Origin of the sequence: Cypionkella sp. (genome assembly GCF_036782355.1) — a bacterium.
Lineage (GTDB): Bacteria > Pseudomonadota > Alphaproteobacteria > Rhodobacterales > Rhodobacteraceae > Cypionkella.
The window spans coordinates 1-51,832 of sequence record NZ_DAIPZF010000023.1; the positions used below are offsets into that span (position 1 = coordinate 1).

Sequence of the window (51,832 nt, forward strand, 5' to 3'; positions counted from 1 at the left end):
TGTTATAAAAGGCGTAATGCAGGTTGTAGACAACCTTGTTGTTCATCGTGCCGCCATAGGCAGGGTGCGGATGCAGCACGATCGCAATCGGCGCATCCCGCTCTTTTTGCGGGTGGTAGCGGCCTTCGATACGGCCTTCTGGGCCGGCGAAAATAACTTCGGGCATGTACACTCCGGTGCATGTTGCTGAGCGATTTGTTGACAAATTCGCTCGGATATCCTAGAACCATTCTAAAGCGGCTGCTGCCGCCCATGGACTGGAGTTGAGTTAAGCGGACGCGCTCCAATCGTCAATGGAAAGTCAACAATTTGCACGGGTGAGTGGATGAAACTGTCGACAAAGGGGCGTTATGCCATGGTAGCGCTGGCCGATCTGGCGCTGGCCGAGGGATCGGGCGGCGACGAGCTGATGTCTTTGGCCGAAATCGCCAAGCGTCAGGATCTGTCTTTGCCCTATCTGGAACAGTTGTTTGTCAAATTGCGCCGCGCTGGTTTGGTTGAGGCGGTGCGCGGGCCGGGTGGCGGCTATCGTCTGGCCAAAAGCCCCGATGCGATCCGGATTTCCGAGGTGATGGAAGCGGTCGAAGAAAATGTCGATGCGATGCATTCGGGGGCAGGGGCTTCGGGCGGGGTTTCGGGCACGCGGGCGCAAAGCCTGACCAACCGGCTGTGGGAAGGGCTTTCGGCGCATGTCTATGTGTTTTTGCACCAGATGCGGCTGTCGGATGTGATCGAAAATGTGGTGACGCCTTGCCCTGCGGTGCCAGCGCTGTTTCGGGTGGTGGATGAATGAGCCGCAGCTATCTGGATTGGAACGCCACCACGCCGCTGCGCCCTGAAGCGCGGGCTGCGATGATTGCGGCGATGGATCTGCAGGGCAACCCTTCGTCGGTGCACCGCGAAGGCCGCGCGGCCAAAGCGATGATGGAGCGCGCGCGCGGCCAGATCGCCTCGGCCTTGGGTGCGGATGGCGCGGATATTGTCTTTACCTCAAGCGCCACCGAAGCCGCAGCCTTGGCCTGTGCCGGGCGTGGGCTGGTTTGCGGCGATGTCGAACATGACGCGGTGGCCGCTTGGTGCGCGCCAAGCCTGCCCGTGGATGCACAGGGCCGTGTGACGGTGTCAGACCCCGCGCAATCTGCGCTGCAAATTGCCAATTCAGAAACCGGCATCTTGCAGGATCTGCCAGAGGGGCTTGCGGTGTCAGACCTGACACAGGGTTTTGGCAAGCTACCGATCGCCTTTAATTGGTTGGGCTGTCAGATGGGCTTGGTTTCGGCGCATAAAATCGGCGGGCCAAAGGGGATTGGCGCGCTGGTGCTGCGGCGCGGGCTTGATGTCAGTGCGCAATTGCGCGGCGGCGGTCAGGAAATGGGGCGGCGTGCGGGCACCGAAAACCTGATCGGCATCGCCGGATTTGCCGCAGCAGCCGAGGCTGCGGCGCGTGATTTGGCCAATGGAGTCTGGGATCGCGTTGCCGAAATTAGAAATATTCTAGATTCAGCATTGTCTGCCGAGGGATTTAATACTATTTCTGTCGGGAATAGCGTTGCGCGTTTGCCCAACACCCTGACCCTGATCGCGCCCGGCTGGAAAGGCGAGACGCAGGTGATGGCGATGGACCTTGCGGGCTTTGCGGTTTCGGCAGGCTCTGCCTGCTCTAGCGGCAAGGTGCGCGCCAGCCGCGTGCTGCGCGCGATGGGTTTTGACGAGGCGCTTGCCGGACAGGCGATACGCATCTCGTTGGGGCCAGATGTGACAGAAGAGGCGGTGCTGCGCTTTGTGCAAAGCTGGAGCCGCGACTACAAACGTATCCTTTCGCGCATCGCGTGAAAAAAAGGCGGCAACGCCATGATAAGACAGGATGAATGCCATGACGGACGTTGAACTGGAAGTGCGCGACGGGGTTGATCGCGAGACGATTGAAACCGTGAACGCCATGTCGGGCACCTATAAGCATGGCTGGTCCACCGAGATTGAAATGGATTACGCGCCCAAGGGCGTGTCCGAAGACATCGTGCGGCTGATCTCGGAAAAGAACGGCGAGCCACAATGGATGCTGGATTGGCGTTTGGCGGCCTATGCGCGCTGGTTGCAGATGGAAGAACCCGATTGGGCGATGCTGAACTATCCCACCATCGACTACCAAGATCAGTATTACTACGCGACGCCGAAAAGCATGGCGACCAAGCCGAAATCCTTGGACGAGGTTGACCCGAAACTGCTGGCCACCTACGCCAAGCTGGGGATTCCGCTGCAAGAGCAGATGATCTTGGCAGGTGTCGAGGGCGCCGAGACCATGGGCGAGCGCAAGGTCGCCGTCGATGCGGTGTTTGACAGCGTCTCGCTTGGCACCACCTTTAAGGCGGAACTTGCCAAGGCCGGGGTGATCTTTTGCTCGATTTCAGAAGCGATCAAAGAGCATCCTGAACTGGTCAAGCAATACCTTGGCTCGGTTGTGCCGCAGTCGGATAACTTTTTTGCCACGCTGAATTCGGCTGTGTTTTCAGACGGTTCCTTTGTCTATATCCCCAAAGGCACCCGCTGCCCGATGGAGCTTTCGACCTATTTCCGCATCAATGCCGAAAACACCGGCCAGTTTGAACGCACGCTGATCATCGCCGACGAGGGCGCCTATGTCAGCTATCTGGAAGGCTGCACAGCACCCAAGCGCGACACCAACCAGCTTCACGCGGCGGTGGTGGAACTTGTGATCCTGAAAGACGCCGAAGTGAAGTATTCGACGGTGCAAAACTGGTATCCGGGCGATGAAAACGGCGTCGGCGGCATCTATAACTTTGTCACCAAGCGCGCCGATTGCCGTGGTGACCGCGCCAAAGTGATGTGGACGCAGGTTGAAACCGGCTCGGCGATCACTTGGAAATACCCGTCGTGCATTCTGCGCGGCGATGACAGCCAAGGCGAGTTCTACTCCATCGCCATCGCCAACAACGCCCAGCAAGCCGACACTGGCACCAAGATGATCCATCTTGGCAAGCGCACCAAAAGCCGCATCGTGTCCAAGGGCATTTCGGCAGGGCGGGCGCAGAACACCTATCGCGGGCTGGTGTCGATGCATCCAAAGGCCACCGACAGCCGCAATTACACCCAATGCGACAGCCTGCTGATCGGCGATAAATGCGGCGCCCATACCGTGCCCTATATCGAGGTGAAAAACAATTCGAGCCGCGTCGAGCACGAGGCGACGACCTCTAAGGTTGATGACGATCAGTTGTTCTATTGCCGCTCGCGCGGGATGGACGAAGAAGAAGCAGTTGCGTTGGTGGTGAACGGTTTTTGTAAAGAAGTTCTGCAAGCCCTGCCAATGGAATTTGCCATGGAGGCGCAAAGCCTTGTGGCTATCTCACTTGAAGGGAGTGTGGGGTGAAGTCAGAGCAGGAAAAATCAGCAGTCTATCGCACGCCGATGGCGGAAATTGTTTGCGCCAAAATTTGGGGCAAGCCGGTTTTTTTCACCATCACCAATCCCAAGGATGTGATCCAGAAAAAGCATGTCAAAGGCGCATTCTACGAAGAAGAAGAGCTTGAGATCATCCGCAAAAATTGCCGTCCGGGCATGGTATTTTGTGACATCGGCTCGAATATTGGCAATCACGCGCTGTTTGCGCTGAAGTTTCTGAATGTGGCCAAGGTTATTCTGTTCGAGCCAAATCCAGTTGCGATTGCCGTGTTGCGCTCTAATCTGACGCTGAACGGCGTGATAGATCAATGCGACGATCAGCATCTTGGCTTGGGCCTGTCGGACAGCTCTGCCAAGGGCTTGGGCATGGATGTGCCCGACCGCAATCTGGGCGGTGGCCGCATGGTCGAGGGCAGCGGCGATCTGGAAGTGATCCGCGGCGACGAGGCTTTGGCGGGCCAGAAGATTGATTTCATTAAGCTTGACGTCGAAGGCATGGAAATGCGGGTGTTGGCGGGGCTGCGCGAGACCATCGCGCGCGAGCGGCCGATTATGTTCGTCGAGGTTGATGTCGAGAATATCGAGGCGTTTCAGGCTTGGGCGGCCGAAAGCCGGTATCTGATCCGCGATACCTATAAACGCTATCGGGAGAATAAGAATTTTCTCTTGGTGCCGCAGCCAGAGGGCTCGTAACTTGCGTGATCTGCTGCGTCTCTTTTCTGCTTTGCGGTGTGCAGTTTTTTCTGCACAGGCACAGATGACTGCTGCAAAGGTGGCAGGATGACGCCTGAAATCCTTCGCCCCAAACTTACCATGCCAGAGGCAGAGGCCAAGCTCTTGACGCTGAGTTATGCGGGGGCGGATGTGATCTTGGAGTATGGCTCCGGCGGGTCCACGGTTGTTGCGGCTGAGATGGCGGGCAAGCGGGTGACTTCGGTCGAGGGCGATGCCGCTTGGCTTGCAATGATGCAGGGCTACTTTGCCCAGACGCCGCCTTTGGCGGATTTGACCATGCATTACGCCGACATCGGGCCAACCAAAGCTTGGGCCTTTCCGAAAGGCGAGGCGACGTTTCGCGATTGGCCGGCCTATGCTTTGGGCGTCTGGGATCTGCCCGAGTTTCACCACCCCGATGTGGTGCTGATTGATGGCCGCTTTCGGGCGGGCTGTTTTCTTGCGACGCTGTTTCGCATCAGCAAGCCGACCTTGGTGCTTTGGGACGATTACGTCGACCGCCGCGAATATCATCGGGTTGAAAGCCTGATGAAACCGGTCGAGATCATCGGTCGTATGGCGCTTTTTGAACTCACCCCCATGGCGGTTCCGGCGGACCGGCTGCTGTGGATCATGCAAACATTTCTGCTCACCCGCTGAGTTAGCCTAAAGGATAAAAAAATGCTGGAAATCAAGAACCTGCATGTGAAACTTGAAGAAGAAGACAAGGTCATCCTGCGCGGTGTCGATCTGAAAATTGGCGCGGGCGAAGTGCATGCGATCATGGGGCCGAACGGGTCGGGGAAATCGACGCTGTCTTATGTGCTGTCAGGGCGCGATGGCTATCAGGTCACCCAAGGCTCGGCGCTGCTTGAGGGCCAAGAATTGCTAGAGATGGAGCCCGAAGCGCGCGCAGCGGCGGGCTTGTTTCTGGCCTTCCAATATCCGGTCGAAATCCCCGGTGTCGGCAATATGACGTTTTTGCGCACCGCGGTGAACGCGCAGCGCAAAACCCGTGGCGAGCCGGAACTGACCGCCGGCGAGTTTCTGAAAGTGGTGCGCGAAAAGGCGAAAACCTTGCAAATCGACGCCGATATGTTGAAGCGTCCGGTCAACGTAGGCTTTTCGGGCGGCGAGAAAAAGCGCAACGAAATCCTTCAGATGGCGATGCTGGAACCCAAGATGTGCATTCTGGACGAGACCGACTCGGGCCTTGATGTTGATGCGATGAAGCTGGTGTCTGAAGGTGTGAACGCGCTGCGCGGGGCGGGGCGGTCGTTTCTGGTGATCACCCACTATCAGCGCTTGCTGGACCATATCAAACCCGATGTCGTGCATATCATGGCGGCGGGCCGGATCATCAAGACCGGCGGGCCAGAGCTTGCCTTGGAAGTTGAAAACAACGGCTATGCAGATCTGTTGGCGGAGGCCGAGTGATGGCTGTCGCACAAGCAAAACAAGACGCGCTTGCGGCGCGGATTGCAGGATTAAGCTTTGACGCCGCAGGTTGGCAGGGCGCTCTGCGCACCGAAGCCTTGGCGCGGCTGACGGCGATGGGCCTGCCTGCCAAGCGCGATGAATATTGGCGCTATACCAATCCCGCAACCTTGGTGGCGCCGCAGCCTGCTGTGGCCACCGCCACAACCGAAGAACCGGCGCTGTTTACCGATTTAGACTGTTTGAAACTGGTCTTTGTTGACGGCAAGTTTGACGCGGCACAATCGGACCCCTTGGCGCTTGAGGGCGTCAGCCTTGCGGTCTTGTCGCAAGCCAAAGCCGACATCCATTGGGCCGCCGACCTGTTTGGTCAGCTTGAGGCGCGCGGGCAATCCCCGGTGCAGCGCCCCTTGGCTACGCTGAACACGGCCTTTGCAGGCGAGGGTGTTTTGATCCATGTGACGGGCAAGCCTTCAAAGCCTGTAAGTCTGATTTACCGCGCCACATCAGCAGGTTGCGATGCGATCCTGCATCACTGCGTGAAGATGGAGGCGGGTTCCGAGCTGACCTTGCTCGAGCAAGGCACCGCTGGCGCGCGCGTCAATCTGGTGACGGAAGTCGACATCGCCGATGGCGCGCGTTTTCACCACATCCGCGCGCAAGGCCGCGTCGAGAATGACAGCACCCTGACCCATATCTTCGCCCGCATCGGCCAAGAAGCGGCGTTTAAATCCTTTACCATGACCGCAGACGGCAAACTGACCCGCAACGAGGCGGTGATGGAGCTTTTGGGCAATGACTCCAGCGCCCATGTCGCTGGTGCGGCTTTGGGCGAGGGCGGCGTGCATCAAGACGACACGGTCTTCATCACCCATGCCGCCGAGCGCTGTGAAAGCCGTCAGGTGTTCAAAAAGGTGCTGAAAAACGGCGCTGTTGGCGTGTTTCAGGGCAAGATCTTGGTGAAACAGGGCGCGCAAAAGACCGACGGCTATCAGATCAGCCAAGCGCTGCTGCTGGACGGCGACAGCCAGTTTCTGGCCAAGCCCGAGCTGGAAATCTATGCCGATGATGTGAAATGTAGCCACGGGTCAACCTCGGGGGCGATCGACGAGACGGCTTTGTTCTACCTGCGCTCGCGCGGGGTGCCGCTGCGGGCAGCGCAATCCTTGCTGGTTTTGGCCTTTCTGGCCGAGGCGATTGGCGAGATCGAGGATGAGGCGATTGCCGAAGCGATCTCGGCGCGGCTGCAAGTCTGGCTGGATTGGCACGAGCAGTAAATGTCGATCACAACCGACATGGTGCAGGGATGGCGGCAGCCGCAAAAGGTGATGCAGCGCCATCTTGCGCGCGGCAGATCCGAGCCCTTTGCCTTTAGCCTTTTGGTGACGTTTTTGGTGCTGGTGTTTGTCTCGCTTTGGCCGCAGCTGTCGCGGCAAAGCCTGCTGCAGCCCGAGGTGCCGATGGTGCAGCGGCTGGTGGCGGCGGGGCTTGCGCTGCTGGCCTCGGTGCCGGTCTGGTATGGGGTCGCAGCGCTTAGTCACTGGATTGCCAAGCTTTTTGGTGGGCATGGCAGCCATTACAGCGCACGGCTGGCGCTGTTTGCGGCGTTGGTTTGTGTCAGCCCTGCGATGCTGTTGCAGGGGCTGGTGGCGGGGATGATCGGCACAGGGCCGCAGCTGTCATTGGTGCAGGGGCTTGTCGGTTTGGGGTTTTTGTGGATTTGGATCTCGATGGTAAGGGTGGCGGAGCGTGACAATGCAGATTGATCTGATGACAATCTTACAGGCAGCGCGGCAGACCCTACGCGCACCGCGCGCGGTTGCCCGCAGCCTGATCGACCAGCAATTTCCCGCCAGCTTTGGCTGGATGGCGATTGCTTTGGCGGTGGTGCTGTCGACAGTTCTGTCGGTGCTGTCGGGCCTCATCGCGCCGATGGAGGCAGATCCTGGCTATGCCACGCTGTTTGCCAGCCCGATGTCGCTGGCGCTGATGCAAGCGCTGCTGTTGATGATGTCGCTGATGTTCATTCAGGGGCTTGGCCGTGCGATGGGCGGCAGGGGGCAGTTGTCAGATGCCTTGGTCTTGCTGGCTTGGCTTGAGGGGATCTTGATCCTGATCCAAGTGATGCAATTGGTTTTGTTGTTGGTGTCTCCGGTTTTGGCGGTGCTGCTGGGGATTGCGTCTTTCGTGGTGTTTTTGCGGGTTCTGGCGCATTTTATCGCTGAGTTGCACGGCTTTACCTCTGCCGGCAAGGTCTTGGGGATGATCCTTTTGACCTTCTTGGTGGTTTCTTTTCTGATGGCCGCACTGGGCATCGGACTGCCAGTAGGAGCAGCCTAGCCATGTATGATGTCGAAAAAATTCGGGCCGATTTTCCAATTTTGTCGCGCAAGGTCAACGGCAAGCCTTTGGTTTACCTCGATAATGGTGCCTCGGCGCAAAAGCCGCAGGTGGTGATTGACGCAGTCACCCAAGCCTATGCGATGGAATATGCCAATGTGCATCGCGGCTTGCATTACCTGTCGAACCTTGCGACCGATAAATACGAGGCCGTACGCGGCATCGCGGCGCGGTTTTTGAACGCTGGCTCGGAACATGAGATCGTCTTTACCACCGGCGCGACCGAGGGCATCAATCTGGTCTCCTACGCTTGGGCCGCGCCGCGTTTTCAGGCCGGCGACGAGATTGTTTTGTCGATTATGGAGCATCACGCCAATATCGTGCCGTGGCATTTTCTGCGGGAACGGCTTGGCGTCGTGCTGAAATGGGTCGAGGTTGACGCCAACGGCGATCTGGACCCGCAGGCGGTGCTAGATGCGATCACGCCGCGCACCAAGCTGGTGGCGATCACCCAGATGTCAAACGTGCTGGGCACGGTTGTGGATGTGGCGGCGATCTGCGCAGGTGCGCGCGCGCGCGGGGTTGCGGTGCTGGTCGATGGCTCGCAGGCGGCGGTGCATGGGCCGGTGGATGTGCAGGCGATTGGCTGCGATTTCTACGCGGTCACCGGGCACAAGCTTTACGGGCCAAGCGGCTCTGGCGTGATCTATATTCGCGCCGATCGGCAGGCCGAAATGCGGCCCTTCCTTGGCGGCGGCGATATGATCCGCGAGGTCAGCCGCGACGCGGTGGTCTATAATGACCCGCCGATGAAGTTCGAAGCGGGCACCCCTGGCATTGTGCAACAAATCGGGCTGGGCGTGGCGCTCGAGTATCTGATGGCGCTTGGCATGCAGAATGTGGCAGCCCATGAACGCGGGCTGCGCGATTATGCCAGAGCGCAGCTTTCGGGTCTGAACTGGTTGAATATGCAGGGAAATTCCGAAAGCAAGGGCGCGATTTTCTCCTTTACCTTGCAGGGGCAGGCGCATGCGCATGACATCTCGACCGTGCTGGACAAACGCGGCATTGCGGTGCGCGCAGGCACCCATTGTGCGATGCCCTTGATGGAGCATATGGGCATAGGCGCCAGCTGCCGCGCGTCTTTCGGGCTTTACAACACCAAGGCGGAAGTTGACGCGCTGGTTTCAGCCTTAGAGCTGTGCCATGATCTTTTTGCATGATTTCGCGTTGCAGGCGTAAGCGTCTGCGGCTATAGAACCTTTACGCACCCATAGCTCAGCTGGATAGAGCGTTGCCCTCCGAAGGCAAAGGTCGCACGTTCGAATCGTGCTGGGTGCACCATTCCCCTGATACCATCTGCGGCTTTTGAGCGTTCTGGGGCTTTCTTTCCCTGCCGATTTGCGCCAGCTTTGCCCCAGACCGCAATAAGGGGGGCAGGGCATGGCACAAAGCATTTTGATCACGGGGGCGGGCTCGGGGATTGGGCGCGCGACGGCGCGCGCGTTTTTGGCGGCGGGCTGGGATGTGGCGCTTATGGGGCGGCGCGAGGCTGCCTTGCGGGAGACGGCGGGCGATGCCGAAGCGCGGATTTTGGTCGCCGATGTCGCCGATCCTGCGCAGGTCGAGGCGGCCTTTGCCCAGCTTGCCCGCTTGGATGTCTTGTTCAACAATGCAGGCATTGCCGCAAAATCGGCCCCGATTGACGAGATCGCGGTCGAGGATTGGCTGGCGGTTTGCAACACCAATATCACCGGCATGTTTTTATGCGCGCGGGCGGCCTTTGGGCTGATGCGGCGCCAAGACCCGCAGGGTGGGCGCATCATCAACAATGGCTCGATTTCGGCGCATGCGCCGCGTCCGGGGTCGGTGCCCTATACGATGTCAAAACATGCGGTGACGGGGCTGACGCGGACTTTGGGGCTGGACGGGCGGGCGTTCAACATTGCTTGTGGTCAGATTGATATTGGCAATGCGCTGACCGAAATGGCGTCGGGTTTTACCAAGGGCACCTTGCAGGCCGATGGCCAGATGCGGGTCGAGCCGGTGATGGATGTGGCGCATGTTGCGGCTGCCGTGCTGAATATGGCGCAGCTGCCGCTTGAGGTGAACGTGCCCTTTATCACCCTGATGGCGCGGGATATGCCGTTTATCGGTCGCGGTTAAACCGGGATAAACTGCGCCGAAAGGCTGGGTTTGGCGTCGGGGCCGCAGAACATCTCGTAGACCAAGGCCATGATCGAGGCGGCCTTGGGGTCGCGGATGGAATAGTGGATGGTCTTGCCGTCGCGGCGCGCCGAGACCATGCCATCGCTGCGCAGCCGCGCCAGCTGTTGGCTGACGGCGGCTTGCCGCGCGCCCAGCAGCTCTTCCAATTCGGTCACCGATTTCTCGCCGCTGGACAGATGACACAGAATCATCAAGCGCCCTTCATGCGACAGCGCCTTCAGAAAAGCCGCAGCCTCACTGGCGCGCTGGCCCATATCCTCTGCGGAAAGTGCCGCGCAGCCCAGCTGTTCAAGCCCGTGTTCGCCCAAAGCCATGTCAATCTCCGCGTTTTGTCTATAAATAGCAGTCTGTGAATATGTTTCAAGCCCATAGGGCGGAAAACCGCGCGGACTGTCACTTTACTGTGGCAATGCATCGGTTAGGCTGCGGAAAAATAGCAAAGGGCAAGACATGAGTGACCGCGATCCCGCTTTTACCGCCGAGGGCAAATTTTGGCGTGGCAATCTGCACACGCATTCGACGCGCTCGGATGGGGTGTTGTCGCCCGAAGAGGTCTGCCGCCGCTATCAGGCCGAGGGCTATGACTTTATCGCGCTGACCGATCATTTCGTTGGGCTTTGGGGCTATCCGATTGTCGATACCGTGCCGATGCGCGGTGAGGGCTTTACCACTATTTTGGGGGCAGAGCTGCACTCGGGGGCGATGGCGAATGGCGAGCTGTGGCATATTCTGGCGGTCGGTCTGCCCGCCGATTTTGCCCCTGCCAATGCGCCAAGCTTTCTGCCGGTGCAGGGCCAAGAAACCGGACCAGAGATCGCAGCGCGTGCGGTGGCGGCAGGGGCCTTTGTGGCGATTGCCCATCCGCAATGGTCGGGGCTGACGCTGGCGGATGCCCGCTCGATCACCGCCGCCCATGCGGTTGAAATCTATAACCACGGCTGTGCTGCGGGCTGTGATCGCCCCGATGGCTTTGCGATTGCCGATCTGTTGCTGACCGAGGGGCGGCGGCTTTCGATGATCGCCACCGATGACGCGCATTTCTCAGAGCCTGACCATTTTGGCGGCTGGGTGATGGTGAAGGCGCGCGAGAATAGCCCCGAGGCGCTGCTGGCCGCGCTGAAGGCAGGGCATTTCTATTCAACCCAAGGGCCAGAGCTGCGCGATGTGCGGGTTGAAGGTGACAAGATCGTGGTCGAATGCTCGGCCGTGGTTTCGGTGATAGCCCTTGGGCATGGCACTGGCGCGAAGGCGGTGCATGGCGCGTCGATGACGCGGGCAGAGGTGCCGCTTGCACGGCTGAACAACTCGCCTTGGCTGCGGGTTGCGGTGATTGATGCCGCCGGCAAGCGGGCTTGGTCGAACCCGATCTGGCTGGAGGGTGCGGCCAAGCCAAACCCGCGGGTGCTGGGCTAGGGTTTGCCCTCTAGCCCGTCAGCGGCCATGCCCGAGGCCTGCGGGATCCGCATCTCGAAGGTCTCGGAAACGGCGGCGTAGTCGTAATAGCCCATCCGCGCCAAGGGCTTGATTGCGGCGTAGTCTAGCTTGCCTTGCGCGGTCAGCACCTCGTCTTTGACATGGATGCGCACCACCTCGCCGTAGACCACATCGACCCAGCCGTGGCCCGAGTTGCCGCGCAGGCGGTGGGTGGAGAGATAGCGGCATTCAAAATGCGCCGGGCTTTCGGCGACGCGGGGGGCAAGGGCGTCAATGCAGGCGGCTTTGCTCAGGCCCGCTTGGGCGAATTCATCGACGCCTTCGGGCCATTCTTGGGCGGTGATATTCATCGCGTTGCGCAGATCATAGGTACACATATTCCAGACAAACCAGCCGGTTTCTTCGGCATTGATCACGGTATGTTTGCGGCGCCCGTCAGAATATTGGTTGGCCGCAAACATCACCATTGGCGGATCAAAGGTCAGGTTTTGCCATTGGCTGTAGGGGGCGAGATTGTCGATGCCTGCGCGAGAGCGGGTCGAGATCCAGCCGATCGGGCGTGGCACGGTGCAGGCTTTGAAGGGGTTGAAGGGCAGCGGGCAGGGCTCGGAGGTGGGGGCGTAATGCATGGGGGCTCCTGTGATGGGGGAGAGCCCGGGGGCTTTGCCCCCGGACCCCCAGGATATTTGGGCCAAGATGAAAGCGCGGGTTTAGTCTTTCAGGATGGCGGGGAGGTTGAGGCTGTGGTCGCGCGCGCAGGCGAGGGCCTCGGGGTAGCCCGCATCGGCGTGGCGCATCACGCCGGTGGCGGGGTCGTTCCAGAGCACATTGCTGATGCGGCGGGCGGCGTCTTCGCTGCCATCGGCGCAGATCACCATGCCGGAGTGTTGTGAAAACCCCATGCCGACGCCGCCGCCGTGGTGCAGACTGACCCAAGTGGCCCCGGAGGCGGTGTTCAAAAGCGCATTGAGCAAGGGCCAATCCGAGACCGCATCCGAGCCGTCTTTCATCGCCTCGGTTTCGCGGTTGGGCGAGGCCACGGAGCCGGAATCGAGGTGATCGCGGCCGATGACGATGGGGGCTTTGAGTTCACCCGATTTCACCATCTCGTTGAACATCAGCCCGGCTTTGTGGCGCTCGCCCAGACCGATCCAGCAGATGCGGGCGGGCAGGCCTTGGAAGGCGATGCGCTCGGCCGCCATATCAAGCCAGCGGTGCAGGTGTGTGTTGTCGGGGAAGAGTTTTTTCATCGCAGCATCGGTGGCATGGATATCGGCCGGATCGCCCGAGAGCGCCACCCAGCGGAAGGGACCGATGCCGCGGCAAAACAGCGGGCGGATATAGGCGGGCACAAAGCCTGGGAAGGCGAAGGCATTGGTCAGGCCTTCTTCTTGGGCGACTTGGCGGATGTTGTTGCCGTAATCCAAGGTTGGCACGCCAGCGTTCCAGAAATCGACCATGGCGGCGACATGGCGGCGCATCGAGGTGCGGGCGGCTTTTTCCACCGCTTTGGGATCGGTTTCTTGTTTGGCGCGCCAGTCGCCCAAGCTCCAGCCCTGCGGCAGATAGCCGTGCAAAGGGTCATGTGCCGAGGTTTGGTCGGTGACGATATCGGGGCGCGGCCCGCCTGCCTGCATGCGGGCGTAAAGTTCGGGGAAGACATCGGCGGCATTGCCGATCAGGCCCACCGATTTCGCCTCGCCTGCGGCTGTCCATTGATCAATCAGCGCAAGGGCTTCATCCAGCGTATGCGCTTTGGCGTCCAAGTATCTGGTGCGAATGCGAAAATCGATGCGAGTCTCGTCGCATTCCACCGCAAGGCAGCACGCCCCCGCCATCACCGCCGCAAGCGGTTGTGCGCCGCCCATGCCGCCCAGACCTGCGGTCAGGATCCAGCGCCCGGTCAGCGCGCCGCCGTAGTGCTGGCGGCCTGCTTCGGCGAAGGTCTCATAGGTGCCCTGCACGATGCCTTGGGTGCCGATATAGATCCAAGACCCCGCGGTCATCTGGCCATACATCGCCAGACCTTTCTTATCGAGCTCGTTGAAATGGTCCCAAGTTGCCCAATGGGGCACCAGATTTGAATTGGCGATCAGCACGCGCGGCGCGTCTTTATGGGTGCGAAACACCCCGACAGGCTTGCCCGATTGCACCAAAAGCGTCTCGTCGTCGTTGAGGGTTTTCAGGGTGGCGACGATCTTGTCGAAATCCTCCCAGGTGCGGGCGGCGCGGCCGATGCCGCCGTAGACCACCAGCTCATGCGGGTTTTCGGCGACATCGGGGTGCAGGTTGTTCATCAGCATCCGCATCGGCGCTTCGGTCATCCAGCTTTTGGCGGTGATCTCGGGTCCGGTGGCGGGAAAGACGTCGCGCAGGTTGTGGCGTGTGTTCATCGGAGGCCTCACAGGGTGGGAAGGGAGATTTCGGCGGCGGCGGCGAAAGCGCCAGAGTGGATCAGGGCAGCGGCTGCGGCCAGATCGGGGGCAAGGTAGCGGTCATCGCCCAATGTGGCCACCTCTTGGCGCAGGCGGGCATGGGCGCGCCGCAAGGGTGGCGATGTGGTCAGGGGGGCGCGAAAATCAATGCCTTGGGCGGCGCAGATCGCCTCGACCCCCAAGATCACATTCAGGTTGGCCACCATCTGCGACAACCGCCGCGCGCCATGGGCGGCCATCGAGACATGGTCTTCTTGGTTGGCCGAGGTGGGCGTGCTGTCGGTCACACAAGGCATGGCGATGTGCTTGTTTTCCGACATCAGGGCGGCCGTGGTGACTTCGGCAATCATCAGGCCGGAATTCAGGCCGGGCCTTGGCGTCAGAAACGCCGGCAGATCAAAAGACAGCACCGGATCGACCATCAGCGCCACCCGCCGCTGCGCAATCGCGCCGATTTCCGACAGCGCCAACGCGATCATATCGGCGGCAAAGCCCACAGGTTCGGCGTGAAAATTGCCGCCCGAAACGATTTGCCCGTCTGACAGCACCAGTGGATTGTCGGTGGCGGCATTGGCCTCGATTTCCAGCGTGCGCGCGGCTTGGCGCAGCACATCCATCGCGGCCCCCGTCACCTGCGGCTGACAGCGGATGCAATAGGGGTCTTGCACCCGGCTGTCGCCCTCGCGGTGGCTTTCGCGGATTTCGCTGCCTTCAAGCAGGGCGCGCATGGTTTGGGCGGCCTCGATCTGGCCGGGTTGGCCGCGCAGGGCGTGAATTTCGGGATGCAGCGGCGCGGTAGAGCCCATGATCGCATCGGTTGACAGCGCCGAGGTCACCAGCGCGTTTTGCGCCGCACGCCAGCCGTCAAACAGCCCCACCAGCGCATAGGCGGTCGAGAATTGCGTGCCGTTGATCAGCGCCAGCCCCTCTTTTGGGCCAAGGCTGACGGGGCGCAGATTGACGGCGGCAAGCGCTTCGGCGGCAGGCAGGGTTTTATCGCCCAGCGTCGCCTCTCCGTGGCCGATCATCGCGGCGGCCATATGCGCCAGAGGGGCAAGATCGCCCGAGGCGCCAACCGAGCCCTGCGCGGGGATGACGGGGGTGACGCCTGCGGCAAGCATGGCCTCGATCAGCGCGGTGATCTCGGGGCGCACGCCCGAGGCCCCACGCCCCAGCGACAGCAGTTTCAGCACCATCATCAGCCGCGCCACGGCGCGCGGCATCGGCTCGCCCACGCCGCAGCAATGCGACAAGATCAGGTTTTCTTGAAGCTTTGCCGTGTCTTGCGGTGCGATCTTTAGGCTCGCAAGCTTGCCAAATCCGGTATTGACGCCATAGACGGCGGTTTGGCCTGCGGCGGCTTTGGCAATGCAGGCGGCGGCGGCTTTGATGCCTGATTGCGCGTCAGGATGCAGCCTTGCGGGCAATTCCTGACGGTAGATGCGTTCCAATTGCGCCAAGGGGGTGGCGGCGGGGATCAGGATTTCAGGCGTCAAAGCGGCCTCCGAAAATGCGGGCGTGAAGGGGCGTGGCCCCGATGCGGTAGGAAAGTTCGGCCGGATGGCGCGCGGCCCAGATCGCCAGATCGGCGCGCTGACCCACCGCAATTTGGCCGCGATCGGCCAGCCCCAGCGCGCGGGCGGCGTGCAGCGTGGTGCCTTGCAGCGCCTCGAGCGGGGTCATGCGAAACAGCGTGCAGGCCATGTTCATCGCCAGCGTCAAAGAGGCCAACGGCGCCGAGCCGGGGTTGTAATCGGTGGCCACGGCCATCGGCACACCCGCGGCGCGCAGGGCGGCAATCGGCGGAATTTGCGTCTCGCGCAGGGTGTAAAAAGCGCCTGGCAAGATCACCGCCACGCTGCCCGCAGAGGCCAGCGCCGCCACGCCGTCGGCCGCCATATATTCGATATGATCGGCAGAAAGCGCAGCAAAGCGCGCGGCCAGCACCGCGCCTTTCAAGTCGGAGAGTTGTTCGGCATGCAGCTTGACCGGCAGGCCAAGCTCTTGTGCTACAAGGAAAAGCCGCTCGACCTGCGCCGGACTAAAGGCGATGGTTTCGCAAAAGGCATCCACCGCGTCGATCAGCCCTTCGGCATGGGCGGCGCGCAGCGAGGGGATGGCGACCTCGTCAATATAGGCATCGGCGCGGCTTTGATATTCGGGCGGGATGGCATGGGCGGCCAGATGGGTGACGCGCAGGTTGATCGCGCGCTGGCGGCCAATCTCGCGCGCGACGCGCAGCAGTTTCAGCTCGTCCGCCAGCGTCAGCCCATAGCCGGATTTGATCTCGAGCGTGGCGACGCCGCCTGCGATGATCTGATCGGCGCGGGCAAGGCTTGCGGCCAGCAGCTCGGCCTCGGAGGCTGCGCGCGTGGCCCGCACGGTCGACAAAATCCCGCCGCCTGCCTGCGCCACCTCGGCATAGCTTGCGCCGTTCAGCCGCAGCTCGAACTCGGCGGCGCGGTCGCCTGCAAAGACGATATGGCTGTGGCAATCAATCAGCGCAGGCGTCACCAGCCTGCCGCCCAGATCATGCCGGCCCGCATTGGCAAAGCGCGCGGGCAGATCGGCCAGCGCGCCGATCCAAGCAACCTTGCAGCCTTCCAGCACCACGGCCCCCTCGTGCAGCCCGTAGCCGTCGACCATGGTCGCAAAGATCGCATTTTGCAGCAGAATCGCCATTTGACTTGCCTTATGTCTGTGCTTGAAGATATTATGTCTGCACATAATGCCGAGGTCAAGGGAGCTGACCATGACTGTGATCTACGCCAAAACTGCGCTTTTGCCCGAAGGCTGGGCGCAAGATGTGGCGGTAACGCTGCACGCGGGCCGCATTGCCGAGGTGCGGGTGGGCGTGGCCGCTGACCAACAGCTTGCGTGTTTGCTGCCTGCGGTGGCCAATCTGCACAGCCACACGTTTCAGCGCGCGATGGCGGGGATGACCGAATATCGCAGTGCCGGCCAAGACAGTTTCTGGACCTGGCGCAGCCTGATGTATCGGTTTTTAGACCGTTTGACGCCGCAGGATGTGCAGGCGATTGCGGCGATGGTGATGGTCGAGATGGCCGAGGCGGGCTATGGCGCGATGGCCGAGTTTCACTATCTGCATCACGGCGTGAATGGTGCGCGCTATGACAATCTGGCCGAGATGAGCCTGCAAATCGCCGCTGCTGCCGCCGAAACCGGCCTTGGGCTGACGCATCTGCCGGTGCTTTACGAACGCGGCGGCTGCGATGGTCGCGCGCTTGCGGCAGGGCAGTTGCGCTTTGGCAATAGCCCTGACCAATTTGCCAAGCTGTGGCAGGCGACGCAGGCCGCCTTGCGCGATTTGCCCGGTGATACCGTGCTGGGCGTCGCGCCGCATTCGCTGCGCGCGGCCTCTGCCGAAGGCATCGCGCTTGCCGCAAACCTTGATCCTGAAGCCCCGGTGCATATCCATGTCGCCGAACAGATTGCCGAGGTCGAAGAGGTGCTTGCCGCCACCGGCGCGCGGCCGGTGCAGGGGCTGTTGGATCAGCAGGCGGTCTCAGAGCGCTGGTGCCTGATCCATGCGACGCAGATGCTGCCGTCTGAAACCGAGGCGCTGGCGCGGTCGGGGGCGATTGCGGGGCTGTGCCCGATCACCGAGGCGAATTTGGGCGACGGCATCTTTGACGGCGCGCGTTTTCTGGCGGCGGGGGGGCGCTTTGGCGTGGGCTCAGACAGCAATGTGCAGATCAGCCTGAACGCCGAGCTGCGGCTTTTGGAATATTCGCAGCGCTTGGGTCTGCGCGCGCGGGCGGTTTTGGCGCGCGAAGGCCAGTCGGTGGGGCGGGTTCTTTATCAGGGGGCGGCCTTGGGCGGGGCGCAGGCGGCAGGGCGGGCGGCAGGTGCGATCAAGGTCGGGCTTTGGGCCGATCTGATGGCGCTTGATTGTTCGGGGCCGGATCTTGCGGCCTCATCAGGCGATATGATCCTTGATACCTTTGTTTTTGCCGCAGGCGAGGGCGTGGTGGCCGAGGTGTGGTCGGCGGGTCGCCACATTGTGACCAAGGGGCGGCATCTGGCGCGCGAGGCGGTCCGCGCGCGCTATGCCCAGACCGTGGCGCGGCTGCGGGCTGCGCTGTGATCGGCGGCTGGGAAGACATCCGCGCCGAGGTCTTGCGCCGCATTTCGACGCAAGAATGGCCCGCAGGCGTGCTGATCCCCACCGAGGAGGCCTTGGCGCAAGAGTTTGGCTGCGCGCGTGCCACCGTTAGCCGCGCGTTGCGCGAATTGGCCCAAGCCGGCGTGGTCGAGCGGCGGCGCAAGGCCGGCACGCGGGTGGCGGTGTTGCCGGTGCGCCGCGCCACCTTGGAAATTCCGGTGATCCGGCAAGAGGTGCAGGCGCGCGGGCAGGCGCATGGCTTTCAGCTGTTGCGGGCAGAACGGCTGGCGCCACCGGTGCCCGTGGCCTCGCGGCTTGGGTTGGCGGCGCAAGACCCGCTTTGGTATCTGGAAACCCTGCATCTGGCCGATGGCCAGCCCTTTGTGTTTGAAACCCGCTGGCTGAACCCGGCGATCTTGCCGGCGGTGATGCCGGATTTCACCGCGCTGAGTGTCAATGAATGGCTGGTGAAGAACGTCTCTTATGCCTCTGGTGACATTGCCTTTTCGGCAGCGGCTGCCACAGCGCGCGAGGCCGAGGTTTTGGGCGTCGCAGCCGGGGCTGCGCTGTTTATCACCGAACGCAGCACTTGGCGCGCCGAGGCTGCGATCACCTTTGTGCGCTTGGCGCATGCGCCGGGCTATCGGGTGCAAACGGTGGTCTGACCGCTAGTCGCGCGCGGTTTCAATCTGGGCAAAGCGGCGGCCCAGAATGCGGGTCATCTTGCGGCGTGATTTGGTCACCCGATTGCGCAGATGCATCGCGGCATAGACCGGCTGGCCCAAGGCGGGCACATCCGAGATATAGGCAAAGCGGCCCGAGGCCACCATCTCGGCCGCCTTTTCTGCCATCACAAATCCGGTGCCCCCCATCGCCTGCAACAGCGCTGCAAGCGAGGTGCTTTGCCCCACCGACAGTTGCGCGCCGACCAATTCGGGCAGGGCGGCGCGGTGGGCTTGCTCGAAAGCGGGGGCGAAATTGCCCGAGATATAGGTCGCAGGGTTGATCTGCGCCCGCGTCTGCGCGTCCGAGCTGATCAGCCGGTAGACCACATCGCCAAGGCTGACAAAATGCAGATCGGGATGCGGTTTGGGGGTGAACATCACCGCGAAATCTTGCGCTCCGGTGACAAGATCCTGGCACATCTGGCTGGAATAATCCGGCTCGATGTAAAAGGCGGTTTGCGGAAAGACATGGCGGAAATCGTGGATCAGATCCCCGATATAGGCATCGGCCAGATCGTTCTGAATCCCCAGCCGCATCGTCATCGCGGATTCGCCCGATGGCGCCACCGCGCGGCAGGCCTCGTTCCAATCGCGGCGCAACAGGCGGGCGTGGGCCTCGAACCGCAGGCCCTCGGTGGTCAGATCGGTGCCCGCGCGCGAGCGGGTGAACAACCGCGCCCCCAGCGTGGTTTCCAGCGATTGCACCCGCGCCGAAACCGTGGATTGCGTCACACTCAGCCGCTCGGCGGTGCGGTGAAACGACCGCGTCTCGACCAGATCCAGAAAGGTGTCCAACAACTCGATTTGCATGGGCTGCTCCGCCTGATCGCTTTGGCCGATCAATAGCGGGCCATCCGCCAGATTGAAAGAGCCTTCGCGCCGTCTGATAAAGATCGCGAACAGACCGGAGGCCAGCATGTCAGACTTTCCCACCCGCGCACGCGTTGTCATCATCGGAGGCGGGGCGGTTGGTGCCTCGAGCCTTTATCATCTGTGCAAGGCGGGCTGGACCGACTGCGTGCTGCTGGAGAAAAACGAGCTGACCGCTGGCAGCACCTGGCATGCGGCGGGCAATGTGCCGACCTTCAGTTCAAGCTGGTCGATCATGAATATGCAGCGCTATTCGGCCGAGCTTTATCGCGGGCTGGGCGAGGCGGTGGATTACCCGATGAACTACAGCGTCACGGGTTCGGTGCGGCTGGCCCATACAGAGGAACGGCTGCAAGAGTTCCAAAAGGTCGTCGGCATGGGCCGCTATCAAGGCATGGATCTGCGCATCCTGACCCCCGAGCAGACCAAAGAAGTCTATCCCTTCCTGGAAACCCACGATCTGGTCGGCGCGCTTTACGACCCCTATGACGGCGATATTGATCCCGCGCAGCTGACCCAAGCGCTTGCCAAAGGCGCGCGTGCGATGGGCGCGCGGATTGAACGCTTTTGCCCCGCCACCGGCGTGCGCCGCGAGGGCGAAGATTGGGTGGTTGAAACCCATAAGGGCGAGATCCGCTGCGAATTCGTGGTCAATGCCGCAGGCTATTACGCCCGCGAGGTCGGCAAATGGTTTGGCCGCGAGGTGCCAATGATGGTGATGAGCCATCAATATATGCTGTTTGATACCATCCCCGAGGTCGAGGCCCGCACCAAGGAAACCGGCAAAAAGCTGCCGCTGCTGCGCGATGTCGACAGCAGCTATTACCTGCGCCAAGAAAAGAACGGCTTTAACCTTGGCCCCTATGAGGGCAACTGCAAGGCGCATTGGATTTCCAAGGATGATCCTTTCCCCGAGGATTTCAGCTTTCAGCTGTTCCCCGACGATCTGGAGCGGTTGGAGTGGCACATCAATGACGCGATGGCGCGGGTGCCTTTGCTGGAAACCGCAAGCCTGACCAAGGTGATCAACGGCCCGATCCCCTATACGCCTGACGGCAACCCGCTGATCGGGCCGATGCCGGGCGTGCCCAATGCCTTTGAGGCTTGTGTCTTCACCTTTGGCATCTGCCAAGCGGGCGGGGCGGGCAAGGTGCTGGCCGAATGGATCACCCAAGGGGCGACCGAATGGGATATGTGGTCTTGCGATCCGCGCCGCTTTACCGGCTTTGAGGATGAGGACTACTGTATCAAAAAGGGCATGGAGGTTTATGGCCATGAATATGCCATGCACTTCCCGCATTTCGCTTGGCCCGAGGGGCGCGACAAGAAACTGAGCGCTGTGCATGACCGCACGCTGGCCCTTGGCGCGCAATATGGCGCGTTTAACGGCTGGGAGCGCGCGCTTTGGTATGCGCGGGCGGGGGATGACACCTCGGCTGCGGGCAGCCAAACTTGGAAGCGCGAAGGGGCTTGGTATGCGGCGGTCAAGGCCGAATGCGAGGCCGTGCGCGATGCGGCGGGGATTTTGGATCTGCCGGGGTTTTCGCGCTTTGTGCTGAATGGCGAAGGCGCGGCCGCTTGGCTTGCGCGCCAGATCACTGGCAAATTGCCCAATATCGGCCGGCTGGGGCTTGCCTATTTCGCCGATGAGGCGGGACGGATTGTGACCGAGATGTCGGTGGCGCGTCTGGGCGAGGATGAGCTGTTGTTGATCACGGCGGCCACCGCGCAGTTGCATGACGGCGATTGGCTGCGCAAACATCTGGAGCCGGGGCTGAGTTTGACCGAGCAGACCAATGATTGGTCAACCCAGATTCTGACCGGCCCGAAGGCGCGCGAGATTTTGGCAGCGGTCTGTGACGGTGATCTGAGCAAAGGCTGGCTGACGCATCAGCGCGCGCAGATCGCGGGGCGCGAGGTGTTTTTGATGCGGGTGTCCTTTGCCGGCGAATTGGGCTGGGAGATCCACTCGAACCTTGCCGATACGCCAGCGGTTTGGGATGCGGTGATGGCAGCGGGCCAGCCCATGGGGTTGAAGCCCTTTGGCATGTTCGCGCTGAATTCGCTGCGCATCGAGAAGGGTTATCGGGCGTGGAAGGGCGATCTTTCCACCGATTACACGATTTTGCAGGGCGGGCTGGAGCGGTTTGTCGATTGGAGCAAGCCCGACTTCCGCGGCCGCGCCGCTTTGGCGCGTGAAAAGCAGGCGGGGGTGAGCAAATCATTCTGCACGCTGGTGATCGAGGCCGGGGCCTATGATCCGCCCTATATGGCGACGATCTGGCAGGGCGAGCAGGTGGTGGGAGAGCTGACCAGTGGCTATTTTGGCCATCGGGTCGGGGCTTGTATCGGGCTTGGCATGTTGCGCGCGGATTTGAACCTGGCGGGCGTGGCGCTTGAGGTCGAGATTTACGGCTCCCGCTACGCGGCCGTGGTGCAGGCGGATGCGCCGCTGTGGGATGCAAAAAACGAGCGCATTCGCGCCTGATCAGGCGGAGCGGGGGCCAGCCCCCGCACCCCCGGGATATTTAGAGACAGATGAAGGATAGGGCGATGGCTTCGGTTCCAAGCAAGGCGCGGGCGGTGGTGATTGGTGGCGGGGTGTCGGGCTGTTCGGTGGCCTATCATCTGGCCAAGATGGGCTGGACGGATGTTGTGCTGTTGGAGCGCAAGCAGCTGACCAGTGGCACGACTTGGCATGCGGCGGGGTTGATCGGGCAATTGCGCGGCTCGGCCAATATGACGCGTTTGGCGAAATATTCGGCGGATCTTTATGTCAAGCTTGCGGCGGAGACCGGGGTTGAAACGGGCATGCGGCAGGTGGGCAGCATCTCGGTGGCGCTGACGGCGGCGCGGCATGAGGAATTGCTGCGCCAAGCCACGGTGGCGCGGATTTTTGATGTGGATGTGCAGGAAATCTCGCCCCTAGAGGCCAAGGCGATGTATCCGCATCTGGAGATTGGCGATGTGGTGGGGGCGGTACATCTGCCGCTGGACGGGCAATGCGATCCGGCCAATATCGCCATGGCTTTGGCCAAGGGCGCGCGGATGCAGGGCGCGCAGATTTTCGAGCATACCAAGGTGGTGGCGGTGACCAAGGCGAATGGCCGCGTCACCGGGGTGGATTATATTGGTGCGGACGGCGAGCCTGGCCATATTGCCAGCGATGTGGTGGTCAATTGTGGTGGCATGTGGGGGCGGGATCTGGCGGCGCAATCGGGTGTGACGCTGCCCTTGCATGCCTGCGAGCATTTCTATCTGATCACCGAGCCGATTTCGGGGCTGGGGCATTTGCCGGTGCTGCGGGTGCCTGATGAATGCGCCTATTACAAATCGGATGCGGGTAAGATGATGGTGGGGGCCTTTGAGCCCAAGGCCAAGCCTTGGGGGATGAATGGCATCCGCGAGGACTTCATGTTTGACACTTTGCCCGAGGATTGGGACCATTTCCAGCCGATCCTTGAGCATGCGATGAACCGGCTGCCGTTGTTCCAAACCGCGGGGATTCATACGTTTTTCAACGGACCCGAAAGCTTTACGCCGGACGATCGCTATTACTTGGGCGAGGCGCCGGAGCTTGGGGGCTATTGGGTGGCTGCGGGCTATAACTCGGTTGGCATTGCCGGATCGGGCGGGGCGGGCATGGCGCTGGCGCATTGGATTGTCGAGGGCGAGGCGCCGTTTGATCTTTGGGAGGTCGATATTCGCCGCGCCCAGCCGTTCCAGCGCAACCGCAGCTATCTCAAAGAGCGGGTCTCGGAGACTTTGGGTCTGCTTTATGCCGATCACTTTCCCTATCGGCAGATGGAAACCTCACGCGGGGTGCGCCGCTCGCCGTTGCATGCGCATCTGGCGGCACGCGGGGCGGTTTTTGGCGAGGTGGCGGGCTGGGAGCGGGCGAATTGGTTTGCCAATAAGGGCCAAGAGGCCAGCTATCAGTATTCCTGGAAGCGGCAGAATTGGTTCGACAATCAGCGCGCCGAGCATATGGCGGTGCGCGAGGGGGTTGGGCTGTTTGACATGACCTCTTTCGGCAAGATCCGCATTGAGGGGCGCGATGCCTGCGCGTTTTTGAACCGGCTTTGTGGCAATCAGATGGATGTGGCGGTGGGCCGGGTGGTCTATACCCAGATGCTGAACCAAAAGGGCGGTATTGAAAGCGATTTGACGGTGACGCGTCTGTCGGAGACCGCCTATTTGGCGGTGGTGCCGGGGGCGACCTTGCAACGTGATCTGGCTTGGTTGCGCCGGCATCTGGGCGAGGCCTTTGTGGTGATCACCGATGTGACGGCGGCGGAATCGGTGCTTTGCGTGATGGGGCCGAAATCGCGTGATCTGTTGCAAAAGGTCAGCCCGAATGACTTTGGCAATGCCGCCCATCCCTTTGGCACCATGCGCGAAATCGAGATCGGCATGGGCGTGGCGCGCGCGCATCGGGTGACTTATGTCGGCGAGCTGGGCTGGGAGCTTTATGTCAGCGCCGATCAGACTTGCCATGTGTTTGAGGCGCTGGAGGCGGCGGGGGGCGATCTGGGGCTGAAGCTTTGCGGCTTGCACACGCTGGATTCCTGCCGGATCGAGAAGGGCTATCGCCATTTTGGCCATGATATCACCGATGAGGATCATGTGCTGGAGGCGGGGCTTGGCTTTGCGGTGCGCCAAAGCAAGCCTGATTTCATTGGCCGCGAGGCAGTGTTGCGCAAGGCTGAGGCCGGGCTTTCGCGGCGGATGGTGCAGTTTCGCCTGAAAGACCCCGAGCCCTTGTTGTTTCACAATGAAGCCGTGGTGCGCGATGGCAAGATCGTCGGGCCGGTGACCAGCGGCAACTATGGCCATTTCCTCGGCGGGGCGATTGGCATGGGCTATGTGCCTTGCGAAGGTCAGAGCGAGGCTGAGGTTTTGGCAAGCCAGTATGAGATTGAAGTGGCCGGGGTGCGTCATGCGGCAGAGGCGAGTTTGGTGCCGATGTATGATGCAAAATCGGCCCGCGTGCGGATGTAGGGGCTGCCGGGGCGCTGCCCCGGACCCCGGGATATTTATGCCAAGATGAAAGGGCATTCGGATGAGCGATACGGTTGATCTGGGAGAAATCTGTGAGCCAGCGCGGGCACGGCGGGCGGGGGGGCGCGGCGCAAGGGTAGCTTTGCGGGCCTCGCCTTTGTCGGAAGAGATGCGGCCGGTGCGGCCTGGCATGGCGGGGGGGCAGTATAAGCCTTTGAGCGATGCAGGTGTGGCGCAGATCCATGAGAGTGCCTTGCAGGCGTTGGAGCAGATTGGGTTGTCACAGGCGCCGCCTTCGGGGGTGGAGATCATGACCGCGGCGGGTGCCATTCAGGGCAATGACGGGCGGTTGCGGTTTCCGCGCGCGCTGGTTGAGGATATGTTGGCGGTGGCTGCGCGCAATATCACTCTGCATGCGCGCGATGCGAAATATGATCTGCATCTGTCGGGCAGCAATGTGCATTACGGCACCGCGGGGGCTGCGGTGCATATCGTCGATCCGATCTCGCTTGAGTACCGCGAGAGCACGGCGCAGGATCTTTATGATGCGGCGCGCTTGGTCGATAATCTGGACAATATCCATTTCTATCAGCGCACCATGGTGTGCCGTGATGTGGTCGACAACAAAGAGATGGATCTGAACACGCTTTACGGCTGTTTGTCGGGCACGGTGAAGCATGTGGGCACCTCGTTCAGCGATCCGAGCCATGTCGCGGATTGCTTTGACATGATCTACACCGTGGCGGGGGGCGAGGAGAAATGGCTGGAGCGGCCGTTTGTGTCGAACTCGAACTGCTTTGTGGTGCCGCCGATGAAGTTTGCCGAGGAAAGCTGCATCACCATGGAGGATTGCATCCGCCGCGGCATGCCGATGCTTTTGCTGAGTGCGGGCCAAGCCGGGGCCACGGCGCCTGCGCCGATTGCTTTGACGATTGTGCAGGCGGTGGCGGAATGTCTGGCGGGGGTGGTTTATGCCAATGCCATCAAGAAGGGCGCGCCTTGTATCTTTGGCACCTGGCCTTTTGTGTCGGATTTGCGCACGGGCGCGATGTCTGGCGGCTCGGCGGAGCAGGCTTTGTTGACGGCGGGCTGTGCGCAGATGCACCGGTTTTATGATCTGCCGGGGGGGGCTGCCTCGGGCATATCGGACAGCAAACTGCCCGATATGCAGGCCGGATGGGAGCAGGGCATCACCAATTCGCTGGCAGGGCTTGCCGGGCTGAATATGTGCTATGAGGCGGTGGGGATGCATGCGTCTTTGCTGGGCTTTTGCCTTGAAAGCCTTGTGCTTGGCGATGATCTGTTGGGGCAGACCATGCGCTTGGTGCGCGGCATTGATGTGACGCCTGACAGCACCAGTTTGGATGCGATGAAAGAGGTTTGTCTGGGCGGGCCCGGGCATTATCTGGGGTCGGATCAAACTCTGAAGCTGATGCAGACCGAGTATATCTACCCCAATGTCGGCAATCGCATGTCGCCAAAAGAGTGGAATGAGGCCGGAAAGCCCTTGTTGCTTGACACTGCCATCGCGAGGAAGAACGCTATTCTTGCGCGCGCGGGCAGCCGGATTGATCCTGAAATCGATGCGATGATCCGCGCGAAATATAACATCTATTTCAAGTGAGGACGCGCGATGATCTCGGATAATCTGGGCAAGTTCTATATCAATGGCGCATGGGTTGCGCCGCAATCAGCGGCGCGGATGGGGGTTGAGAACCCCGCGACCGAAGAGATTGTGGCGCAGGTGGCTTTGGGCGATCTACGCGACATTGATGCAGCGGTTGCAGCCGCACGGGCGGCCTTTGACGGCTATACGGTTTGGCCGGTGCAAAAGCGGATAGATTTGGTCAAGCGCATCCTTGAGATCTACAACGCCCGCGCCGAGGATTTCGCGCAAGCGATGTCGACCGAGATGGGCGCGCCGATCACTTGGGCGCGTGAGGCACAGGTTTGGGCGGGCCAAGTCCATATCGAGGCCACGATCAAGGCCGCGGAAGAGATGGCTTGGGAATATGCGCGCGGCACCACGCGGATCGTGCATGAGGGCATTGGCGTCTGCGGGCTGATCACGCCTTGGAACTGGCCGATGAACCAGATTGCCTGCAAGGTGGCGCCTGCGCTGATTGCAGGCTGCACCATGGTGCTGAAACCTTCCGAGATCGCGCCGTTGTCGGGGGTGCTGTTTGCCGAGGTTTGTCACGCGGCGGGCGTGCCTGCGGGGGTGTTCAACCTGGTCAATGGCACCGGCCCCGAGGTGGGTGCGCGGATGTCAGAGCATCCGCAGATTGACATGATGTCCTTTACCGGATCGACGCGCGCGGGCACGGCTGTGGCGGCAGCGGCCGCCGCTACGGTCAAGCGGGTGGCGCAGGAATTGGGCGGCAAATCGGCCAATATCATCCTGCCCTCGGCCGATCTTGCAGCAGCGGTTGCCGCAGGGGTGGCGGGGTGCTTTGGCAATACCGGCCAATCTTGTGATGCGCCGACGCGGATGTTCGTGCCGCGCGCGCGCCATGCCGAGGCCTTGGCCGCCGCAGCCGCAGCGGCTGGCGAGGTGGTGGTGGGCGATCCGCGCGATGAGGCCACCACCATGGGGCCGCTGATCTCGAAAGCGCAGTTTGACAAGGTGCAGCGGCTGATCCAGTCGGGCATCGACGAGGGGGCGACCTTGGTTTGCGGTGGTTTGGGCCGGCCCGAGGGGGTCAGCCGCGGCTGGTTCGCGCGCCCCACCATCTTTGGCGATGTCAAACACGAGATGACAATCTCGCAAGAAGAGATCTTTGGCCCGGTGCTGTCGATCTTGCCCTATGACAGCGTCGCAGATGCGGTGCGCATGGCCAATGACAGCGTCTACGGGCTTGCGGCCTATATCTCGGGCTCACTTGACGAGGCGCGGCCGGTGGCGCGGCAGCTGCGCGCGGGCACGGTCAATCTGAACTATCCCGATTGGGACACATCCGCCCCCTTTGGCGGCTATAAACAATCGGGCAACGGGCGCGAATATGCCGATTGGGGCATCCACGATTTTTGCGAGATCAAGGGGATCGTCGGTTTCGGCGACTAGGGAGACATCATGCATTACGCTTACATAGGCCTTGGAAATCTGGGGGCCAATTGTGCCGCCTGTCTGCTGAAGGCAGGCTTTGAGGTGACGGTTTTTGATCTTAACCCGGCACTTGCCGCGCGGCTGGTGGCCATGGGCGCAACCCTTGCCAGCAGTGCCGAGGCCGCGGCTGCGGCGGCCGATCATGTCATCACCTGCCTGCCATCGCCCAGCGTGTCTGAACGCGTGCTGCGCGCGATTTTGCCGGTGATGAAGCCGGGGGCCTCTTGGCTGGAGATGTCAACGCTGGGGCGCGAGGATGTGTTGCGGCTGGGCGCTGTGGCCGAGGCTGCGGGGATCGAGATGATGGAGCTGCCGGTCACCGGTGGTGTGCATCTGGCCGCCCAAGGCAAGATCACCATGCTTGCCGGCGGATCAAAGGCGCTGTTTGATTTGCACCACGGCGCAATGGCTGCGATGGGCGACCGGATTTTCCATATGGGGCCGCTTGGGTCCTCGTCGATCATCAAGGTGATCACCAATATGTTGGCCTTTATCCATCTGAAGGCCACCTCCGAGGCGCTGATGCTGGCCAAGCGCGGCGGGTTGGATCTGGCGCAGGCGCATGCGGCGATTGCGGCTTCGTCTGGCAATTCCTTTGTGCATGAAACCGAAGGCGCGCTGATCTTGAACGGGTCTTATGACATCGCCTTTAACATTGATCTGGCGCTGAAGGATCTGGGCTTTGCCTTGGGCTTTGGCAAGGAATTCGGCGTGCCGCTGGATCTGGCCAGCATGACCAACCAAACCTATATCGCCGCCAAAGCCGCCTATGGTGGCGAGGCGCAATCGCCGATGATTGCCAAGCTGTTGGAAGATCTACTTGGCACCGATCTGCGCGCCGAAGGCTTTCCGTCGCGTTTGGAATAGCCACCTCTGACCGCAGCACATAGCCACAGCAAAGCCCGCCCGAGACGATCTTGGGCGGGCTCTTGTATGTGGGGGCTGCGCCAGATTAGGGTGGCGCAACAAAAGCAGGAGCAGACCGATGACCGCCAATCACACCATTGCCGCCGAGATATTGCATCACCGCAGCAAAAGCCTTGCCAAGGGCGATCCGGTGTCTTTGCCCATCGTGCCCGCCGCCACCTTTCACCTGCCCGAAGTGGCGGGGGCCGCGCATATTTATGGCCGCAACGGCATGTCAACCTGGGAGGCCGTCGAGGCCCAGCTTGCGCTGTTGGAACAGGCCGAGGTGGTCAGCTTTCCCTCGGGCATGGCGGCGATTTCGGCGGCGCTGATGGCGGTGCTGAAAAAGGGCGACCGGCTGATCATTCCGGCGGATGGCTATTATGTCACGCGGGTGTTCTCGGCAGGCTTTCTGACCCCCTTTGGCGTTGAAGTGGTCGAGATGGCAACGCGCGATTACGACAGCGCCGATTTTAGCGGTGCTGCGGTGGTCTATCTGGAAACGCCTTCGAACCCCGGTTTGGATGTGGTGGATATTGCAGCCGTGGTGGCGCGTGCCCGCGCGGCAGGGGCCTTGGTGATTGCCGATAACACCACGATGACACCGCTGTTGCAGCGCCCCTTGGATCTGGGCTGCGATTTGGTGGTGGCGGCTGATACCAAAGCGCCTGCGGGGCATTCGGATGTGCTGTTTGGCCATGTCGCGGGGCGAGACGCTGCCCTTATGGCGCGGGTGCGCGATTGGCGCAGGCTGTCGGGGGCGGTGCCGGGGCCGTTCGAGGCTTGGCAGGTGCATCGCGGGCTTGAGACATTAGAGCTGCGGCTCGAGCGGATGTGCGCCTCGGCTGCGGTGATTGCGCAGCGCTTAAGCGAACAGGTCGGGGTGACGGCGGTGCGCTATCCGGGGCTTGCGAGCGATGCAAGCTATGCGGTGGCGCAGCGGCAAATGGGCTCTGGCGGCTTTCTGATCGGCTTTCAGATGGAATCGGCCGCGCGCGCCGAGCGGTTTTTGACCGACTGCCGCTATCTGGTGCAATCCACCAGCTTTGGCGGCACCCATAGCTCGGGCGAGCGGCGCGCGCGTTGGGGCGATCAGGTGGCCGAGGGCTTTATCCGCCTCTCGGTCGGGATTGAACCGCTCGAGGTCTTGTGGGCCGCGATGGCCGAGGCGCTAGGGGAAAGCTAGCGGCGCCGCATCCGGCTGCCAAAGCGGCTGCTTTTGCATCGCGCGGGCGAAAGCCTCGCTTGCCAAAAACCGTGCCAGCCAATCTTGCAGGCGCGGCCAGTTTTGCGCTGCAAACCAGTCGGGATCAATCATCGCATATTGCCGCACAAAGGGCAGCAGGGCGGCATCGGCCAGGCTGGGTTTGCCGTAAAGCCAAAGGCCAAGGCTGGCGTTCAGATCGGTCAGGAACGCAATCGCACTTGCGCGATGGGCGGGCAGCGCCTCGGGCGCGCGGCTGGCGTATTTGACGCCATCGAGCGCAGTCTTGAAACTGCCGTCACAGCGCGCGATCCATGCCGCAGCCTCGGGCGGCATCTGCAACCAGCCTTCGGGGTCGTTTTGTGCAAGCGCCCACTGCATGATCTGCAGGCTTTCCGCGATCACGCCCTGATCGGTGACCAGCACCGGCACGGTGGCTTTTGGCGAGGCCGCCAGAAAGGCGGCAGGTTTGTCACGCAGGGCGATTTCGCGCAGATGCACGCGCTGATCGGCAGCGATCAGCGCCAGCCGCGCCCGCATTGCATAGGGGCAGCGGCGAAAGCTGTAGAGGATCGGCGTCAAAGGCCAGCAAGCAGGCGGCGGGCAACGTCGCGCGGCGCATGCAGCGGCGCGCGATCTTCGCCCGGAAAGAACCGCGCCCGGGTGGCGGTGGGCATTGGGTCGGGGGTTAGGATACGCACCTGCGGGCCGATCTTGGCATTTTCGGCCGCCCAAGAGCGGGCAATGGCGATTTGGGCGGCCTTGGTTGCGCCGTAGCTGCTGAAGAATTTCGCGCCTGCGCGCGGGTCGTCGAAAAACAGCGCTTGGCCTTCGCCTGCGCGCAGCAAGGGTTCGACCATCGGCACGAGGGCTGCGGTGGCGGTCAGGTTGGTGGCAACGGATTTCGCCATGTCCTTTGCATCAATCGAGCCTGCGGGGGCAAGCGGGGCTGCATGGATCGCGGTATGCGCCCAAAGTTGAAGGCCGCCCCAACGCTGATGGATCGACAGGCACAGATGCTGCATAGCGTCGCTGTCGGTAACATCCATCGGCGCAAGCGTCAGGCCGCCTGCACCGGGCAGGCCCAGCGCTTTGACGCGGTCGTCAAGCTCTTCTAGCCCGCCTACGGTGCGGGCCAGCGCCACGACATGCCAGCCCCGGATGGCAAGATCTTCGGCCAAGGCGGCACCGAGGCCGCGCGAGGCGCCGGTGATCAGGGCGATGCGTTGGATCATGGCTTTATCCTTTGATCTGGGCGGTCATCTGCGGCGTCGAAGCCTCCGGCGGGGATATTTGAGCCAAGATGAAAGGGCAAGGGGGGCTTAGGGCTTGGTGGCGTTGTGTCGCGTGGCGAAGGTGGCGAGGGCGGCGTCAAGATTGCCCTGCGCGCCAATCCAATTCCAGAATTTTGGGAAATCTGTGGTGATGGTTTCGAGGCTGATCTGCATCACGCGGGGTTTGTCGCGCAAGAACAGGGTGATGTTTGCGGTGATGGTGTCGACAAGGTCTTCGGCGATGGCAAGGGCGGGGGTTTGCGGTTCGCGCAGCAAAAGGTTGGGCAGGATGCCGCTGCGGTAGGTTTTCATCAGCCCGTGGTTGAGGCGGGTGGCGAAAGAGGCGGCGGTCTGGGCGCGGTCGCGGCTGAGGTGGACGTAGAAGGGCGCCGCGCCGAAGCGGGCGTCAAGTTTGCCGGTGAACCAGGCCAGGCGGTTGTCAACCTCGATATGATTTGGCGGATAGGCGAAGCGGTCGGCGCCAAGCCGGTAGGTGCGCGATTCGTGGGCGGCGGTGAAGTTGGTCGCCTGTTTGCAGGCCGCAGCGAAGGTGGTCGATCCGCAGCGGCCGGTACAAAGCACGAAAACTTGGGTCATGGGCAGGGCTGATCCAGGCGCTGCGGGCGGTTATTCGGCCGCTTTCATCTCGAAACCTTCGGCGATTTTATCCGAAGGTGCAACGGGATATTCGCCCGAGAAGCAGGCGTCGCAATATTGCGGGCTTGCCGGATTGCGCCCCTTTGCCTCGCCCGCCGCACGGTAAAGACCGTCGAGCGAGATGAATTTGAGGCTGTTGACCCCGATCCAGTCGCGCATCTCGTCCTCGGTCATTGTCGCGGCAAGCAGTTTGCTGCGTTCGGGGGTATCGACGCCGTAAAAGCAGGGCCAAGCGGTGGGCGGCGAGGCGATGCGGAAGTGCACTTCGGCGGCACCGGCCTCGAGGATCATGTCTTTGATCTTGCGTGAGGTGGTGCCGCGCACCACCGAATCGTCGACCAAAATCACCCGTTTGCCCTTGATCAGCGCGCGGTTGACGTTGAGTTTCAGACGCACCCCCATGTTGCGGATCGATTCCGAGGGTTCGATAAAGGTGCGGCCCATATATTGGTTGCGGATGATGCCCATCGCATAGGGGATGCCTGATTGCTGGCTGTAGCCAATGGCGGCAGGTGTGCCAGAATCGGGCACAGGGCAGACGAGGTCGGCGTCAACCGGGGCTTCTTTGGCCAGTTCCACCCCGATTTGGCGACGGGTTTCATAGACCGAGCGGCCGCCAAGGATGCTGTCGGGACGGCTGAAATAGACATGTTCAAAGATGCAGAACCGCGATTTTGCCGGGGCAAAGGGGCGGGTCGAGTTGATCTTGCCGTCTTCAATCACCACCATCTCGCCAGGTTCGATCTCGCGGATGAATTCGGCGCCGATGATATCAAGACCGCAGGTCTCGGACGAGAGCGCCCATGCGTTATCGCCAATCCGTCCCAGGACCAGTGGCCGCACGCCCAAGGGGTCACGCACGCCGATCAGCTTGGTGCGGGTCATTGCCACGATGGAAAACGCGCCTTCAACCCGGCGCAGTGCGTCTTTGATGCGTTCCGAGATGTTTTTCTGGATCGAGCGCGCCATCAGATGGATGATGCATTCGCTGTCAGAGGAGGATTGAAAGATCGAGCCGCGCTCGATCAATTCGCGGCGCAGCGCGCTTGCGTTGGTCAGGTTGCCGTTGTGGGCGATTGCGGCCCCGCCCATCGAGAATTCGCCAAAGAAGGGCTGCACATCGCGGATCGCGGTTGCGCCTTTTGATCCGGCGGTGGAATAACGCACATGGCCTATGGCCAATTGGCCGGGCAGGGTGTCCATCACATCGGGTTTGGTGAAATTGTCGCGCACATAGCCAAAGCGGCGCGCCGAGTTAAAGCCGGTGGCTGGGTCATACGACACGATGCCGCCTGCCTCTTGGCCGCGGTGTTGCAGCGCGTGCAGACCGAGGGCTACAAAGTTCGAGGCATCCGAGACGCCGATCACGCCAAAAACGCCGCATTCTTCCTTGAGCTTATCATCGTCAAAGGGATGTGCGTAGAAGGGTTGCATGGAGCCTCCGATTCCGGTGTGGTGATGCGCCCTGATTTAGGCGCATCGCGGGCCAGTGTCACCCCCTCGCATGCGGCTCTGCCCATAAGGGTAGGGCTTAGTTTGTAGGCGCGGCAGGAAGGGCGGTTTCTGCGGGTGCAATTGCCGGGGTTTCGGCAGGTTTGGTGCAGGTTGTGGTCAGCTCGTTATAGCGACCCACAATCCAATTTGGCGCATCCGAGGGCACGGCTTGGTTGATATCCACTTGGAAGGAGGCGAAAATCTTGGCCGAGCGCGAGGCATCGATCATCGGAATGGTATTGGCGGCCACGGCCCGATCGTAGACCAAAAACGCCACTGCAATCAAAATGATACCGCGCGCCACGCCAAACAAAAAGCCAAAGACCTGATCCAGCCCGCCCAGAACCGAGCGTTGCACCACCGAAGACAGCAGCGGTGTGAACAGCGCCGCCAGAATCAGACCAACAGCAAAGACCACCGCAAAGGCCGCGATCAGCGACAGCTCGCAGCTGTCGGCAAGAAATTTGTTCAGAACCGGCAGCTCTTTGACCAGCGGTTGCGCTTGGGCGGCAAAGGTATAGGCCAAAAGCGCTGCCCCAACCCAGCCCGCAATCGCCATGACCTCGCGCACGAAGCCGCGCGAATAGGCCAGAATGGCTGACAGCACGATGACGCCTGCGACCACGCCATCAACCAGGGTAAAACCTTCCATACGTCCGCTCCTTTTGGGGCTTAACCCGCCCCGAACATTTCTCCGACAAAGGCGGTCAGGTCGGGCATTTCGCGCACCTGCATGCCCTCGACTTGCCCAAGCTTTGATCCCTTGGGCGCGATTGCTTGTGAGAAACCAAGTTTTGCGGCTTCTTTCAACCTGTTTTCTGTCTGTCCGACAGGGCGCAGCGCGCCAGAAAGGCTGATTTCGCCGAAAAGCACGGTTTCAGGAGGAATTGCCACATCTTCGCGCGCAGAGAGGATGGCGGCGGCCACGGCCAGATCGGCGGCGGGTTCTGTCACCCGCATGCCGCCTGCGACGTTTAAAAACACATCCAACCCCGCAAAGGGGATGCCGCAGCGCGCCTCTAGCACCGCGATGATGGTGGAAAGCCTGCCCGAATCAAGCCCGACCACGGTGCGGCGCGGGGTGCCAAGCGGCGAGGGGGCGACAAGGGCTTGGATCTCGGTCAGCACCGGGCGGGTGCCTTCGATGCCGGCAAAGACCGCCGATCCGGGCGAGGCTTGGCCGCGTTCGGATAAAAACAGTGCCGAGGGGTTCAGCACCTGCGACAGGCCTGCGCCGGTCATCTCAAACACGCCAATCTCATCTGCCGGGCCAAAGCGGTTTTTCACCGCGCGCAAGATGCGAAACTGATGGCCGCGCTCGCCCTCAAAATAAAGCACGGTATCGACCATATGTTCAACCACGCGCGGGCCTGCGATTTGGCCGTCTTTGGTGACATGGCCGACAAGGATGATCGCGACGCCGCGCCGCTTGGCGAAAGTCACCAGCTCGTGACAGGCGGCGCGCACTTGGCTGACCGAGCCTGGTGCGCTGTCAACGGTATCCAGCCACATGGTCTGGATCGAATCGATGATCGCAAGGCCGGGGCGTTCGGCGTCAAGCGTGGTGAGAATATCGCGCAGATTGGTCTCTGCCCCCAAAGCCACCGGCGATTGCGTCAGCCCCAAGCGCTGCGCGCGCATCTGCACTTGGGCTGCGGCCTCTTCGCCCGAAATATACAGGCATTTCACCCCATGATTGGCGAAACTTGCCGCCGCTTGCAGCAAAAGCGTGGATTTGCCGATGCCCGGATCGCCGCCCACCAGAATGGCCGAGGCCGGCACCAGCCCGCCGCCCAAAACCCGGTCCAGCTCGTCAATGCCCGATGACGCGCGCGGTGGGGCTTCGGCTTGGGTGGCAAGATCGGTCAGATGGATCGAGCGGCCCTTGCTGCCCAGCGCCTTGGGGCCGCTGGACAGCGGCGCCTCTTCGATCAGCGTGTTCCAAGCGCCACAGCCTTCGCATTTGCCGATCCATTTGCCATGGGTCTGACCGCAAGCCGTGCAGGTGAATGAGTTTGAGTGTTTTGCCATTGGCCTGTGGTGCCCTGAAACGCGCCCGGCATCAAGCCTTCTTGGCACGGCTCCATGACATCAAGACCCCGGCCAGTACGCAAAACGTAAACAGATAAAGCCCCCAAGCCGGCTGCACGGTAACATGCCCCGCGCCCTTGGCGATGACGATGTAAAGCGCAATCAAGAACACATCGGCCATCGCCAATTTGCCTAACCAAGCCAGCAAGGGCAGGGTGCGGCGCGACAAATAGCCAAAGTGGATCAGCGCCAGCCCAAGGGTTTTGGCAAAGGGCGCAAAGATTGCCAAGGTGGTGACCAAAAGCGCCAGCGCCGCATCCGAGGCCCAAAGCGATTGCAGCCCCGTCACAACCGAGATTTCGCGCATGCCAAAGATCGGCAGCACCGCCGCGCGTAAAAGCGGCGCGAACCAAGCCACGGGAAACAGGATCAACAGTGACAGGTTTAGGTATTTCATCGCGCCGTGGTGCCCAAGCCAGGTCAAGGCGTCAAGCTACTTGTTGGGCTTGGGCAACGAGACCACATTGGCCTCGCGGGTTTCCTCAAGATCATAACCCAGCTGCGGCAGGATCTCGCGCAGATCGGCTTCCAACCGTTTGATCTGAATCTGGGCTTGCAGCTCTTCGGCCTTAATGTCGGTAGACCAGCGCCGCAGATCGTCGCAAAGGCTGCGCGCAGTGGCCAGACGCTCGTTGAAAGCATCAACCTCATGCTGGCGCTGGCGCAAAAAATCCTTGGCACGCGCGACCTTTTCCTCGGAATAGGCGTGTGCCAGATCGCGGGTCTCGTGGCTCATCTGGGCTGCAAGCTGCAAAAGCTCAGGTTCCAGATGCTGAAAATCGGGGTGTTTGCGCAGATGCTCTAGCCTTGCGCGCATGCTCTCGAACTCGCCCGAAAGCGCAAAGACGCCCTTGCGGTCGGCGGCATGGGCTTGGCGGTAGGCTTGGGCCACATCCTGCACCCCGACGGCAAAGCTGCGGTGGCTGCGTTCCAGCCGCGCCATGCGGGCATTGGCGGGCAGATAAAGCGCGAGCACCGCCATCAGCGCACAAAGCCCAAGTTGCAGCCAGATCCCCGCCTGTGGTAGGGCTGTGTCGCCAAAAGACAGCGCCAGCTGCGCCCAAGGCAAAAGCCCGAAGACCGCAGCAAGGCTTACTGTCCAAAGCCCCAGCGTGGCTGCAATGACCAGCATTTGCGCCAAAGCCTGCGCAAACCGCAGCGCGCCTCGCAACGTTTCAAGCACCGCCATAAAACCACCCAACCGTTTAATCACACCCCAGTGCCGCCTTCGCCCCCAAAGCCGGGGCCAGCCTGCTAAGGATTAAAATCGTAAAGATTTGCCAAGGTTTTGCAATTAACTTTAACAATTACAGGTCGCGCTTAGAACAATCTGGCGTGGATAACTGCCATTGTTGCGCAAGCTGAAACAGCACAGAGCTTTTGGCGCAGTTCAGGGCAGCTTTGCCAGTGCCAAGGCCAGCATCGACGCCACCAGCGAGACCATCACCACCCGATGCGCCCAGCGCGGATCAAGGCCCGTACGAAAGGCCGCCTTCAGCCAGTCTTGCAGCACATAACCATAGGCAAAGATCGTCACGCTGCGGGTGGCTGCGATCACCATACCGTCTTGCGGCTGCCAAGGCACCGCCATCCAAACCGCCAGTGTCGCGGCAGTGATCAGCTGCACCCAAGCTCGCAAGGGATCATCCGAGCGCGCGCGCAGGCTGGCATAGGCACAAAGCGCAATCGCGGTGGGGATCAGCGGGATGACAAGGCGCGGCAGTGGTTGCAAGGACAACAGCATCAGCTGGGTCAGCGCCTCGGTCAGCATATCAGCGCACCGATTCAATCGGGCCTTCGGCGCGGCCATGGATGAACTGTTGCAGATAAGGGTCTGAAGCTGCATCCATTTCTGCCGCAGGCCCCGTCCAGCGGATCTTGCCGTCATGCAGCATCGCCACGGTGTCTGCGATGGCGCGGACCGAGGACATATCATGCGTGATCGTCATCGCCGTGGCACCCATCTCGACCACAATCTCGCGGATCAGCGCATTGATCACGCCCGACATGATCGGATCAAGCCCGGTGGTGGGTTCGTCGAAAAAGATGATCTCGGGTTCGGCGGCAATGGCGCGGGCAAGACCCACACGTTTTTGCATGCCGCCCGACAGCTCGGCGGGCAATTGGTCGGCGGTCGAGGGCTTTAGCCCGACGCGGCGCAGCTTTTCAATCGCGATCTCGCGCGCTTGGTCTTTCGGCAGCGCCTTTGCGCCGCGCAGCAGACGAAAGGCGACGTTTTCCCAGACCTTCAGGCTGTCAAACAGCGCGCCGCCTTGGAACAACATGCCAAAGCGCGCCAGAAAGGTATCGCGGTCGGTTTTGGTGACATCGGTCCCGTCCAGCGTGATGGTGCCCGCATCCGGCACCACAAGCCCAAGAATGGATTTCAGCAACACCGATTTGCCCGTACCCGAGCCGCCGATCACCACCATCGAGGTGCCGCGCGCAATTTTCAGATCGACCCCGCGCAGAACGTGGTTGTGGCCAAAGGATTTCTGGACGCCCAAAAGCTCTATCATGATCCGAACATCACCGAGGTTAGCACGAAATTCGCAGCCAATATCAGGATCGAGGCCGTGGCCACAGCGCCCTTGGTGGCCGATCCGACCCCCATCGCCCCACGGCCCGAGTTCATGCCGTAATAACAGCCGATCAAGGTCGCAATAAAGCCAAAGACCGCGCCTTTGATCAGCGAAGACACGATGTCGGGCATGGTCAGAAAATCGACGGTGTTGTTGATATAGCCCGCGCGGTTAAACCCAAGCTGTTCGGTCGAGACCAGAAATCCGCCCATCACCCCGATGATATCGCCCACCCCCACCAGCAAAGGCACGGTCAAAACCCCTGCAAGCACGCGCGGAACTGTTAGATATTGCAAGGGGTTGGTCGAAAGTGTCACCAGCGCGTCGATCTGCTCGGTGACTTTCATCGTGGCGATTTCTGCGGCGATCGAGGATGTCACCCGCGCGGCAATCATCAGGCCGACCAGCACGGGGCCAAGCTCGCGCACCATGCCGATGGCGACGATCTGCGGCACCACGGCTTCGGCGGAAAAGCGTTGGCCGCCCGAATAGATTTGCAGCGCCAGCGCGCCGCCTGTGAAGATCGAGGTCAGCCCCACCACCGGCAGTGACAGCCAGCCAACCTGCAAAAGCGCACTCAGCACCTCGCGCGGATAGAACGGCGGGCGCAACGCGGCCTTCAGGGTCTGGCCGCCATAGATCGCAATCCGCCCCAAGGCCGCCAGCGCAGACAGCACCGCGCGGCCAAGTCCTGCCAAAGGGGCGGTGACTGCACTCATTTGCCACCCTCGACATAGCGGCGGTAATAGCGCTGGCTGATGCCGGTCAAAATCTCATAGCCAATGGTGCCTGCGACATCGGCCAGCTGATCGGGGCTTTGGTTTGGCCCCAAAATATCAAGGCTGCGCGGAATATGCGGCAGATGGGTGATGTCGACGGTGATGGTGTCCATCGACACACGGCCAATCAGCGGGCAGGGGGTGTCGCCATCCCAAAGCACGGCAGCATTCGACAGGCTGCGCGGCAAGCCATCGGCATAGCCACCCGAAAGGCTGGCCACACGGGTTGGCTGTTGCGCGACCCAAGTGCAGCCATAGCCCACCGCCTCGCCCGCTGCGATTTGGCGGGTTTGAATCACCGGCAGCGACAGCCCGACGACGGGGCAGGCGGCCTCATAGGGGCGCCCGCCATAAAGTCCAATGCCGGGTCGGGTCAGATCAAAGTGATATTTCGCGCCCAGCAAAATGCCGCCCGTGGCCGCCAAAGACCTTGGCACGCCGGTGCCATCGGTCATGGCATGAAAGGCCGCCAGCTGCGCCTCGTTCATCGCGTGATCGGGCTCGTCTGCGCAGGCCAGATGCGACATCAACAGCTCTGGCCCTGCTTCCAGCACGAAAGGCGCAATCGCCTCCCATTCTGCCTCTGCCATGCCCAGACGGCTCATGCCGCTGTCAAGCTGCACGCCAAAGGCATGGCCGGGCAGCGATTCCAGATGCCGCGTCACCTGATCCAGCGAGTTCAGCATCGGCGTCAGATCGAGATCGGCCACCATCTCGGTGTCGCCGGCCATATGGCCAGACAGCACGCAAATCTGCGGCCCTGGGCCCAAGATCTGCCGCAGCGTCACGCCCTCTTCGGTAACGGCGACGAAAAAGCGGCGCGCACCTGCTTGGGCCAGGCTGCGCGCCACCCGTGACAGGCCAAGGCCATAGGCATTCGCCTTGACCACGGCGGCGGTTTGCACGCCGGTTGCAGATGCCTTGTCCAAAGCGCGCCAGTTGGCGGCAATGGCCTCAAGATCGACGGAGAGAGTTGCTGTAGCCATAGCGCGGTTTTGACAGGCGCGCGTCTGCGGTCAAGGGGGAATTCGCAGATGCCTACAGTGAAATGTGCATCGGTGGCGGGAAGGTGCCACTCGCTTTGGCTTGTGTCGCGCCGACAACAGGCGCAACCTGCGGCAAAATAGGGAGTATCGCATGCCCGATCAGGATCACGGCCATTCCCATGACGCGGGCAAAATCGAACTTGCGCTGACGCTTATCACCTGTCTGGGCTTGGGCGTGGCGCTGCTGGACCGCTTTGCGCTGACCCTGCCGCAGGGCGTGGTGCCGGCGGCCTTGGCGATGTCTTTCGCGGCGGGCGGGATTCCGGCGGCGATATCGGCGCTGCGCGAGCTGTTTGGGCGTGGGCGGCTGGATATTGATCTGTTGATGGTGATCGCAGCGCTTGCGGCCGCTGCCGTGGGGGCGGCATTGGAAGGGGCGGTGCTGCTGGCGCTGTTCTCGACGGCGGGCATGCTCGAGCATCGCGCTATGGGGCGGGCGCGGGCGGCGGTGGATGCGCTGATGGCGCTGCGGCCTGAAACCGCGCTGCGGCTGCGCGGCGACGGCAGTTTTGACGAGGTTGCGGTGGCAGAGGTGGCGGTGGGCGATCATCTGCTGCTGCGGCCCGGTGCGCGGGTGCCTTTGGACGGGGTGATCACCGATGGCGCCGGCGAGGTGGATGAAAGCACCATCACCGGCGAATCGCTGCCAGTGTCCAAGGCGGTGGGCGATGCGCTGCACGAGGCGACGGTGAACCTGCACGGCGTGCTGACGCTGCAGGTGCGGCGCGGCTTGGGCGAAAGCACCGTGGCGCGGATGATTGATCTGGTTACCCAAGCCCAAGCGATGAAGGCCCCGTCAGAGCGATTCTCGGAATGGTTCGGCGCGCGCTATACCGTTGTGGTGCTTTTGGGCGCGGTGGCGGTTTTCGCCACGCTTTGGGGCTTGGGCAACAGCTTTGACGCAGCGCTTTACCGCGCGGCCACGGTTCTGGTCGCGGCAAGCCCCTGTGCGGTGGTGATTTCGGTGCCTGCCGCGATCCTTTCGGCGCTGTCAGCTGCGGCGCGCGGTGGGGTGTTGTTCAAAGGTGGGGCCGCGCTGGAACGGCTGGCCTCGGTGCGCGCCTTTGCCTTTGACAAGACCGGCACCCTGACCAATGGCCGCGCCGAGGTGACGGGGATTGTGGCGCTGCAAGGCAGCAAAGATCAGGTCTTGGCCGCACTTGCAGGGCTAGAGGCGGGGTCCGAACATCACATCGCCGCCGCCGTTTTGCGCGCAGCCACAGCCGCGGGTCTGCCGCTGAGCCCTGCGCGCGAGGTCAAGGCTTGGCCCAGCGAGGGCATCACGGGCCAGGATGCTACGGGCGCGCTTTGGGCCGGCAACACCCGTATGCTTGACCGCATGGGGGCTGTGGCTGGCCCCGAATGCGACGCCTTGCAGGCGGGGGCCGAAACCATCGTCTATCTGGGGCGCGGCGCGGTGCTTTTGGGCGCGGTTTCGGTCGCCGATGCGCTGCGCGAGACCGCCGCCGCCGGCATTGCCGCCTTGCGCCAAGGCGGTGTTGCCGAGATCGTGATGATGACCGGAGATCGCCGCGAAGTGGCGCTGCGCATCGCCGCAAGCCTTGGGCTGAAACCGTCCGAGGTACACGCAGGGCTGATGCCCAAAGATAAGGTCGCCTTGGTCGCCAAACTTGCGACCAAGGGTGCGGTGGCCTTTGTCGGCGACGGCGTCAATGATGCTGCAGCGCTGGCGCGCGCTGATGTCGGCATTGCCATGGGCGCTGCGGGCAGCGAGGTGGCCTTGCAGGCCGCCGATGTCGCACTTTTGTCCGAAGACATGGCGCGTCTGGCGATGGCCCATGCGCTCTCGAAACGCGCGGCGCGGATTATCAAGCAAAATCTGGGCTTTGCGATTGGCGCGATGGTGGTTTTGGTCATCGCGGGGCTGTTTTTTGACCTGCCGCTGCCGCTGGCCGTGATCGGCCATGAAGGCGGCACACTTTTGGTGGTGCTGAACGGATTGCGCCTGCTGCGCGACCCGATCTTGCCGAAATAGCGCGGCAAAGGGGGGCATCGCAGCCCCCCGCCTGCGCTGCTAGAACCCAACATCCTCGCCCGGACCCGAGCCCTGCCACTGCTTGGCCAAATTGCCAAAGCGGGTAAAGCGACCTTCAAACGACAGCTCGACCGAGCCAATCGGCCCGTGGCGCTGCTTGCCGATAATCACCTCGGCCTTGCCGCGCACCGATTCCATCAAGGTCTGCCATTGCGCGATCTTGTCCAGCTCGTGATCGCCGGGCTTTTCGCGTTCCTTATAATATTCATCGCGGTAAACGAACATCACCACATCGGCGTCTTGCTCGATCGAGCCGGATTCGCGCAGATCTGACAGCTGCGGCCGCTTGTCTTCGCGCGATTCCACCTGACGCGACAACTGCGACAGCGCGATCACCGGAATGTTCAGCTCTTTGGCAATTGCTTTCAGGCCTTGGGTAATCTCGGAAACCTCTTGCACGCGGTTTTCTTTCGACGAACCCTTCAGCAATTGCAAATAGTCGATGATCAACACATCCAATCCATGCGTGCGCTTCAGCCGCCGCGCGCGCGCAGCCACCTGGCTGATCGGCAACGCAGGGGTGTCGTCGATATAAAGCGGGCAGGATTCAAGGCTTTTGGCGGCCTCGACAAAGCGGCGGAACTCTTGCTCGGTCATATCGCCGCGACGGATCTGTTCGGACGGCACCTCTGAGGCCTCGGACAGGATCCTTGCGGCCAATTGCTCGGCGCTCATCTCAAGGCTGAAAAACCCCACCACGCCGCCTTCCACCGCGCCCTCGGTGCCCTCATGCGTCATGCCGCGCTTATAGGCCTTGGCGATGTTAAAGGCGATGTTGGTGGCCAGCGAGGTTTTGCCCATCGACGGGCGCCCGGCAAGGATCAACAGATCAGAAGGATGCAGACCGCCAAGCTTTTTATCCAGATCAATCAACCCGGTCGACACGCCCGCAAGCCCGCCATCGCGCTGATAGGCGGCATTGGCGACATTGACCGCCTCGGTCACGGCCTTCAGAAACGACTGAAACCCGCGCTCGGCAACACCCTGCTCGCCCAGCTTGTAAAGCCGCTGCTCGGCCTCGATGATCTGCTCTTTGGGTTCGGAATGCACCTCGACCTTGGCGGCGCGTGCGGCAATATCGCGCCCCAGCCCGATCAACTCGCGCCGCACCGCCAGATCATAAATCATCTGCGCATAATCGCGCGCCGCATAAGACGAGATCGCAGCCCCAGCCAAGCGCACCAGATAAGACGGGCCGCCCAATTCGCGCAAACCCTCGTCATCTTCAAAAAACGGCTTCAGCGTCACAGGCGTCGCCAGCGCGTTCTTCTGAATGCGGGCAGCGGCGCGTTCAAAGATGCGTTGATGCACGGGGTCGTGAAAATGCTCGGGTTTGACCAAAGAAGCAATGCGGTCATAAACCTCGTTATTGGTCAGGATAGCGCCCAAAAGCTGCTGTTCTGCCTCAATATTATGCGGCAAAACCTCGGTCTCGCCCAAGGTGGCAGGCAAGGCTTGGCGGATGGTGGCGACTTCGTTCATACTATCCTCGCTTGGCCTGCAGATAAGGCTCGATCCATCACCCTAACCTGCATCTACCCCCAAGCCAAATAGCAGGCCATCTGGGGCTAAGTCATATGCAGAACGCAGATGCTGCGGCAGACTTCGCGCATGCTACCACATTTGGCGGTGAAAAGCCCTTCAAAAGGCAGAGACCAGAAAAAAGGATGGCTTATCCACAAGCCATCCCCAGAAAGCTGCACAGATTTTTTTCGGTGCCTTACTTTGCGCGTGCCGCCTGCCAAGCGCGTGGATCGTGCAAGAACACCTCGACCTCGGCTAGGGTCTTCTCGTCAAAAGCCGCTTGCGCACGCGCCTCGGCCAAGACATCCCACCAGGTGCAAAGATGATGCAACTGCACCCCGTGATCGGCCAAACGCTGCGTGGTCTCGGGAAAAATGCCATAGTAAAAGATCACGGCCGTATGCGCGCAACTGGCCCCAGTCTCGCGGATCGCATCCACAAACGACAGCTTCGATCCGCCATCTGTGGTCAGATCTTCGACCAACAACACCCGCTGACCCTCAGTCATTGCGCCTTCAATGCGAGCATTGCGGCCATAGCCTTTGGGCTTTTTGCGCACATAGGTCATCGGCAAAGCCATCCGCTCGGCCACCCAAGCACCAAAAGGTATCCCCGCCGTCTCCCCTCCCGCCACATTGTCAAAGGCCTCAAAGCCTGCGTCGCGCATCACGGTCACAGTCAGAAAATCCATCAAAACCGAGCGAATGCGCGGATAGGAAATCAGCTTACGGCAATCAATATAGGTCGGCGACGGCAGCCCCGAAGCCAAGGTAAACGGCGTCTCGGCATTAAAATGCACCGCCTTGATTTCCAGCAGCGCACGCGCAGTAAGACGGGCAATTTCATCGCGGGGCGGGAAAGAAGTTGGGATCATCGGGCGGTCCTATAGCTTGGGTTGCGGCTTTCATCTTGGTGAAAATATCCCCCGCGGAGCGTTCTGCGGCAAGCGAAAGGAGCCTCCGGCGGGGATATTTAGGCCAAGATGAAATCAGGTTTCGACGTGCCAATGCACGGGGAAGCCTGGGTTGAAAACGGTGACGGGGCCTGCTTCGGTGAGGATTTTCTCGGGGAAGCTTTGTGGCAATTCGTGTTTGACCAAGGTGATGGTGGTTTCATTGACGGGCAGGCGGTAAAAGGCAGGGCCGTTCAGTGACGCGAAGGCCTCGAGCTGATCAAGGGCGCCTTCTTCCTCAAATACATGCGCCAGCAGCGCCATTGTGTTGGTGGCGGTAAAGCAGCCAGCGCAGCCGCAGGCGTGTTCTTTGAGCGCGTCGACATGCGGGGCGGAATCGGTGCCAAGCAGGAAGCGCGCTTCGCCAGAGGTGGCGGCCGCGCGTAGAGCAAGGCGGTGGCTTTCGCGTTTGGCCACCGGCAGGCAGTAGTAATGCGGTTTTATGCCGCCTGCGAGGATATGGTTGCGGTTGATGATGAGATGATGCGTGGTGATTGTGGCGGCAAGATTGGCACCGCCTGCGCGGGCGTAATCGACGCCTTGCGCGGTGGTGATATGTTCCATCACCACGCGCAGATCTGGGTTGCGGCGGCGCAGCGGGTCAAGGACGGTATCGATGAACACGGCCTCGCGGTCAAAGATATCTACTTCGGCATCTGTTACCTCGCCGTGCAGGCAGAGCGGCAGGCCGATCTCGGCCATCTTTTCCAGCACGCTCTGCACCTTGTCGAAATCTTTGACGCCGGAGTGCGAATTTGTGGTCGCCCCTGCGGGATAAAGCTTGACCGCTTTGACCAGACCCGAGGCTGCGGCGGTAGCCACATCGGCGGGATCGGTGGTTTCGGTCAGATAAAGCGTCATCAGCGGTTTAAAATCGGCTCCCGCGGGCAGGGCTGCAAGAATGCGGTCGCGGTAGCTGGCCGCTTGGGCTGCGGTGACCACCGGCGGCACCAAGTTTGGCATGATCAGCGCGCGGGCAAAATGGCGCGCAGTTTCAGGCAAGACACCTTTGAGCATCGCGCCATCGCGCAGGTGCAGGTGCCAATCATCGGGGCGGGCGAGGGTGATACGCTGTGTCATAAGTCAAGCCCTAGCGCAGGGCTTTGGCATTATCTAGGGGGGATTGTGGCATATAGCGCAGTTTTTGCGGCAAACTTGGCGCGGCTTTGCATCAAGGGCCGCAATCTTAGCCTGCTGGTGCATAAGGCTTGCTGCGGCGCAGCATTCGGGCTTTGATACGAGAGATGCGATGGAGGGGCGGATGCGGTTATATGATCCTTTTGATCTGATGCGGCCCAGTCTGGAGATCGCCGAAATCTTCACCGAGGCGCAGGTGGTGATCGGGCTGCGTTTGGCCGGTTTTGCAGGACTTTGGCCGATGGCGCAGACCGAGGCGGAGGAGATGCTTGCCGAAAAGCTGCAAGCCGCGCATTGCGCCAGCCAGGCCGCCTTGCACGCGGTCATGGTGGGGGCGGGGGCTTCCGATATTGCAATGGCGGCCTTGGCACCGTTGCGGCAGCGGACGCGGGCCAATGCCCAGCGGTTGACGCAAGCGGTGGCAGAGCTTTAATCTTCTGTATGCATTGTGGCGCTGTCGTCGGCTTCGTCGCGGTTTTCTAAGGCGTTCAGCCGCGCAAGGCGCTTGACAAAGCGCGGGGCCCGCACCCGTTGCAGCACTGAATTGCAGATCATCCGCTCGTGGCCACTGCGGCCGGCCTGTTCAGAGAGGGACAGCAGATTTTTCAGATAGGGCAGATAGTTGCGCCGCACACGCCAGAGCTTGGAAAAGCTTTCTGTGGTCAGTTTGGCGGCCATTGCCTGTTCGATCAGCGGCGGTAAGATCTCGGTGGCCACGAAATGCGGCTCGAGCGCCTCGCCCATGTTGCGGGCTGATAGACGGGTGATATAGGGCGCGCGAAACAGCGCGGCTTGCATCGCATCTGGAACAATCACGGGGTCGTGGATCACCGTGGCATGAGCGCAGCCTTCCAGCATGTCGGGGGCATAGCCATAGCGCGAGGTGAAATCCAACCGGCTGGCAAGGCGGGAGCGATTGTCCCAGCGGGTTTGCGACGGGTCAAGCGTGGCGCGCGGGTTCAGCGCCAGCACCTGTGCGCCTGGTGCGGCGACCGAATAGGCGCAGGCCGCATAGCCGCCCATGCCCGCGCCATAAAACAGCACGCGGTCGAAATCTTCGAAAAACGCATCGTCCACTTGTCGGTCAAAAAACGCATAGATCGCTGGATCGCGAAACCAAGTCTCGCCATCAGCAATCAGGGTCAAAAGCGACCAGCCATTGGCCTTGGCTTGATCGAACGCCAAGGGCAGTTGCGCCGGTCTGGCCAAAACACTGCTTAGGCTTTCAAAGGTCACCAGCAAGGTGGTGCCCTCATCCAGAAAGACCCCGAAATGATTGGCGCCAAGCTGGTGAAAATAGCCAGACTCGGCTGTCATCTTTTCCAGTTTGGCCGCCCAAAGTCCGCGCGGGTCGATTAGCGGGTCGGTTTCAGCTTCGGTATCCGTCATCATATAACCTTTTCCCCAAACCTTGGCGGGGTCACATTTACAAGCACATCCTAACGGTCCTTAGTGTCGTGGCGCTCTGCGGCAGGAGCAAGGAATAAACATGGCCGATTATCTGGCGCTTTAAAAACAATGCGGGCCGATTGTTTCAATTCAACCCAAGGGAGAGGCTCTGGTATAGCGCAACAGCGGGGCGGCTTGGGCAAAACTTAGGGTTTTTGAGGGCGGTGTCAGCAACAGCCTGCCAAAAAGCCCACGCCAGGCCTCGTCTTGCATCAGGGTTTCGAATCGGGCTTTGCGCCAAGCCAGTCCAGACTGATGCAGCTGCGCCAGTTGCGGGTCGGCGCGCAATTCGGCGCGCAGGTCTTGGCTGTCAAGCTGGGTGATGCTGCGGTCTTCGATCTCGCAAAAGTTGCGCTCGACCCAATAGGACATATCAAAGCCCGATGCCGCGCGGTTGGCGCGGCCGCGGTCGGCCTTGACAATGTAGTTCTGCATCGAGCCCAACGCATAATGATTCAGCTGCACCAGCTGATAGTTGTCGCGGCTGTAATCAGAAAAGATCCGCCCCATCGCCATGCTGGCCGCCAGATCGCGACCCGAGCCGTCATACCAGCGCGCGGCGGCAAGACGCTCGGGGTCTGGATTGCGCGGGCGATGCACGCCCAGTTTGCGGTAGGTGCCATCGTTTTTGAACAGGGTCTTGAACATCTGCGCCCGCCAAGGCCAAGCAAAGCTGGCTGGGGCTGCATGCGTAAAGCTTGTCGTCACCGGGCTATCGTTAATCTCGATCACGCCGGCGTTGCCAAACAGCCGCCATGTCAGCGCAATCGCAGTGGCCTGCGGCAGCGCCGCCAGCAGCGCGGGCAGGCGGCGGTCTCCGGTGTGGATATTGACGAATTCATCGATGTCGCTAAACAAAATCCAATCAGCCGCCTGCCGCAGCGGGTGCCTATCTGCGGATTTGAGCATCGACCATTGCGGGCCTTCGTCATGCGGGCCATCGTTGCGGACATGTGTCAGCCAGCCCATATCGGATAAGCGGTCCAGCATCAGATCGGTGCCATCGCTGCAATCGTTGGAATAGACCAGAAAATCGCTAAAACCGCAGGCGCGGTGATGGGCCAGCCAGTCCAGCAGAAAGGCGGCTTCGTTTTTCACACCAAGAATACACAGCGCGCGCATGGGGGGATTTATCACTCATCAGGGCAACTACAGCACTATTTGCGCGCAGAACGCCTGTGAAGGAAAGCAGAATATCGACCTGTGCTTAGGTCGTAGGGCCTGCATGGGCGCTTGACCCTTGCCACAGCCGGGGCCAGCATGGCGCAAAACGGGGGGGATGTTATGGGATTGCCTGCATCAATTGACGAGGTCGAAGCGCTGCTGGCCGCCGAGGGCTATGTCGCAGCACGCGCCTTGGCGGTGGTGGTGTTCTTGTCGCTTAAACTTGGCAAGCCATTGTTTTTGGAAGGCGAGGCAGGCGTTGGCAAGACCGAGATCGCCAAGGTGATCGCGGCGGCCTTGGGGCGGCGGTTGATCCGGCTGCAATGCTACGAGGGGTTGGACGCGGCCTCGGCGGTGGCGGAATGGAACTTTGCCGCGCAGATGATCGCCATCCGCTCAGGCGAGGCGGTGGGGCGCGAGGGGCTATTTTCCGAAGACTATCTGATCGAGCGGCCCCTGTTGGCCGCGATGCGCCCGCAGGCAGGTGGCCCGCCGGTATTGCTGATTGACGAGCTGGACCGCACCGACGAACCTTTCGAGGCGTTTTTGCTAGAGGCCCTATCGGATTTTCAGGTCACCATCCCCGAGCTTGGCACCATCAAAGCCCCTGCGCCGCCGATTGTGATCCTGACCTCGAACCGCACCCGCGAGGTGCATGACGCGCTCAAGCGCCGCTGCCTTTATCATTGGGTCGATTATCCGGGGTTCGAGCGCGAGCTGCAAATCCTGCACAGCAAAGTGCCCGAGGCCCCCGCAGCGCTCAGCCGCGAGGTGGTGGCCTTTGTCCAGCGCCTGCGCGAAGAAGATCTGTTCAAAAAGCCCGGCGTGGCCGAAACCATTGATTGGGCGAAATGCCTGCTGGCGCTGGATGTGATCGCACTTTCCCCCGAGGTGATTGCCGATACTTTGGGGGCGGTGCTGAAATACCAAGACGATATCCAAAAGCTGTCAAGCCTAGAGGCGGGCAAGATCTTGGACGAGATCCGGCGGGGGCTGGTGTGAGGCTTGACCATCTGCGCATCCTAGAACCGCATCCGGGGATCTTGGCGTTTTACGATGGGCGTGTCGCGGGCCACCGCTTTGCCGAAGGTGCGAATTGGGTCGATGAGGGCGCTTTGTCGCTGGGCATCGCGTCTTATGCGCTGATCGCGGGGCAGCAGGCGATTGTCTATGACACCCATGTCTCGCTGCCACATGGCGTTTTTATCCGCGAGACCTTGCTTGCGCGCGGGGTCACGCAGATCAGGGTGGTGCTGTCGCATTGGCATCTGGATCACGTTGCGGGCACCGAGGCTTTTGCGGGCTGCGAGGTGATCGCCAACCGCCGCACCGCAGCCCATCTTGCAGCACATAGCACAGGCATCGAAGACGGCAGCTTTCACGGCCTGCCTGCGATTTGCCCCTTGGTGCTACCGGATCAGGTCTTTGACGGCGCGCTAAGCCTTGATCTGGGCGGGCAGCGGGTCGAGCTGATCTGCGCCAATATCCATTCCGATGATGCCACTGTGATCTGGTTGCCCGAGCGCGGGATTTTGCTTGCGGGCGATACGGTGGAAGATTGCGTCACCTATGTCGGTGCGCCGCAGGATTTTGCGCTGCATCTGGCCGATCTTGACCGGCTGGCGGCTTTGGGCGCGCAGTATATCTTGCCCAACCATGGCGCGCCCGACAGACTTGCGGCGGGGGGCTATGACGCGCGCCTGTGGCAGGCGACCGCCGCCTATATCACCTTGTTGCAGCAAGGCGCGCCCGCCGATCTGCGGCTGGCGATTGCGGATCATTTGGCCGATGGCACTCTGAGCTACTTTGCCCCCTATGCCGCCGTGCATGCGCAAAACCTTGAACGGGTGAGGGCGGCGCTTGGCTGATCTGGCGGTGCATCAAGACGGCAAGCTGTCGCAAAACATCGCGCATTTCGCCCGTGCTTTGCGTCGGGCAGGTCTGCCGATTGGCCCCTCACGGGTGATCGAGGCGGTGCGCGCGGTCGCGCTGGCAGGCTTTAGCACGCGGATGGATTTTTATTGGACCCTACAGGCGGTTTTTGTCAGCCGCCCCGAAGAGCGCGAGGTGTTTGATCAGATCTTTCGGCTTTACTGGCGCGATCCGCAGTTTTTGGAACATATGATGTCCTTCATGATCCCGCAGATCAAAGGCGCGCAAGAAGACCGCGCCGCGGTGGCAGCCGAGCGCCGCGCGGCCGAAGCCTTGCTGGACGGCAAAGCGCCAGCCCCGCCAGAGCTGCCCGAAGCACAAGATCAGGGCCAAGAGCTGGAGATCGACGCAAGCGCCACCGTCTCGGCTGAAGAACGCTTGAAAACCCTGGATTTCGAGCTGATGTCGCTGGCCGAGATGGCCGAGGCCAAGCGGATGCTGGCGCGGCTGTCGCTGCCGGTGCAGCCGCTGAAAACGCGGCGCATGGCGGTGGGGGCGGGCGCTGGGGCGCGGATTGACCCGCGTGCAACGATGCGCGCGGCACTGCGCACGGGCGGCGAGGTGATGGCGCTGCACCCGCGCGCGCCCAAACAGCGCTGGCCGAATTTGGTGGTGATCTGCGATATCTCGGGCAGCATGGCGCAATACAGCCGCATGGTGCTGCATTTTCTGCATGCGGTGGCCAATCAGCGCGGCCAAGGCTGGGCCAAGGTGCATGCCTTTACCTTTGGTACCCGCCTGACCAATATCAGCCGCCATTTGCAGCACCGCGACGTCGATGCAGCCCTTAAGGCCGCAGGGGCCGAGGCGCAGGATTGGTCGGGCGGCACCCGCATTGGCAGCTCGATTGCCGCGTTCAACCGCGATTGGTCGCGCAGGGTCTTGGGGCAGGGGGCTGTGGTTTTGCTGATCACCGATGGGCTGGACCGCGACGAGACCGGCGTGCTGGAGGCCGCGATGGCGCGGTTGCATCTTTCAACGCGGCGGCTGATCTGGCTGAACCCCTTGCTGCGCTGGGATGGCTTTGCCCCGCGCGCCGCTGGCGTGATGGCGATGCTGCCGCATGTCGACAGCTTTCGCGCCGGCCATTCGGTGGCTTCGCTGCAAGCGCTGGGCGAGGTGATCTCAAAGGCCAGTGACGTCGGCGAAAAAGCGCGCTTGATGCAGATGCTGACGCGCGGCTAGGCGATAACCACGCTATAAGAGCGCGATGATATCGCATAGCGGCGCAGTTTTGGGCCAGATAGCGCGATGGAGCCCGCAGCGATCGGGCTTTGCTTGGCGACTTTTTGAAAAGGGTGATTTGATGAAACGACTTTGGGGCTCTACCGCGGTGCTGTCGATGGCTTTGGCGGGCGTGCAGCCTTGGCCTTTGCTGGCGCAGACGCTGGACGCGCAGGGCGCGCTTATCGCCTCGGATGGCACAGTGGTCTGCGCGCCGGATGGCGATAAGGCCTGCGATCTGACCGACCCCGCGTTGTTGCAGCTTTTGGCCGAGACCGAAGCCCGCATCGCCGCAGCGGCACAGGCTGCGGCAGACGCACAGGCGGCAGCAGATGCGCAGGCTCAGGCCGATGCAGCGGCAGCGCAGGCGGCAGCAGACGCACAGGCGGCAGCAGATGCGCAGGCTCAGGCGGATGCAGCGGCAGCAGACGCACAGGCGGCAGCAGATGCGCAGGCTCAGGCGGATGCAGCGGCAGCAGACGCACAGGCGGCAGCAGATGCGCAGGCTCAGGCGGATGCAGCGG

49 protein-coding genes, 1 tRNA gene and 1 pseudogene are annotated in these 51,832 nt (G+C 61.5%); 27 read left to right on the top strand and 24 right to left on the bottom strand.

Annotated features, from left to right (window positions below):
• A pseudogene (locus V7Q10_RS10195) lies at window positions 1–166 on the bottom strand (alpha/beta hydrolase); the annotation flags it as partial.
• Between the two features lie 159 nt (window positions 167–325).
• On the opposite strand from V7Q10_RS10195, the gene V7Q10_RS10200 reads away from it, so the two are divergent.
• From V7Q10_RS10200 to V7Q10_RS10255, 12 genes are all read left to right on the top strand, one after another.
• Window positions 326–793 (top strand): Rrf2 family transcriptional regulator, encoded by a 468-nt coding sequence (locus V7Q10_RS10200; protein WP_333868985.1) that lies wholly within the window; start codon window positions 326–328, stop codon window positions 791–793.
• On the top strand, window positions 790–1,833 hold the full coding sequence (locus tag V7Q10_RS10205; RefSeq protein ID WP_333868986.1) for a cysteine desulfurase family protein: 1,044 nt from the start codon (window positions 790–792) through the stop codon (window positions 1,831–1,833). The genes V7Q10_RS10200 and V7Q10_RS10205 overlap by 4 nt, the downstream gene beginning before the upstream one ends.
• Before the next feature lie 31 nt (window positions 1,834–1,864).
• Window positions 1,865–3,388, top strand: a complete 1,524-nt coding sequence (gene sufB / locus V7Q10_RS10210; protein ID WP_333868987.1) for a Fe-S cluster assembly protein SufB — start codon at window positions 1,865–1,867, stop codon at window positions 3,386–3,388.
• On the top strand, window positions 3,385–4,113 hold the full coding sequence (locus V7Q10_RS10215; RefSeq protein ID WP_333868988.1) for an FkbM family methyltransferase: 729 nt from the start codon (window positions 3,385–3,387) through the stop codon (window positions 4,111–4,113). The genes sufB and V7Q10_RS10215 overlap by 4 nt, the downstream gene beginning before the upstream one ends.
• 87 nt (window positions 4,114–4,200) lie before the next feature.
• Window positions 4,201–4,794, top strand: a complete 594-nt coding sequence (locus V7Q10_RS10220) for a hypothetical protein (RefSeq protein WP_333868989.1) — start codon at window positions 4,201–4,203, stop codon at window positions 4,792–4,794.
• A gap of 21 nt (window positions 4,795–4,815) precedes the next feature.
• Window positions 4,816–5,571, top strand: a complete 756-nt coding sequence (sufC, locus tag V7Q10_RS10225; protein WP_333868990.1) for a Fe-S cluster assembly ATPase SufC — start codon at window positions 4,816–4,818, stop codon at window positions 5,569–5,571.
• Window positions 5,571–6,848 (top strand): Fe-S cluster assembly protein SufD, encoded by a 1,278-nt coding sequence (sufD, locus tag V7Q10_RS10230; RefSeq protein ID WP_333868991.1) that lies wholly within the window; start codon window positions 5,571–5,573, stop codon window positions 6,846–6,848. Before sufC ends, sufD begins: the two co-directional genes overlap by 1 nt.
• Window positions 6,849–7,337, top strand: coding sequence for a YIP1 family protein (locus V7Q10_RS10235; RefSeq protein ID WP_333868992.1), 489 nt, complete (start codon window positions 6,849–6,851; stop codon window positions 7,335–7,337). It begins immediately after the preceding gene.
• Window positions 7,327–7,911 carry a YIP1 family protein gene (locus V7Q10_RS10240; protein WP_333868993.1) on the top strand — a complete coding sequence of 195 codons (585 nt, stop codon included), beginning with the start codon at window positions 7,327–7,329 and terminating at the stop codon, window positions 7,909–7,911. Before V7Q10_RS10235 ends, V7Q10_RS10240 begins: the two co-directional genes overlap by 11 nt.
• Before the next feature lie 2 nt (window positions 7,912–7,913).
• Window positions 7,914–9,134 (top strand): cysteine desulfurase, encoded by a 1,221-nt coding sequence (locus tag V7Q10_RS10245; protein ID WP_333868994.1) that lies wholly within the window; start codon window positions 7,914–7,916, stop codon window positions 9,132–9,134.
• A 44-nt stretch (window positions 9,135–9,178) separates the two neighbouring features.
• Window positions 9,179–9,255 (top strand) — tRNA-Arg (locus tag V7Q10_RS10250).
• Between the two features lie 99 nt (window positions 9,256–9,354).
• Window positions 9,355–10,077, top strand: coding sequence for an SDR family oxidoreductase (locus V7Q10_RS10255; protein ID WP_333868995.1), 723 nt, complete (start codon window positions 9,355–9,357; stop codon window positions 10,075–10,077).
• Here V7Q10_RS10255 and V7Q10_RS10260 read toward each other — a convergent pair.
• Entirely contained in the window at window positions 10,074–10,394 is a 321-nt protein-coding gene (locus V7Q10_RS10260; protein ID WP_333869033.1) for an ArsR/SmtB family transcription factor, read from the bottom strand. The two genes, V7Q10_RS10255 and V7Q10_RS10260, sit on opposite strands and share 4 nt — an antisense overlap.
• A 196-nt stretch (window positions 10,395–10,590) precedes the next feature.
• Here V7Q10_RS10260 and V7Q10_RS10265 point away from each other — a divergent pair, with 196 nt between their 5' ends.
• Window positions 10,591–11,553, top strand: coding sequence for a CehA/McbA family metallohydrolase (locus V7Q10_RS10265; protein ID WP_333868996.1), 963 nt, complete (start codon window positions 10,591–10,593; stop codon window positions 11,551–11,553).
• On the opposite strand, the gene V7Q10_RS10270 is transcribed toward V7Q10_RS10265, so the two are convergent.
• The 4 genes from V7Q10_RS10270 to hutI form a co-directional block, all read right to left on the bottom strand.
• Window positions 11,550–12,203: a flavin reductase family protein gene (locus tag V7Q10_RS10270; protein ID WP_333868997.1), complete on the bottom strand. Its 654-nt coding sequence runs from the start codon at window positions 12,201–12,203 to the stop codon at window positions 11,550–11,552. The two genes, V7Q10_RS10265 and V7Q10_RS10270, sit on opposite strands and share 4 nt — an antisense overlap.
• An 81-nt stretch (window positions 12,204–12,284) precedes the next feature.
• Window positions 12,285–13,967 (bottom strand): urocanate hydratase, encoded by a 1,683-nt coding sequence (hutU, locus tag V7Q10_RS10275; RefSeq protein WP_333868998.1) that lies wholly within the window; start codon window positions 13,965–13,967, stop codon window positions 12,285–12,287.
• Between the two features lie 8 nt (window positions 13,968–13,975).
• Window positions 13,976–15,505, bottom strand: coding sequence for a histidine ammonia-lyase (gene hutH, locus V7Q10_RS10280; RefSeq protein ID WP_333868999.1), 1,530 nt, complete (start codon window positions 15,503–15,505; stop codon window positions 13,976–13,978).
• A complete protein-coding gene (hutI, locus tag V7Q10_RS10285; protein WP_442885856.1) occupies window positions 15,495–16,685 on the bottom strand; it encodes an imidazolonepropionase in 1,191 nt (396 codons plus the stop codon). Before hutI ends, hutH begins: the two co-directional genes overlap by 11 nt.
• A gap of 76 nt (window positions 16,686–16,761) precedes the next feature.
• On the opposite strand from hutI, the gene V7Q10_RS10290 reads away from it, so the two are divergent.
• Both V7Q10_RS10290 and V7Q10_RS10295 read left to right on the top strand, forming a co-directional pair.
• Window positions 16,762–18,117 carry a formimidoylglutamate deiminase gene (locus tag V7Q10_RS10290; protein WP_333869001.1) on the top strand — a complete coding sequence of 452 codons (1,356 nt, stop codon included), beginning with the start codon at window positions 16,762–16,764 and terminating at the stop codon, window positions 18,115–18,117.
• Window positions 18,114–18,800 carry a UTRA domain-containing protein gene (locus tag V7Q10_RS10295; protein ID WP_333869002.1) on the top strand — a complete coding sequence of 229 codons (687 nt, stop codon included), beginning with the start codon at window positions 18,114–18,116 and terminating at the stop codon, window positions 18,798–18,800. The genes V7Q10_RS10290 and V7Q10_RS10295 overlap by 4 nt, the downstream gene beginning before the upstream one ends.
• A gap of 3 nt (window positions 18,801–18,803) precedes the next feature.
• Here the strand turns inward: V7Q10_RS10295 and V7Q10_RS10300 are convergent, their stop codons facing one another.
• Complete coding sequence (locus V7Q10_RS10300) at window positions 18,804–19,670, bottom strand: LysR family transcriptional regulator (protein ID WP_333869003.1); 867 nt, start codon at window positions 19,668–19,670, stop codon at window positions 18,804–18,806.
• A gap of 106 nt (window positions 19,671–19,776) precedes the next feature.
• Between V7Q10_RS10300 and V7Q10_RS10305 the strand changes: the two genes are divergently transcribed.
• From V7Q10_RS10305 to V7Q10_RS10330, 6 genes are all read left to right on the top strand, one after another.
• Complete coding sequence (locus V7Q10_RS10305; RefSeq protein WP_333869004.1) at window positions 19,777–22,218, top strand: GcvT family protein; 2,442 nt, start codon at window positions 19,777–19,779, stop codon at window positions 22,216–22,218.
• A gap of 65 nt (window positions 22,219–22,283) precedes the next feature.
• A complete protein-coding gene (locus V7Q10_RS10310) occupies window positions 22,284–24,731 on the top strand; it encodes a GcvT family protein (RefSeq protein WP_333869005.1) in 2,448 nt (815 codons plus the stop codon).
• 61 nt (window positions 24,732–24,792) lie between these two features.
• Window positions 24,793–26,355: a trimethylamine methyltransferase family protein gene (locus tag V7Q10_RS10315; RefSeq protein ID WP_333869006.1), complete on the top strand. Its 1,563-nt coding sequence runs from the start codon at window positions 24,793–24,795 to the stop codon at window positions 26,353–26,355.
• A 9-nt stretch (window positions 26,356–26,364) separates the two neighbouring features.
• Window positions 26,365–27,795 (top strand): aldehyde dehydrogenase family protein, encoded by a 1,431-nt coding sequence (locus tag V7Q10_RS10320; protein WP_333869007.1) that lies wholly within the window; start codon window positions 26,365–26,367, stop codon window positions 27,793–27,795.
• 9 nt (window positions 27,796–27,804) lie between these two features.
• Window positions 27,805–28,704 (top strand): NAD(P)-dependent oxidoreductase, encoded by a 900-nt coding sequence (locus tag V7Q10_RS10325; protein ID WP_333869008.1) that lies wholly within the window; start codon window positions 27,805–27,807, stop codon window positions 28,702–28,704.
• Window positions 28,705–28,822: 118 nt separating this feature from the next.
• Window positions 28,823–29,929: a cystathionine gamma-lyase gene (locus tag V7Q10_RS10330; protein ID WP_333869009.1), complete on the top strand. Its 1,107-nt coding sequence runs from the start codon at window positions 28,823–28,825 to the stop codon at window positions 29,927–29,929.
• Here the strand turns inward: V7Q10_RS10330 and V7Q10_RS10335 are convergent.
• From V7Q10_RS10335 to alr, 12 genes are all read right to left on the bottom strand, one after another.
• Window positions 29,915–30,529 carry a glutathione S-transferase gene (locus V7Q10_RS10335; RefSeq protein WP_333869010.1) on the bottom strand — a complete coding sequence of 205 codons (615 nt, stop codon included), beginning with the start codon at window positions 30,527–30,529 and terminating at the stop codon, window positions 29,915–29,917. The two genes, V7Q10_RS10330 and V7Q10_RS10335, sit on opposite strands and share 15 nt — an antisense overlap.
• Window positions 30,526–31,182 (bottom strand): SDR family NAD(P)-dependent oxidoreductase, encoded by a 657-nt coding sequence (locus V7Q10_RS10340; protein ID WP_333869011.1) that lies wholly within the window; start codon window positions 31,180–31,182, stop codon window positions 30,526–30,528. The genes V7Q10_RS10335 and V7Q10_RS10340 overlap by 4 nt, the downstream gene beginning before the upstream one ends.
• A gap of 87 nt (window positions 31,183–31,269) precedes the next feature.
• Complete coding sequence (locus tag V7Q10_RS10345) at window positions 31,270–31,818, bottom strand: hypothetical protein (RefSeq protein ID WP_333869012.1); 549 nt, start codon at window positions 31,816–31,818, stop codon at window positions 31,270–31,272.
• 30 nt (window positions 31,819–31,848) lie between these two features.
• A complete protein-coding gene (gene purF / locus V7Q10_RS10350; RefSeq protein ID WP_333869013.1) occupies window positions 31,849–33,312 on the bottom strand; it encodes an amidophosphoribosyltransferase in 1,464 nt (487 codons plus the stop codon).
• A gap of 97 nt (window positions 33,313–33,409) precedes the next feature.
• Window positions 33,410–34,024: a CvpA family protein gene (locus V7Q10_RS10355; protein WP_333869014.1), complete on the bottom strand. Its 615-nt coding sequence runs from the start codon at window positions 34,022–34,024 to the stop codon at window positions 33,410–33,412.
• Window positions 34,025–34,044: 20 nt separating this feature from the next.
• Window positions 34,045–35,403, bottom strand: coding sequence for a DNA repair protein RadA (gene radA / locus V7Q10_RS10360; RefSeq protein WP_333869015.1), 1,359 nt, complete (start codon window positions 35,401–35,403; stop codon window positions 34,045–34,047).
• Between the two features lie 31 nt (window positions 35,404–35,434).
• Window positions 35,435–35,860 carry a paraquat-inducible protein A gene (locus V7Q10_RS10365; protein WP_333869016.1) on the bottom strand — a complete coding sequence of 142 codons (426 nt, stop codon included), beginning with the start codon at window positions 35,858–35,860 and terminating at the stop codon, window positions 35,435–35,437.
• A 36-nt stretch (window positions 35,861–35,896) separates the two neighbouring features.
• Window positions 35,897–36,652: a DNA repair protein gene (locus V7Q10_RS10370; RefSeq protein WP_333869017.1), complete on the bottom strand. Its 756-nt coding sequence runs from the start codon at window positions 36,650–36,652 to the stop codon at window positions 35,897–35,899.
• A 201-nt stretch (window positions 36,653–36,853) separates the two neighbouring features.
• Complete coding sequence (locus V7Q10_RS10375; RefSeq protein WP_333869018.1) at window positions 36,854–37,234, bottom strand: hypothetical protein; 381 nt, start codon at window positions 37,232–37,234, stop codon at window positions 36,854–36,856.
• A 1-nt stretch (window position 37,235) separates the two neighbouring features.
• On the bottom strand, window positions 37,236–37,982 hold the full coding sequence (locus V7Q10_RS10380; RefSeq protein WP_333869019.1) for an ABC transporter ATP-binding protein: 747 nt from the start codon (window positions 37,980–37,982) through the stop codon (window positions 37,236–37,238).
• A complete protein-coding gene (locus V7Q10_RS10385; protein ID WP_333869020.1) occupies window positions 37,979–38,764 on the bottom strand; it encodes an MlaE family ABC transporter permease in 786 nt (261 codons plus the stop codon). The genes V7Q10_RS10380 and V7Q10_RS10385 overlap by 4 nt, the downstream gene beginning before the upstream one ends.
• A complete protein-coding gene (gene alr / locus V7Q10_RS10390) occupies window positions 38,761–39,810 on the bottom strand; it encodes an alanine racemase (protein WP_333869021.1) in 1,050 nt (349 codons plus the stop codon). Before alr ends, V7Q10_RS10385 begins: the two co-directional genes overlap by 4 nt.
• Before the next feature lie 151 nt (window positions 39,811–39,961).
• Here alr and V7Q10_RS10395 point away from each other — a divergent pair, with 151 nt between their 5' ends.
• Window positions 39,962–41,866, top strand: coding sequence for a heavy metal translocating P-type ATPase (locus V7Q10_RS10395; RefSeq protein ID WP_333869022.1), 1,905 nt, complete (start codon window positions 39,962–39,964; stop codon window positions 41,864–41,866).
• Between the two features lie 39 nt (window positions 41,867–41,905).
• Here V7Q10_RS10395 and V7Q10_RS10400 read toward each other — a convergent pair whose 3' ends face one another.
• The 3 genes from V7Q10_RS10400 to pyrC all read right to left on the bottom strand — a co-directional run bounded on the left by V7Q10_RS10400 (window position 41,906) and on the right by pyrC (window position 45,482).
• A complete protein-coding gene (locus V7Q10_RS10400; RefSeq protein ID WP_333869023.1) occupies window positions 41,906–43,408 on the bottom strand; it encodes a replicative DNA helicase in 1,503 nt (500 codons plus the stop codon).
• A 238-nt stretch (window positions 43,409–43,646) separates the two neighbouring features.
• Window positions 43,647–44,324, bottom strand: a complete 678-nt coding sequence (locus V7Q10_RS10405; RefSeq protein ID WP_333869024.1) for an orotate phosphoribosyltransferase — start codon at window positions 44,322–44,324, stop codon at window positions 43,647–43,649.
• Between the two features lie 114 nt (window positions 44,325–44,438).
• Window positions 44,439–45,482 carry a dihydroorotase gene (pyrC, locus tag V7Q10_RS10410; RefSeq protein WP_333869025.1) on the bottom strand — a complete coding sequence of 348 codons (1,044 nt, stop codon included), beginning with the start codon at window positions 45,480–45,482 and terminating at the stop codon, window positions 44,439–44,441.
• A gap of 181 nt (window positions 45,483–45,663) precedes the next feature.
• Here pyrC and V7Q10_RS10415 point away from each other — a divergent pair, with 181 nt between their 5' ends.
• Complete coding sequence (locus tag V7Q10_RS10415; RefSeq protein ID WP_333869026.1) at window positions 45,664–45,972, top strand: antifreeze protein; 309 nt, start codon at window positions 45,664–45,666, stop codon at window positions 45,970–45,972.
• Here the strand turns inward: V7Q10_RS10415 and V7Q10_RS10420 are convergent.
• Both V7Q10_RS10420 and V7Q10_RS10425 read right to left on the bottom strand, forming a co-directional pair.
• Entirely contained in the window at window positions 45,969–46,928 is a 960-nt protein-coding gene (locus V7Q10_RS10420; protein ID WP_333869027.1) for a phosphoadenosine phosphosulfate reductase, read from the bottom strand. The two genes, V7Q10_RS10415 and V7Q10_RS10420, sit on opposite strands and share 4 nt — an antisense overlap.
• A 150-nt stretch (window positions 46,929–47,078) precedes the next feature.
• Window positions 47,079–48,110 carry a glycosyltransferase family 2 protein gene (locus tag V7Q10_RS10425; protein WP_333869028.1) on the bottom strand — a complete coding sequence of 344 codons (1,032 nt, stop codon included), beginning with the start codon at window positions 48,108–48,110 and terminating at the stop codon, window positions 47,079–47,081.
• 162 nt (window positions 48,111–48,272) lie between these two features.
• On the opposite strand from V7Q10_RS10425, the gene V7Q10_RS10430 reads away from it, so the two are divergent.
• The 4 genes from V7Q10_RS10430 to V7Q10_RS10445 all read left to right on the top strand — a co-directional run.
• Window positions 48,273–49,154 carry an AAA family ATPase gene (locus V7Q10_RS10430; protein WP_333869029.1) on the top strand — a complete coding sequence of 294 codons (882 nt, stop codon included), beginning with the start codon at window positions 48,273–48,275 and terminating at the stop codon, window positions 49,152–49,154.
• Complete coding sequence (locus V7Q10_RS10435; RefSeq protein ID WP_333869030.1) at window positions 49,151–50,020, top strand: MBL fold metallo-hydrolase; 870 nt, start codon at window positions 49,151–49,153, stop codon at window positions 50,018–50,020. Before V7Q10_RS10430 ends, V7Q10_RS10435 begins: the two co-directional genes overlap by 4 nt.
• The gene (locus V7Q10_RS10440; protein WP_333869031.1) at window positions 50,013–51,269 is read left to right on the top strand and encodes a vWA domain-containing protein; all 1,257 of its coding nucleotides are present in this window, start codon (window positions 50,013–50,015) and stop codon (window positions 51,267–51,269) included. Before V7Q10_RS10435 ends, V7Q10_RS10440 begins: the two co-directional genes overlap by 8 nt.
• Before the next feature lie 121 nt (window positions 51,270–51,390).
• Window positions 51,391–51,832: hypothetical protein (locus V7Q10_RS10445; RefSeq protein WP_333869032.1), on the top strand; the 442-nt coding region annotated here is incomplete at its 3' end.

Excerpts from the sequence above, each read along its gene's own strand:
- V7Q10_RS10200 (WP_333868985.1), top strand. The coding sequence starts at position 326 with ATGAAACTGTCGACAAAGGGGCGTTATGCCATGGTAGCGCTGGCCGAT.
- V7Q10_RS10205 (WP_333868986.1), top strand. The coding sequence starts at position 790 with ATGAGCCGCAGCTATCTGGATTGGAACGCCACCACGCCGCTGCGCCCT.
- sufB (WP_333868987.1), top strand. The coding sequence starts at position 1,865 with ATGAATGCCATGACGGACGTTGAACTGGAAGTGCGCGACGGGGTTGAT.
- V7Q10_RS10220 (WP_333868989.1), top strand. The coding sequence starts at position 4,201 with ATGACGCCTGAAATCCTTCGCCCCAAACTTACCATGCCAGAGGCAGAG.
- sufC (WP_333868990.1), top strand. The coding sequence starts at position 4,816 with ATGCTGGAAATCAAGAACCTGCATGTGAAACTTGAAGAAGAAGACAAG.
- sufD (WP_333868991.1), top strand. The coding sequence starts at position 5,571 with ATGGCTGTCGCACAAGCAAAACAAGACGCGCTTGCGGCGCGGATTGCA.
- V7Q10_RS10235 (WP_333868992.1), top strand. The coding sequence starts at position 6,849 with ATGTCGATCACAACCGACATGGTGCAGGGATGGCGGCAGCCGCAAAAG.
- V7Q10_RS10240 (WP_333868993.1), top strand. The coding sequence starts at position 7,327 with ATGCAGATTGATCTGATGACAATCTTACAGGCAGCGCGGCAGACCCTA.
- V7Q10_RS10245 (WP_333868994.1), top strand. The coding sequence starts at position 7,914 with ATGTATGATGTCGAAAAAATTCGGGCCGATTTTCCAATTTTGTCGCGC.
- V7Q10_RS10255 (WP_333868995.1), top strand. The coding sequence starts at position 9,355 with ATGGCACAAAGCATTTTGATCACGGGGGCGGGCTCGGGGATTGGGCGC.
- V7Q10_RS10260 (WP_333869033.1), bottom strand. The coding sequence starts at position 10,394 with ATGGGCCAGCGCGCCAGTGAGGCTGCGGCTTTTCTGAAGGCGCTGTCG.
- V7Q10_RS10265 (WP_333868996.1), top strand. The coding sequence starts at position 10,591 with ATGAGTGACCGCGATCCCGCTTTTACCGCCGAGGGCAAATTTTGGCGT.
- V7Q10_RS10270 (WP_333868997.1), bottom strand. The coding sequence starts at position 12,203 with ATGCATTACGCCCCCACCTCCGAGCCCTGCCCGCTGCCCTTCAACCCC.
- hutU (WP_333868998.1), bottom strand. The coding sequence starts at position 13,967 with ATGAACACACGCCACAACCTGCGCGACGTCTTTCCCGCCACCGGACCC.
- V7Q10_RS10290 (WP_333869001.1), top strand. The coding sequence starts at position 16,762 with ATGACTGTGATCTACGCCAAAACTGCGCTTTTGCCCGAAGGCTGGGCG.
- V7Q10_RS10300 (WP_333869003.1), bottom strand. The coding sequence starts at position 19,670 with ATGCAAATCGAGTTGTTGGACACCTTTCTGGATCTGGTCGAGACGCGG.
- V7Q10_RS10305 (WP_333869004.1), top strand. The coding sequence starts at position 19,777 with ATGTCAGACTTTCCCACCCGCGCACGCGTTGTCATCATCGGAGGCGGG.
- V7Q10_RS10310 (WP_333869005.1), top strand. The coding sequence starts at position 22,284 with ATGGCTTCGGTTCCAAGCAAGGCGCGGGCGGTGGTGATTGGTGGCGGG.
- V7Q10_RS10315 (WP_333869006.1), top strand. The coding sequence starts at position 24,793 with ATGAGCGATACGGTTGATCTGGGAGAAATCTGTGAGCCAGCGCGGGCA.
- V7Q10_RS10320 (WP_333869007.1), top strand. The coding sequence starts at position 26,365 with ATGATCTCGGATAATCTGGGCAAGTTCTATATCAATGGCGCATGGGTT.
- V7Q10_RS10325 (WP_333869008.1), top strand. The coding sequence starts at position 27,805 with ATGCATTACGCTTACATAGGCCTTGGAAATCTGGGGGCCAATTGTGCC.
- V7Q10_RS10330 (WP_333869009.1), top strand. The coding sequence starts at position 28,823 with ATGACCGCCAATCACACCATTGCCGCCGAGATATTGCATCACCGCAGC.
- V7Q10_RS10340 (WP_333869011.1), bottom strand. The coding sequence starts at position 31,182 with ATGATCCAACGCATCGCCCTGATCACCGGCGCCTCGCGCGGCCTCGGT.
- V7Q10_RS10345 (WP_333869012.1), bottom strand. The coding sequence starts at position 31,818 with ATGACCCAAGTTTTCGTGCTTTGTACCGGCCGCTGCGGATCGACCACC.
- purF (WP_333869013.1), bottom strand. The coding sequence starts at position 33,312 with ATGCAACCCTTCTACGCACATCCCTTTGACGATGATAAGCTCAAGGAA.
- V7Q10_RS10355 (WP_333869014.1), bottom strand. The coding sequence starts at position 34,024 with ATGGAAGGTTTTACCCTGGTTGATGGCGTGGTCGCAGGCGTCATCGTG.
- radA (WP_333869015.1), bottom strand. The coding sequence starts at position 35,403 with ATGGCAAAACACTCAAACTCATTCACCTGCACGGCTTGCGGTCAGACC.
- V7Q10_RS10365 (WP_333869016.1), bottom strand. The coding sequence starts at position 35,860 with ATGAAATACCTAAACCTGTCACTGTTGATCCTGTTTCCCGTGGCTTGG.
- V7Q10_RS10370 (WP_333869017.1), bottom strand. The coding sequence starts at position 36,652 with ATGGCGGTGCTTGAAACGTTGCGAGGCGCGCTGCGGTTTGCGCAGGCT.
- V7Q10_RS10375 (WP_333869018.1), bottom strand. The coding sequence starts at position 37,234 with ATGCTGACCGAGGCGCTGACCCAGCTGATGCTGTTGTCCTTGCAACCA.
- V7Q10_RS10380 (WP_333869019.1), bottom strand. The coding sequence starts at position 37,982 with ATGATAGAGCTTTTGGGCGTCCAGAAATCCTTTGGCCACAACCACGTT.
- V7Q10_RS10385 (WP_333869020.1), bottom strand. The coding sequence starts at position 38,764 with ATGAGTGCAGTCACCGCCCCTTTGGCAGGACTTGGCCGCGCGGTGCTG.
- alr (WP_333869021.1), bottom strand. The coding sequence starts at position 39,810 with ATGGCTACAGCAACTCTCTCCGTCGATCTTGAGGCCATTGCCGCCAAC.
- V7Q10_RS10395 (WP_333869022.1), top strand. The coding sequence starts at position 39,962 with ATGCCCGATCAGGATCACGGCCATTCCCATGACGCGGGCAAAATCGAA.
- V7Q10_RS10400 (WP_333869023.1), bottom strand. The coding sequence starts at position 43,408 with ATGAACGAAGTCGCCACCATCCGCCAAGCCTTGCCTGCCACCTTGGGC.
- V7Q10_RS10405 (WP_333869024.1), bottom strand. The coding sequence starts at position 44,324 with ATGATCCCAACTTCTTTCCCGCCCCGCGATGAAATTGCCCGTCTTACT.
- pyrC (WP_333869025.1), bottom strand. The coding sequence starts at position 45,482 with ATGACACAGCGTATCACCCTCGCCCGCCCCGATGATTGGCACCTGCAC.
- V7Q10_RS10415 (WP_333869026.1), top strand. The coding sequence starts at position 45,664 with ATGCGGTTATATGATCCTTTTGATCTGATGCGGCCCAGTCTGGAGATC.
- V7Q10_RS10420 (WP_333869027.1), bottom strand. The coding sequence starts at position 46,928 with ATGACGGATACCGAAGCTGAAACCGACCCGCTAATCGACCCGCGCGGA.
- V7Q10_RS10425 (WP_333869028.1), bottom strand. The coding sequence starts at position 48,110 with ATGCGCGCGCTGTGTATTCTTGGTGTGAAAAACGAAGCCGCCTTTCTG.
- V7Q10_RS10430 (WP_333869029.1), top strand. The coding sequence starts at position 48,273 with ATGGGATTGCCTGCATCAATTGACGAGGTCGAAGCGCTGCTGGCCGCC.